Consider the following 56,629-nt stretch of genomic DNA (forward strand, 5'->3'; position numbering starts at 1 on the left):
TGCGCGACGGGCAGATCCAGTGCCCCTACCACGGCTGGCGCTTCGACCCCCAGGGCCGGTGCAGCCACCTGCCCGGCCAGGAACAGCAGCGTTGCAGCCAGCCCTTGCTGCAACCCTTGCACAGCTGCGAAGCCCAGGGGCTGGTGTGGGTCAGCCTGGCCAGCGAACGCCCGGCGGCGCCGCCAGTGGCCGCCGCCGAACAGTCCCAGGCGCTGGACGTGTTCTGGATCAGCGACCGGGTGCAGTGCAGCTTGCAGGACGCCGCGGAGAACTTTCTCGACGGTTTCCACACCCATTTCGTGCATGCCGGCTGGATTCGCCACGACCGCCAGCGCCAACAGATACGCACCTGGGTGCATCGTCTGGAAGACGGGATCGAAGCGCAATACAGCGAAGAAGGCACCCAGTCCGGGCTGATATCGCGGCTGCTCGAAGGCAATCGTGGCCTCAGCATGGGCCGCTTCCGCCTGCCAGGGCTGGCGGAAATCGAATACCGCGACCGCCAGGGCCGGCTCAATCTGCTGGTCAGCGCCTGGCTGAGCCCGGCCGCCGAGGGCGAACTGCGGCTGTTCGCGCGCATTGCCACGGCCCGCGGCCGCCTGCCGGGCTGGCTCAAGCACGGTGTGCTGCAGCCCTTGTTCAAGGTGATCCTGAAACAGGACCGGCAGATCCTGGAAAAGGTCAGCGCCAACCAGCAGCGCTTCGCCCAGGTGCCGCTGCGCTGGCAGCGGCAGACACCCCTGGACGGCACCCAGGACCTGCTCGGGCCGTGGATCCGGCAGTTGCTGGAACAGGGTGAGCTGCATGACTTCCAAGAGCGCCATGAAACCTTTTGGCTGTAAGCCGAGGCGCAGGACGATAGATTATCGCGGCGTTGCTCTTATATAAGCCGGCACTTGTCTGGCGCCTGCCACGTTTCATATATAAAACAAACTTGGGCGTTATCCCGGGTTTCCCGTTACCTGAAAAGCCTTCTTTCCTCGCAACTTCCCAAGCCATTTCGAGGCAGTGGGCAGTTTCGTGCCAAATAATAAACAACGTTTCATATGTAAAACACTCCAAATACAACTAATTAGTTATAAACATCTGATTAAGAAGGATTTTATAGCTTTAATCCGCACGAAAAACTCACTGGCATTGTTCCTGCACTCACCGACATATCACCTATAAAACAGACTTGAGAGTTATCCCAATGGCTGTGAAAGAGATGTATGCCACCGTGCCGCAATGCAATGCCCCTCTTCCTCAGGAAGAGTTGGCGCCGACTGAAATCGAATTTCGCCAGGTCGGTAAATGTTTTCCGAGCAAGGGCCAATCCAGCGCGCCGTTTGCCATTCGTGACGTAAGTTTCAAGATTCGCCGCGGCGAGGTGGTCTCGATCATCGGCCCTTCCGGCTGTGGCAAAAGCACCCTGCTCAACATGGGCTCAGGCCTCTACCTGCCCACCGAAGGCGAAGTGCTGGTGGGCGGCGAAACCGTGAAGGGGCCGGTACGCCGGGTTGCCTTCATGCTGCAAAAAGACCTGCTGATGCCCTGGCGCAGCATTCGTCGCAACGTCGAGCTGGGCCTGGAGATCCAGGGCGTGGACGCCTCCTCCCGGGCGAGCGTGGCCAATGAGTTGCTCGAACGATGCCACCTCAAGGGGTTCACCGAGCACTACCCGTTCCAGCTGTCCGGCGGCATGCGCCAACGCGCGGCCCTGGCCCGGACCCTGGCCATCGACCCCCAGGTGCTGTTTCTCGACGAGCCGTTCTCGGCCCTCGACGCCCAGACCAAGATGATCCTGCAACAGGACATGGCGCGGATGCTGGCCGACACCGGGAAGACCGCCCTGTTCATCACCCACGACCTGGTGGAAGCCATCGCCATGTCCGACCGGCTGCTGGTCATGAGCGCCCGCCCCGGGACCATCGTCGAAGAAATCAACGTCGATCTGCCGCTGCGGGACAACCCCCTGGAACGCCGCAAGCTGCCGCAAATCGGCCCGCTGGTGGGGCGCCTGATGGAGTTGCTGCAAGTCGGCCAGGACCTCGAACTGCATTGATCAATGCCCTCGCGGGCCTCAACCGATCCAGGAGTACCCATGCTCAAGTCGTTGTTTCAAAGACTCGGCCGGGCCGGCGCTGTCAGCCTCGGCCTGGCCCTGGCACAGGGCGCGCTGGCCGCGCCGGTGGACGTCACCTATCTGCTGCCGGCACCGCCCAACCTGCCAGCGTTCGCGCCCTGGATCATCGCCAAGGAAAAGGGCTACTACGCCGCGCACAACCTCAACCTGACCTTTATCGCCGCCAAGGGCGGGGTCGATGTGGCCAAGCAGATCGGCGCCGGTAACGCGCTGATGGGCGGCGCCATCGGCGATACCCCGATCGTGGTCCGGGCCAACAACATTCCGGTGCGCGCGGTGGCGGTGCTGGGCGCAGGCGGAGTGACCCTGATCGCCACCCCGCAAAGCGCCGGGATCAAGACCGTCGGCGACCTCAAGGGCAAGACCCTGACCGTGATGTCGTACTCGGACACCAGCTATTACGCGCTGCTCGCCTCCCTGCGCAAAGCCGGCCTGAGCAAAAACGACGTGGACATCCAGGCCGCCGGCCCGTCCGGGGTCTGGCAGCTGTTCTCCGCCGGCAAGGCCCAGGCCATGGCCGCCGTGCCGGACTGGGTGATCAGTGCCGAAGACGCCGGGGTCAAGGTCCAGCTGATTCCCCAGGAGCAGATCTTCGAGAGCATGGCCCAGGCGATCCTCGCCTCCGACGCGGTGATCCGTGACCAGCCGGAGCTGGTCCGGGGCGTGGTCCAGGCCACCCTGCAAGGCATGCGCGACATCATCCAGGACCCACGCGCCGCGGCCCGGACCTTCGCCAAGGCGGTGCCGTCCTACGCCGGCAAGGAAGACGTCCTGGAGCGGATCTTCACGCTCTATGTCGAGCACGTCTACGCCGGTCAGGAGGTGCTGGGGCGCATCGATCCCAAGCGCCTGGAGCAGGTGCGCCAGTTCTATGTCAGCGAAGGCATCGTCAGCCAGGAGCCCAAGCTCGACGACCTCTACACCAACCAGTTCATCGACAGCCCGGTGGCCGCGCAATGACGGCCGCCACCTGTGAGGTAAAACCCCGGATGAAAACCCTCAATCACTCCGTGCTCGGCAGCGCTGCGCTGTTGCTGGTGTTCCTGGCGCTCTGGCAGTGGGGCCCGGGGCTGCTGGGCATGCCCGAGTTCGTCATGCCCAAGCTCAGCCGCGTGGCCCAGGAAAGCCTGGTCATGTGGCAGGCCGGCAACCTCTGGCAGCACACCCTGGTCACCGCCCTGGAGATCATCGTCGGCTTCGCCCTCGGCGCCTTCCTGGGCCTGACCATCGGTGTGTCCCTGGGCCTCTCGCCCACCGCCGAAGCGGTGCTCTCGCCCTACATCCTGGCCTTGCAGATCGCACCCAAGGTGGCCTTCGCGCCGCTGTTCGTGATGTGGCTGGGCTACACCGTCTACCCGAAGATCCTGATCGCCATCCTGATCGTGTTCTTCCCGGTGATGATCAACGTGCTGTCGGCGATCCGCACCGTGGACCCGGACATGATCAACCTGGTGCGCACCATGAGCGCCAGCCGCTGGCAGATCTTCCGCCTGGTGGAGTTTCCCTCGGCCATGGCCGCGCTGTTCTCCGGCCTGCGCATCGCCTCGACCCTGGCGGTGATCGGGGTCACGGTCGGCGAACTGGTGGGGGGCAACCAGGGCCTGGGTTTCCTGCTGGTGGACGCCGAGGGCCAGGGCAACACCGCCGGGGTGTTCGTCGCCATCGTGATGCTGACCCTGATCGGGGTGATCGCCTACGGCGCCGTGGTCTGGGCGGAAAAGCGCGTCCTGCATTACCTGCCCAAAGCCATGCTGAGCACCCAATAAGGAGCCCCAACGATGAACCCTCACAGCGTTTTACTTAAAGGCCGCCGGGTGCTGGTCACCGGCGGCGCCCGAGGCCTGGGCTACGCGTTTGCCCGGGCCATCGGCCAGGCCGGTGCCCGAGTGGTCATCGCCGACGTGCTTGAAGAACGCGTGCAACAGGCCGCCGCCGAGTTGCAGGCCCTGGACCTGGACGTGCAGGCCGTGAGCCTCGACCTAGCCCAGCCGGCCTCCGTCGAGGCCTGCATCGGCGCCACCCTGGGCCTGCTCGGCGGCCTCGATGGCCTGGTGAACAACGCTTCGGTCACCAACTCCGGCGGCAAGGGCACCGAGGCGCTGAGCATCGACACCTGGGACCAGGTGATGCAGGTCAACGTGCGCGGCACCTGGCTGATGACCAACGCCTGCCTGCCGGCCCTGCGCGCCAGCGGCCACGGCGCCATCGTCAACCTGGCGTCCGACACACCGCTGTGGGGCGCGCCGAACCTGTTGGCCTACGTCGCCAGCAAGGGCGCGATCATCGCCATGACCCGCAGCCTGGCCCGCGAGCTGGGAAGCGACAACATCACGATCAACGCCATCGCCCCCGGCCTGGTGGAGGTCGAAGCCACCGCCTACGTGCCCGAGGCCCGCCACCGCCTGTACCACGACCAGCGCGCCCTGCAACGCCCGCAACTGCCCGAAGACGTCAGCGGCGCCGTGCTGTTCGCGCTGTCCGACCTTGCCCGTTTCATCACTGGACAAACCCTGCCGGTCAACGGCGGGTTCGTCATGCCCTGAATGGAGACTGTCATGACCGATCTATCCGCCCACGAAGAACGCAAAAGCTGGGAACGCCCTGCCGGGGCCAGCCTGGAAAGCTGGATGAACACCCGCATCGCCCGCTACCAGACCCGCCAGTACGACTGGAATGCGCTGAAGTTCCAGGCCGACTACGACCCGAAATTCCGCCGCGCGCAGATGCGCTACATCGGCACCGGCGGCACCGGGGTCGGCAGCGACAACAACACCATCCCGGCCGAGCACTTCACCTTTTCCACCATGGTCATTCCCGCGGGCCACGAAGGTCCGCCGCACCTGCATATCGACGTCGAGGAGGTGTTTTTCGTGCTGCGCGGCACGCTCAAGCTGGTGCTGGAAAAGGACGGCGAGCGCTTTGAAACCATCCTCACCGAGCGCGACGTGGTGTCCGTGCCGCCCGGGGTGTACCGCGAAGAGATCAACATCGGCGATGAAGACGCGCTGATGTGCGTGATGCTCGGCGCGAAAAAACCGATCACCCCGACCTATCCGCCAGAGCACCCTCTGGCCTCGATCAAGCGCGGGTAGGGCCATGCTGCCAGGCCTCTTTCAACCCGCATCGACCGCGGACCTGCAAGCCCAACTGGCGCGGGACTTTCCCCAGCGTCTGGTGCTGGCGAGCGGCGGCCGGCAAGCCCTGCTCGAATGTGGCGCGGGGCCGACGGTGGTGCTGCTGCACGGCATCGGTTCCGGGGCCGCGTCCTGGCTCCAGGTGGCGCAACAGCTGGCCTCCCGGGCCAGGGTCATCGCCTGGGACGCGCCCGGCTATGGCGATTCCAGCCCGCTGGAATCGCCCGCGCCCAAGGCCGAGCAGTACGCCGCTCGCCTGTTGCAGATGCTCGATACCCTGGGCGTCGAGGACTGCGTGCTGGTCGGGCATTCCCTCGGCGCGCTGCCGGCGCTGGCCTTGGCCCGCAGCACCCAGGCACAACGGGTGCGGCGCCTGCTGCTGATCAGCCCGGCCCGGGGGTATGGCGCGGCGCAATTCGCCGAACGGCGCCAACAGGTACGCCAGCAACGCCTGGACAACCTGGAACACCTGGATATCGCCGGCCTGGCTGAGCAACGCAGCGCCCACATGCTGTCCCCCGCTGCCGAGCCCCAGGCCCTGGCCTGGGTGCGCTGGAACATGGCGCGCCTCAACCCCGACGGGTATCGCCAGGCCATCGAGCTGTTGTGCGGCGACGACCTGCTGCGCCACGGCGCCCCCGACATGCCCTGCGACGTGCATTGCGGCGACGCCGACAGCATCACCCCGGCCGCCACCTGCCTGAGCCTGGCCCAGGCGCTGGGTGCCCGCTTCAGCCTGATCGCCGGTGCGGGCCACGCCAGCCCCATCGAACAACCGCGGGTGGTGGCAGGCCTCGTGGCCTGTGCCCTCCAAGAATCCCTGACAGGTAGCCCTCTATGAACGACTCCGATCTGCTGAAGGACACCCAGGACAAATACATCGTCCCGGGCCTGGAACGGGGGCTGTTGCTGCTGTGCGAGTTCAGCCGCAGCAACCGCACCCTCACCGCCCCGGAACTGGCCCGGCGCCTGGCCTTGCCGCGCTCGACCATCTTCCGCCTGCTGACCACCCTGGAAACCATGGGTTTCGTCACCCGCAGCGGCAACGAGTACCGCCTCGGCATGTCGGTGCTGCGCCTGGGCTTCGAGTACCTGGCGTCCCTGGAACTCACCGAACTGGGCCAGCCGCTGCTGGCGCGCCTGTGCGACCGCCTCAACTACCCGAGCAACCTGGTGGTGCGCGACGGCCGCTCGATCGTCTACGTGGCCAAGGTCTCGCCGCCGTCGGTGTTTTCCAGCGCGGTCACCGTGGGCACTCGCCTGCCGGCCCATGCCACGGTGCTCGGCCGCGTGCTGCTGGGGGACCAGTCCCTGGCCGAGCTGCGCGAGCTGTACCCGGAAGACCACCTGGAGCAGCACACCGAGAGCACGCCGAAAACCGTGCTGGAACTGTTCGACATGGCCCAGGCCGATCGCCTGCGGGGCTTTGTCAGCGGCGAAGGGTTCTTCGAGTCGAGCATTTCCACCCTGGCGGCGCCGGTGCGCGACCAGAGCGGCTGCATCGTCGCGGCCCTGGGGGTGACCATTCCCACCACCCAGGTCGGCCACATCAATTACACCGAACTGCTGTTGCAGGTACGCCGCAGCGCCGACGAACTGTCACGCCTGCTCGACTACACCAGCGCCGCCCACGAGCGGCAGCCGCGGGTCACCGCCCTGATGAGGGATTGAAATGAACCCCTTTCTACTGCAAGGCCGCACGGCCATCGTCACCGGCGGCTCTTCGGGCATCGGCCTGGCTTGCGTCGAGCAACTGTTGCAGGCCGGCGCCCAGGTGGCCTTTTGCGGCCGTGACTCTGGCCGCCTGGGGGCTGCCGAACGCAGCCTGCGCGAGCGTTACCCCGAGGCGCGGATGCTGGCCCTGGCCTGCGACGTGCTCGATGCCGACGCGATGCAGGCTTTCGCCAGCGCCAGCCAGAAGGCCCTGGGCCCGGCCAGCGTGCTGATCAACAACGCCGGGCAAGGCCGGGTGTCGACCTTTGCCGACACCAGCAACACGGCCTGGAGCGAGGAGCTGAACCTCAAGCTGTTCTCGGTGATCAACCCGGTGCACGCCTTCAAGCCCCAGCTCGACAGCCAGCCCGGGGCGGCGATTGTCTGCGTCAACTCGCTGCTGGCCAGCCAGCCGGAACCGCACATGGTGGCCACCTCCGCCGCCCGCGCCGGGGTGCTGAACCTGGTGCGCTCCCTGGCCACCGAGTTCGCCCCCGACGGCATTCGGGTCAACGGCATCCTCATTGGCCTGGTGGAGTCCGGGCAATGGCGCCGGCGCTTCGACGCCCGCGAGGAGCGCCACCTCGACTGGACGCAATGGACCGCCCAACTGGCCCAGCGCAAACAGATTCCCCTGGGACGCCTGGGCCTGCCGATCGAGGCAGCCCGCGCCATCCTGTTCCTGGCCTCGCCTCTTTCCGCTTACACCACGGGCAGCCATATCGATGTTTCCGGAGGCCTCTGCCGCCATGCGTAACGAACCAATGGTCACTGTCGGTGCCGTCATCACCGCGTTTCTCGAACAGTGCGACGTCAAGGCCGCCTTTGGCGTGATCTCGATCCACAACATGCCGATCCTCGATGCCTTCGCGGTACGCGGCAATATCCGCTTCGTCATGGCCCGGGGCGAGGCCGGGGCGGCCAACATGGCCGACGCCTATGCCCGGGCCAGCGGCGGCCTGGGGGTGTGCCTGACCTCCACCGGCACCGCCGCCGGCAACGCTGCCGGCGCTCTGGTCGAAGCGTTGACCGCCGGCACCCCGTTGCTGCACCTGACCGGGCAGATCGAAACCCCCTACCTCGACCAGGAGCTGGCCTACATCCACGAGGCCCGGGACCAGCTGAGCATGCTCAAGGCCGTGTCCAAGGCGGCGTTCCGCGTGCGCAGCGTAGAGACCGCCCTGAGCACCCTGAAGCTGGCGGTGCAGACCGCCCTGACCGCGCCCACCGGGCCGGTGAGCGTGGAGATTCCGATCGACATCCAGTCGACCCTGATCCCCATGCCCTGTGACCTGTCGCCCTTGCCGGTAGCCGTGGCGGTGCCCGCCGCCGAACTTCTGGACCAGTTGGCCGAACGCCTGGCGGAAAGCCAGCGCCCGATGCTCTGGCTGGGGGGCGGCGCGCGGCATGCCGGGCCTCAGGTCAAGCGCCTGCTGGAGCTGGGCCTCGGGGTGATCACCTCGACCCAGGGCCGAGGCGTGGTCAACGAGGACGATGAACGCTGCCTCGGCGCCTTTTCGCAGAACAAACAGGTCGAGCAGTTCCTGCAAAGCTGCGACGCCCTGCTGATCGCCGGCTCACGCCTGCGCAGCAACGAAACCTTCAAGTACAGCCTGAAGCTGCCGCGCAACACCCTGCGCATCGACACCAACCCGGCCATCGAGGGCCGCAGCTACGCCAGCGAGCTGTTTGTCTGTGGCGACGCGGCCCTGGCCCTGGAAGGCCTGGCCGACCGCCTGCGAGGACGCCTGCGCAGCAATCCGCAGTTTCTCGCCGAACTCAAAGCGGTGCGCACCGCCTCGCGCCTGCAACTGCTGGCGGACCTGGGGCCCTACTCGGCCATGGTCGAGCAGTTGCAGGACCACACCGGCCGCGACTTCACCTGGGTCCGCGATGTGACCCTGTCCAACAGCATCTGGGGCAACCGCCTGCTGACCCTGTGCCACCCGCGCTCGGGGATTCACGCCCTGGGCGGCGGCATCGGCCAGGGCCTGGCCATGGGCATCGGCGCAGCGGTGGCGGCGGCGGTCAACGCGCCCCAGCGCAAGGTCTTCGCCCTGGCCGGCGACGGCGGTTTCATCCTCAACCTCGGCGAGCTGGCGACCCTGGTCCAGGAGCAGGCCAACCTGGTGATCCTGCTGATGAACGACCAGCGCTACGGGGTTATCCGCAACATCCAGGACGCGATCTATGGCAGCCGCCATTGCTACGTCGACCTGCACACCCCGGACTACAGCAAGCTCGCTGAATCCCTCGGCCTGCGCCATGGGCTGGTCGCCGACCTCAAGGACTTCGGCGCTGTCGTCGACCGTGCACTGAGCCAGCCCGGCCCCTTCCTGCTGGAGGTCGACATGCTCAGCGTCGGCAACTTCGCCACCCAGTTTGCCGGTCCGCCCAACAGCGAAACCCAAGCCCAGAAGGCCAGCGCCTGAGGATTGCAGCATGTTGCATATCACCATGATCGGTTGCGGCGCGATTGGCGTCGGGGTACTCGAACTGCTGGAGAAGGCCCCCCAGCTGTGTGTGGACGCCGTCATCGTCTCCCCGGGTTCCGAAGCCCTGGTGCGCCAGCGCCTGGCCGGTTTCAAACAGCCGCCGCAGGTCCTCACGGCATTGCCGGCCGATGCCCGCCCGGACCTGCTGCTGGAATGTGCCGGCCACCGCGCGATTGCAGAACACGTGCTGCCAGCCCTGGAGCGCGGCATCGCCTGCCTGATCGTCTCGGTCGGCGCGCTCTCCGAAATCGGCCTGGTGCAGCGCCTGGAGGAGGCCGCCGCGCGCGGGCAGACCCGCATCCAGTTGCTGCCCGGGGCCATCGGCGGGATTGACGCGCTGTCGGCGGCCAAGGTCGGTGGGCTGGACTCGGTCGACTACACCGGACGCAAGCCGGCCGGTGCCTGGAAGAACACCCCCGGCGAACAGGCCTGCGACCTGGACAACCTCAGCAAAGCCACGGTGATCTTCCAGGGCAGCGCCCGCGAAGCGGCGCGGCTGTACCCGAAAAACGCCAACGTCACCGCCACCCTGTCACTGGCCGGGATCGGCCTGGACCGCACCCGGGTGACGCTGATCGCCGACCCCCACAGCGACGAAAACGTGCACCACTTCGAGGCCCGTGGCGCCTTCGGCGGCTTCGAGTTGAGCCTGCGCGGCAAACCGCTGCTGGCCAACCCCAAGACCTCGGCGCTGACCGTGTACAGCGTGGTGCGGGCGCTGGGCAACCACGCCCATGGGATTTCCATATGAATGGGCAGCGGCAAGCCTGGAGCGGCAAGCGCCAAGTCGAAGCAGACCGCGTCGCCGTGGCTTCTTCTTGCAGCTTGCCGCTTGCAACTGCCCGCTCTGCTCTTACCCCTGAGGTTTTTTTATGACGCTTGAACAGGCTTTACCGATTTGCATTGCCGGCGAGTGGCGCCTGGGGCGTGGCGAGCGCTACGCCAGCCGCTACCCGGCCACCGGCGAGGCCGTGGCCTGGCTCAATGCCGCCGACCTGCAGGACGTCGAAGACGCCATCCAGGGTGCGCACCAGGCGTTTCTGCACAGCGGCTGGGCCCAGCGCAAACCCCACGAGCGGGCCAGCGTGCTGTACCGCATTGCCGAACTGATCCGCCAGCACAGCGAAGAGCTGGCGCAGTTGCAGCGCCAGGACAACGGCAAGCCGATCAATGAAACCCGGGCCCTGGTGGCCAGCGCCGCCGGCACGTTTCAGTTCTTCGCCGCGGCCTGCGAAACCCTGGAAGAAACCATCACCCCGTCGCGCGGTGACTTTGTCAGCATGAGTGTGTACGAGCCGATGGGCGTGATCGCCGCGATCACCCCGTGGAACTCACCCATCGCCAGCGAGGCGCAGAAGGTCGCGCCGGCCCTGGCGGCGGGTAACGCGGTGGTGATCAAGCCGGCGGAAATCACCCCGCTGCTGGCGCTGCAACTGGCGCGTTTGTGTGAAGCGGCCGGGCTGCCCAAGGGCCTGATCAGCGTGCTGCCCGGCAAGGGCTCGCTGCTGGGCGACGCCCTGACCCGGCATCCGCTGGTGAGAAGGGTGTCCTTCACCGGCGGCACCCGCACCGGCAAGCACATCGCCCATATCGCCGCCGACAAGATGATGCCGGTGTCCCTGGAGCTGGGGGGCAAGTCGCCAACCATCGTCCTCGACGACGCCGACCTCGACCACGCCGTGGCCGGGGTGCTGTACGGCATTTTCAGTTCCTCGGGCGAGGCGTGCATTGCCGGCTCGCGGCTGTTCGTCGCCCGCGCCCTGTACCAGCCGTTCATGCAGCGCCTGGTGGCGGCGGCGGCAAACCTGCGGGTGGGCGACCCGGCCGACGACAGCACCCAGATGGGCCCGCTGATCAGCGCCGAGCACCGCGCTTCGGTGGAGCGTTATGTGGCCCTGGGCCTTGCCGAAGGCGGGCGCCTGCTCCTCGGCGGGCAACGCCCGAGCGGCGGCCTCTACGACCAGGGTTATTACTACCCGCCAACCATTCTCGAAGGCCTCGGCAACCACCAGCAGGTGTGCCAGGAAGAGATCTTCGGCCCGGTGCTGGTGGCCCTGCCGTTCGATGATGAAGCGCAGTTGCTGGAACAGGCCAACGACAGCCTGTACGCCCTCGCGGCCGGGATCTGGAGCCGCGACTACAAGCGCGCCTGGGCCCTGGGCCGCAAGCTTCAGGCCGGCACGGTGTGGATCAACACCTACAAGCAGTTCTCGATTGCCACGCCCTTCGGCGGCTGGCGCGACAGCGGCCTGGGCCGGGAAAAAGGCCGCCTGGGCATCCTGCAGTACATGGAACAGAAGAGCCTCTACTGGGGCATGAACCAACAGCCACTGGCCTGGGCCGGTGTGCCACGAGAGGTAGCGCTATGAGTGTTCTAGGCATTGATGAAGTCACCTATGGCGTCGAAGACCTCGACACCTGCGTGCGGTTTTTCAGCGATTGGGGCCTCAGGCAAGTCAGCACCCAGCCTGACGAGGTGATCTTCGAGACCCTCAACGGCTGCCGTGTGGTACTCGCCGACCTGAACAAGCCGGGCCTGCCACCCGCCATCGAAACCGGCTCTACCGTACGCGAGGTGGTCTGGGGCGTGGAAAACGCCGCCGACCTGGCGCGGTACAGCACGCGCCTGGCCAATGACCCGGGGTTTGTCGAAGGCAACGGGCGCATTGGTTGCACCGACCCCAACGGCCTGGCGATCCGCTTGCAGGTGACCCGCAAGCGCCCCCTGGACATCGAGTGCAGCGGCCACAACACCTGGCAGACCAAGGGCCGGATCAACAAGCCAGCACCGATCTACGAACGCGCGACGCCGATTGAAGTCGGCCACGTGGTGTTTTTCGTCAAGGACGTGAACGCCTGCGAAGCCTTCTACCAGCAACGTTTCGACTTCCAGGCCTCGGACCGCTACCCGGATCGCGGTTCCTTTTTGCGCAGCGCCGAGGAAGGCGGCCACCACGACCTGTTCATGCTGCAACTGCCGGCGCCTCGGGCCGGGCTCAACCACGTGGCCTTCACCGTGCGCGACGTGCACGAGGTGTTTGGCGGCGGCATGCATATTTCCCGTAGCGGCTGGGACACCGAGATCGGCCCGGGCCGGCACCCGGTGTCATCGGCCTTCTTCTGGTACTTCAAGAACCCCGCCGGGGCCCTGGTGGAGTACTACGCCGACGAAGACCAACTGACCGCCGAGTGGCAGCCCCGCAACTTCGAGCCCGGGCCCACGGTGTTCGCCGAATGGGCGATTGCCGGGGGCATCGACGGCCACACCCGGCGCCAGCAGCACGTCGAGGCGCCCCAGGGCAAATTCCTCACCGACAAACCCAAGGCCTGAGCCGCCGCCGCAAAGGAGATCCATGACATGACCGCCCGTGCCCCCTACCTGGAGCCGCATCAGGCTCGCAAACGTCCCGCTACCCCCTTCGAGGATCTGCTGGGTGACGCCATCGAACGCGCCTTCGGCAATGGCGTCAGCGAACTGTCGGAGCTGCTGGCACACCTTGACCGTGCAGGCCCGCCCTGCCCGCTGACCGCCGGTGAGTGGACCCCGGATGCCTACCAAACCCTCATGGCCCGGCTGGGCGAATGACCCGCTGAAGGACAATAAGAAATGAACCTGCAACTGACCGCCGATCCTGCTGAGCAACACCTGGCCAACGGCCTGAAAGACCTGTGGTTCCCGGTGCTGCCGTCGGACCAACTGGGTGACAAACCGCTTTCCCTGCGCCGCCTGGGCTACAAGATCGCCCTGTGGCGCGACAACGATGGCCAGGTCCACGCCCTCGAAGACCACTGCCCGCACCGCGGCGCGCCGCTGTCCCAGGGCCCGGTGCTGGGCAATCGCCTGCAATGCCCCTATCACGGCATCGAAGTGCGCTGCGACGGCACCGTGCTCAAGGTGCCCGGCAGCCCCGGCTGCAAGCTTGAAGGCAGCCGGCCGACACGCATGTTCCACACCCGCGAAGCGGCCGGGGCGATCTTTGTGTTCAATGCCAGCGACCCGCACCCGGACCAGGTGCCGGAACTGGTGCTGCCGGAGCAACTGAGCAACCCCGAGTGGAGCCATTTCCTCTGCTACACCGAGTGGCAGGGCGACTACCGCTACGTGATCGACAATGTCATGGACCCGATGCACGGCACCTACCTGCACAAGATGTCCCACTCCATGAGCGAAGGCGAAGCCACAGCCAAGTTCGTCACCCGCGACACCGAGCAGGGCTTCTTCTTCGAGAAGGAAGGCCAGCGCGGCGTCAACTTCGACTGGACCGAGTTCCTCGACAACGGCTGCCACTGGCTGCGCCTGGAGATCCCCTACCCGAAAACCGGCGGCCCGGGGGGCAACTTCACCATCATCGGCAGCTACACCCCCAGCAGTCGCTCGCTGGCGGCGGTGTTCCACTGGCGTTGCCGGCCACTGACCGGCTGGCAGCGCGACACCTGGCGCTTCCTCTACAAGAACCGCCTGGAAGCGCGGCACTGGGCCGTACTGGAGCAGGACCGGGTGCTGCTGGAGTTCATGGAGCCCGACGCCAACCAGCGCGAAAACCTCTACCAGCACGACCTGGGCGTGGTGCGCCTGCGGCGTTACCTGAAGAACGCCGCCAAGGCCCAGCTGGAACTTATCGACGCCAAGCAACTGGCCTGAACCTGACCGGCGGGGATCAGGCCCGAGCCCCGCCGGCGCTGTCTTGAACGAGGTGAATGATGTGCAAATCCCCGCTCCTCACCGCTCGCGTGCAAAGCCTGCACTATGAAGCCGAGGGCATCATCAGCGTCGAACTGCGACCGTTGGGCGACCTGCAGTTCCCGGCCTTCGAGGCCGGCGCCCACATCGACCTGCACCTGGCCAACGGCCTGGTGCGCAGCTACTCGCTGCTCAATGCGCCCGGCGACCCGGGGCATTACCGGGTCGGCATCCTGCGCGATCGCGCCAGCCGCGGCGGCTCGGAGTACATCCACAGCCAACTGCGGGTGGGCATGGCGTTGTCGATCTCGGCGCCGCGCAACAACTTCGCCCTCGACCTGAGTGCCGAGCACAGCGTGCTGGTGGCCGGCGGCATCGGCATCACGCCGATCTACTGCATGTTCCGCCAACTGCTGGCCCTGGGAAAATCTGCCGAGCTGATCTACTGCGCCCGCTCGCGCCAGGAAGCGGCGCTGGTGGCGGCCATCGACGGGCTCGGGGCCCAGGTCCGCTACCACTTCAACGACGAACAGGGCCTGCCGCCGGACCTCGGCAACTACCTCACCGGCTACCCCGGCGACACCCACTTCTACTGCTGCGGCCCGACGCCGATGCTCGATGCCTTTGAGCACACCTGCGAACGCCTGGGCTATGCCCACGGGCATGTCGAGCGCTTCAGCGCCAGCACGATCGCCCCCAGCCAGGACGCCCAGAGCCACTACAGCGTGGAGCTGAAAAAGTCCGGGCGGACACTGACGGTTGACCCCGATCTGAGCCTGCTGCAAGTGCTGCTGGACGCCGGTTGCGACATCGACCACAGCTGCCGCGAAGGGGTGTGCGGGTCCTGCGAGACGCGGGTCCTGGAAGGCGAGATCGACCACCGCGACGGGGTCCTGAGCAAAGCCGAACGCGCGGCCAACCGCTCGATGATGGTCTGCGTCTCCGGCTGCAAGAGCCCGCGCCTGGTGCTGGATCTGTAGCCCGAACGGGCGCAGGCAACATGGCCGGTCCCTGGGATCGGCCTTTTTGTGTGCGGCCACTTCACCCCTCGCGCCGGCATCGGGTTCACCCACAAAACAGCGCGCCCGGGCAACGCCCACAAGGTGCAATAACGACGCAGCGGGCACGGCCTCCTGTTACCGCTGGAGGCCGGCGTTCCAAGGGCGGCACAGCAGGCCCTTGTTTCCCATATAAACCATTGATTTAAAACACGATTTCATCGATTAAACACTCACACAGAATGGCATAGTTTCTGCTCTGCCCCCTCCTCCATTGATAAGGAGGAGAGCAAGATGAAACCTTATGCCCTGGGCGCCGCCCTGATCGTGATCAGTTGCAGCAGTTTCGCCGTCGAGCCGGTGCCTTCCGAACCGGTACGCGCCAATGCCGCCAACAAGCCCTTCCCGCATGTTTCCTGGCGCGGCGCCGACGGCGACAGCAGCCTGGACATCGGCGGCGCCCTGCGCCTGAACTACCGCGACGAGCATTGGCAGACCACGGAAAACAACGGCCGGCTGCTGTTCGACACCTTCCGTCTGGACGTCCAGGCCCGCTACCAGAACCTCTACAGCGACCTGGGCTACTGGTTCCAGGACGACGGCAAGCGCTCCATCGACCGTGGTTTTGTCGGCTACCGGCTGAGCCCCGAGGCCAACGTGCAACTGGGGGCGCCGTTCAAGCCTTTCGGCCTGGAGCCGTACCCGCAATTTGGCTGGAGCTACCACATCCCGTTCTTTCTCGGTTACGGCTCCAGCGCCGGCAGCGGCTTGAAGTACAGCCACAAGGACGCCGACTGGGATGTGCAACTGGCCTACTTCCCACGGATGCTGCCCAGCGGCATCCGCTACTCGCCGGAAGTCGGGCGCTACGCCGACCTCAAGGACAACGCCATCGCCGCCGTGCAGTCGCGCCAGAACAATGAAAAGCGCAACCAATTCAACGCCCGGGTGGCCCGGACCTTCAGCGTTGACGACTGGAAAGCCGAGGTCGGCGCCTCCCTGGCCACGGCCCGGCTGTACAACGCCAGCACCCGGGACAACGGCGACTATTGGGCCGCCGGGCTGCACACCGTGATCAGCAACGGCCCCTGGGCCCTGACCAGCCAGGCCATCCGCTACCAGTTCGACCCGCAGAACCCCACCGGCATGAGCAAGGACTCGGTGCTGATGGGTGGCAACGGCCTGACCCCGGCCTATCTGATCGCCTCCAGGGCCAGCGTGGCGTCGCTCAACCTGGGGTACGACCTCTACACCCCAGGGCTGGGCCAGTTGAAGAAGATCAAGCTGTACAACGACTACAGCCGCATGCGCAAAGACAAGAAGGACTGGGACGACTCGCAGATGTACACCGTTGGCGCGCAGTTCCTGGCGATGCCGGTGATGGCCTGGCTGGACCTGACCTGGGCCCGCAACGCCAACCCCTACGGCGGCGCGGAGAACGGCAGCGGCTTCACCAGCACCACCTCCAGCGGCAGCAACCAGTGGTATTACCGGACCAACCTCAACATCGGTTACTACTTCTGATCCCGACTCCCATGGTTGGCAGGAGAGTGCGCAGGCCCCTTGGGGGCCGTGTCCGTGGGGCTTTGCGGGGTGTGACAAGAACCGATTCAGCCCCCCGCCCCGCCTGCCGTTCCTCGGCTCGACGCGCTATATGCAGACGGCAAGCCCGCGCACCGGTATAGTGCGCCCCCTCTTCACGTGGACAGCCGTCGGTAACGAGGCTCAAACCCACGGGAAACCCGAACTAATAACAACCCGCGAATAGAGAACCGGGACGAACACTCGCCCCACCGCCTTGCCGTGCGTGCACTCAGCGGTGTAACAGAATGTTTCCGTCCGCTCTGCTTTTGCCTACACAAAAAACAGCGAGGAATACTCCATGCTCGAAGTCATCAACGACTTCCTCTCAGGGAAAGTACTGATCGTGCTCATTGTCGGGCTCGGTAGCTACTTCACGATCCGCTCGCGATTCGTTCAATTGCGCCACTTTTTCCACATGTTCGCGGTGTTTCGCGACAGCCTGAAAAGCAGCGCCGGCCAACTCAGCTCGTTCCAGGCGCTGATGCTCAGCCTCGCCGGCCGTGTCGGCGCAGGCAATATCGCCGGGGTCGGCATCGCCGTGACCCTGGGTGGCCCCGGTGCCGTGTTCTGGATGTGGGTGACCGCGCTGGTCGGCATGTCCAGCAGCTTCTTCGAGTGCTCCCTCGGCCAGCTCTACAAGCGCTGCGACGCTGAAGGCCAGTACCGTGGCGGCCCGGCCTATTACATCCAGCATGGCCTGCAGAAGCGCTGGCTGGGCATGATCATGGCCTTCCTGCTGCTGGTGACCTTCGGTTTCGCCTTCAACGGCTTGCAAGCCCACGCCGTGACCCACTCGCTCCAGGACGCCTTCAATTTCGACACCACCTACTCCGGCCTGGCCCTGGCCGCGCTGCTGGGCCTGGTGTTCGTCGGGGGCATCAAGCGCATCGCCAAGGTCGCCGACCTGCTGGTGCCGGTGAAAACCCTGGCCTACATCGGCGTGACCCTGTACGTGATCGTGCTGCAGATCGACCACGTGCCCGGGATGCTGATGACCATCGTCAAAAGCGCCTTCGGCCTGGATCAGGCGTTCGGCGGCCTGATCGGCAGCGCCATCATCATGGGCGTGAAACGCGGCGTATTCGCCAACGAAGCCGGCCTGGGCAGTGCGCCTAACGTGGCCGCCGTGGCCTCGGTCGAACACCCGGTGGCGCAAGGCGTGGTCCAGGCGTTCAGCGTATTCCTCGACACCTTCATCATCTGCACCTGCACCGCGCTGCTGATCCTGCTGTCGGGTTTCTACACCCCGGGCTTCGAAGGTGACGGCATCGCCCTGACCCAGAACTCCCTGGCCGCGGTCGTCGGCGAATGGGGCCGGGTCTTCATCTCGGTGGCCCTGTCGTTGTTCGTGTTCACCTCGATCCTCTACAACTACTACCTGGGCGAGAGCAACCTGCGCTTTCTGCTCGGCGAGAACCGCGACGCGCTGATCGCCTACCGGGTGCTGGTGCTGGTGCTGATCTTCTGGGGCGCGATCGAGAACCTGGGCACGGTGTTCGCCTTTGCCGACATCACCATGACCCTGCTCGCGTTCGTCAACCTGATCGCGCTGTTCCTGCTGTTCAAGATCGCCCTGCGCGTGCTGCGCGACTACGACGACCAGCGCGCCGCCGGGATCAAGACCCCGGTGTTCGACTCCAGCAAGTTCCCTGACCTGGATCTGGACCTGAAAGCCTGGCCGGCCAACCCGCCAGCCGCGCCTGCCGCGCCACAGACCCAGGCTGAAGGCGTGCCCGCAGCGCAACGCTGATCGGCCAGTAACCGGGCGCACCCCCTGCGCCCGGCGTGACACAGCGCGTGGCCGGCGTCATGCTCGGCCACCGCTGTCATCGTCCTCGGAGACCCTCCATGAATGCCCCGACCTATCCTGCCGCCCAGCACGTCATGGTGCTTTACACCGGTGGCACCATCGGCATGCAGGCCAGCGCCAACGGCCTGGCGCCGGCTGCCGGATTCGAAGCGCGGATGCGCGACTACCTCAACAGCCAGCCGACACTGACCGTACCAGCCTGGCGCTTTCGCGAGATGGCGCCGCTGATCGACAGCGCCAACATGACCCCCGCCTACTGGCAGAACCTGCGTGAAGCGGTGGTCGATGCCATCGACCAGGGCTGCGACAGCGTGCTGATCCTGCATGGCACCGACACCCTGGCCTACAGCGCCGCCGCCATGAGTTTCCAGTTGCTGGGCCTGCGCGCACCGGTGGTGTTTACCGGCTCGATGCTGCCGGCCGGCGTGCCCGACAGCGATGCCTGGGAAAACCTCGGCGATTCACTGGTCGCCCTGGGCCAGGGCCTGGCCCCGGGGGTGCACCTGTACTTCCACGGCGAGCTGCTGGCGCCGACCCGTTGCGCGAAAATCCGCAGCTTCGGCCGCCACCCGTTCGCCGCACTCAAGCGCCAGGGCGGCGCGGCCAGGGCCCAGACGCTGCCGGCACAACTCGACTATCGCCAGGCCCGGCAACTGGCCAAGGTCGGCGTGCTGCCGCTGTTCCCCGGCATCGGTGCCGAGCTGCTGGACGGTGTGCTCGCCAGCGGTATCCAGGCCCTGGTGCTCGAATGCTTTGGCAGCGGCACCGGGCCGAGCGACAACCCGCAGTTCCTGGCCAGCCTGCAACGGGCGCATGAGCAAGGGATTGTGCTGGTGGCGATCACCCAGTGCCATGAAGGCGGGGTCGAGCTGGATGTCTACGAAGCCGGCAGCCGCCTGCGGGGCGTGGGCGTGCTGTCCGGTGGCGGCATGACCCGGGAAGCGGCGTTCGGCAAGCTCAATGCGCTGCTCGGCGCCGGCCTGGACAGCGCCGAAGTGCGGCGCCTGGTCGAGCTCGACCTGTGTGGCGAGTTGAGCTGAAGCCCGCGCCAAAGAGCCGGTGGCTACTGCGGTAGCCGCCGGCTCTGGCACGAATAAAGGGCGGGTGTCAGGTTACTTTTTGACCGGGTAATCCTGGCCCCAGACCCTTACCGAGGTCGACTGCTCGATCGGTCCTTCAAACACGAACTTCTGCCGCACCGCCGCCTTGGGCGGGATGGTGACGTCGTCCGGATTGTCGAGGCTGGCGGTCAGGCCGTTGGCATAACCTTCCTGGTCGATGGCCAGCAAGGCCCCGGTCTGCTTGAGGTTGATCAGCCGCAACTGGCTGTCGCTGCTGTTCTTGAAACCCAGGGTGACGTTGAAGCTGTCGCCGCTGGCTTCGGTCTTCAAGACCTGGACATCGACACGGCCTTTCATTTGTTCACGGGAAGAAATGATCGAGGCACCGTCGACGCCCTGCGCCGACTGGCGACCGTCGAGCACGCCTTCGCTGACGCCGCCCAGCAGGTTCTTGCCCGCCGAAATGGCCGACGAGACCGCAGACTTGGCGGAATCCTTGAGGGTGCTCTCACTGGCCGGCTCGCCTTCGGCCAGGCACAGCGAACTGAGCAGCAGGCTGGAAACCAGGAGCAGGGAACGCGCGGGAATGGGGGTCATACATAGTCCTTTATCGGGGTTGCAACACCGCCACCGAGGGGTGAATGGCAGGCAGGTTGCACCAATCAAAGCGCCAAGTCACTAGCCACACGCGCCCCAAAACGCCGCACGCGGCATGCCGGCAAACCGCAGGTTTTGCCACGGGCGGCATGCAACTTGCTCGGCTTAGCGGTTCATCATGGCTGGAGACGAGCATGTTGCACTCTCACCTCACGACCCTGAACGCGGTGTCATTGATCCTCAATGCCTTCAAGGACCAGGGTTTGTCCAGCGACGCCCTGCTTGCCGGCAGCGGCATCAGCCCCGCCGACCTGAGCCGGGCCGACACCCGCATCACCACCAATCAGGAGATGCTGGTCTGCGCCAACGCCGTCGCGCTGCGCCGCGATATCGGCCTGGAACTGGGCCGGCGCATGCATGTTTCGTCCTACGGCATGCTCGGCTATGCCCTGCTCACCAGTGCCACCTTCGGTGACGCTTTGCGCCTGGCGCTGCGTTATCCGGCGCTGCTGGGAACACTTTTCGAACTGAGCCTGGAGCAGGACGGCGAGCGCGTCTGGTTCGCCGCCAGCGATTACCGGGAAAACCCGGCGATGGCCGTGTTCAATATCGAGTTCTGCCTGGTGTCGCTCAAAGTCATCTGCGACGACTTGCTGGGGCAACCGCTGCCGCTGCTGGGGGCGCGCTTCGAATACCCGGCCCCCGACTATCAGGCGCGCTACAGCGAACGCTTCGAATGCCCGCTGCAATTTGCCGCCACGACCAACGCCTTTGCCTTCGACCGACGCTGGCTCGACCAGCCGCTGCCACTGGCCGACGCCATCACCCACCAGGCCATGGCCGAGCGCTGCCGCAAACAGAACCTGGAGTTCACCGGGCGCCAGGCCTGGCTCGGGCGTATCCGCCAGTTGCTTACGGCGCAGCTCGACGCCGCCCCGGGGCTTGAGGGCCTGGCGGAACAGATGAACTGCTCGGCGCGAACCCTGCGTCGCCACCTCAAGGACCTCGGTTGCAGCTATCAGGAATTGCTCGACGAGCTGCGTTTCGAACGTGCCAAACAGATGCTCTGCGAAGACCAGGTGCCGATCTACCGGATTGCCGAGGCCCTGGGCTTCAGCGAAACCGCGAGCTTTCGCCATGCCTTTATCCGCTGGAGCGGCGTGGCGCCCAGCCAGTTCCGGCCCTGAGCACCTGCTCACGACCTGGCGAGCACCCCCCAGCCCTGTTCAACGCGCCATGGCCAGGGGCAGCGGGTCGGCAACAGGTGCTGCGAGAAAGCCCGGCATAAATGCGTTGCTTGCATTACATTGCCGCCTTTCGAGACCGCCAAGGACTGCACCTTTGAAACACTCCACTGGCCCGCGTCGCCTGCACGCGGCATTGATCGCCCTGCTGTGCCTGGGCGCTGCGTCCACCGTTCAGGCCTTCGACCTCGACCTGGGCCAGATCAAGTGGTCGCAACTGCAACGCGACATGCAGCTCGACGCCCCTGAAAGCGCCACCCTGCAAATCAAGGCCTTCCCCGTACCCGGCCAGGCGCAGGCGCCAGCGCGGGTGGTGCTCAGCCAGTACCGCGGGCTGTTCTACCTCAACGCCTATGCCGATCCCAAGTACCAGCAGCGGGTCTATAAATCGCCGGCCCTGCAGCTGTTCACCGCCCAGGAACTGCGCGATTGCGTGGCGCAAAACGAGCCGATCCCGGTCGCCGACAACTGGCCGGTGAGCAATGACCTGGAGCCCGGGCTGAGCCTGACCCAGCTCAGCTTCAACTGCCGCAACAGCGACTGGCAGCTCAGCAGCCGCTATCTGTTGATCGACATCCGTGATCCGCAGCAACCGCTGCTGGCCTTCAGCCGTCGCAAAGACCTGTCGCAGATGGACTTCACCCCGCTGCAAGCGATCGACGCCGAGGTGCAGGAGCAGTGGCTGCAAGCCTTGCAGCGCTTCCCAAGGTGGTTTCAGCCCTTCAGCGGCGGCGCCGGCAAACTGACGATCAACCCTTACCCGTCCGCCCCGGCGGCAGACCGCGTGTGGGATGAGTTCCGCCAGTTGCACGGCCAGCTGCGCAGCGCCAAGGACAAAGGGCCGGGCATCGCCCGGGTCGAAGAATTTTTCGCCAGCCATGACTTTCGCACCCTCGCCCCCGGGGAAAGTACCTACCCCGGGCTGCTCAACGACATCGCCTACTGGGCCAGCGAAGCCGGCCAGCTGCAAACCGCACGTCCGTGGCTGGCCGAAGTACTGCGCCGCGACCCGGCGCGGGTGCCGAGCTACCTCAACCTGGCGGACCTGGACTGGGCGCTGTTTGAACAGCAACCCTTGAATAACGGGCACCAGGGTCGGGCCGTGGAACGCTATCGGGTGTACTGCGGCCTGCGCCTGCAACGCCAACAAAGCGTGCCGGCCCGCGTGCTGCAACGCCTCGATGTGAAGGTCGCCACCCCCCAGGCGTGCCAGGGGTTCTGGCCTCTGGTCAGCGCCGTGGATGCCGGCGATGCCGCCGAGGTCAAGCGCCTGCTGGAGCAAGGGATCAGCGGCGAAGTCATGGCTGACGACGGGCGCAGCGCCTTGCTGCACGCCCTGGACGCGCCGAACCTGGACATCGCCCGCCAGCTGCTGGCCCATGGCGCCCACACCCGCGGCCTCTACAACGGCAGCACCCTGGCCCTGCTGGCCATGCGCAACGATCTGAGGGACAGCCCGGACCTGAACCAGGCCCGGCGCCTGAAGTTCCTGCTCGACGCCGGGGTCGCCATCGACGAACAAGGCAGCCGGGGCGCCACGCCGTTGCTGGAAATGGCCCGCAGCCGTCGGGATATCGAGGGTTTCACCTGGCTGCTGCAGCACCCGCAGAACCTCGACCTGCGCACCCCGGACGAAGGCGAAACCGCGCTCTGGCGCGCGCTCAACGGCAACAACTACGCCGCTGCCCGGCAACTGATCGCGGCCGGCGCCAACCTCGACCTGAGCTACGGGCGCGGCACCTGCCATAACCAGCCGATCGGCAAGAGCCTGCTGATAAGGGTCGCCGAGCAGACCGCCGCCGACAGCAAGGAGCCTGCGGTCAGCGTGCAGGACAGCCTGGCCATGTTCACCCTGCTGCTGGAGCACGGCGCCAACCCCAACGTCGGCCAATACTGCGAAAAGACAGGTTATGCGCTATTGCTGGACACCCTGGCCCGGCAAAAACGCCAGGACATGCTCCAGGTCCTGCAACGCCTGAGCCCGGCCCCCGCCAGCAAAAGCTGAAGCCGCGCGCCCCGCAATGGGGCGCAACGCCTCGTTAAGGGGCGAAATTCGGACAAAGACTTTGGCCATATCGATCCCTTTTTGGCCGCTACCGACGTTCTCCGAAAGCCCCGGCGCCGCAAGACTGTGGAACACCGAATCAGCCTGCGGAGAACAAGAAAATGCTGACGATCTACTCGGATGACCACCACCTGCACCACGGCCGCTGCGAACTCATCGACGGCCGCCTGATGCCCTGCTTTGAAATGCCGTCCCGCGCCGACCACGTCCTGGCGCGCGTGCAGTACCGCAACCTGGGCCCGGTCGAGGCCCCCAAGGACTTTGGCCTGGCGCCCATCGAACGCATCCACAGCCGCGCCTACCTGGACTTTTTCAAGGGCGCCTGGGAACGCTGGGCCGCCACCGGCACCGACGGCGACCTGCTGCCCTACACCTGGCCCGCGCGCACCCTGCGCAGCGTGATCCCCACCAGCCTGCACGGCCAACTGGGCTACTACAGCTTTGACGGCGGCGCACCGATCACCGCCGGCACCTGGCAAGCCGCGTACAGCGCGGCCCAGGTGGCACTGACGGCCCAGGCGGTGATCCAGCGGGGTGCGCGCAGTGCCTTCGCCCTGTGCCGGCCGCCGGGACATCACGCCGCCAGCGACCTGATGGGCGGCTACTGCTACCTGAACAACGCCGCCATCGCCGCCCAGGCCTTCCTCGATCAAGGCCACAAAAAAGTCGCGATACTCGACGTCGACTACCACCACGGCAACGGTACGCAGTCGATCTTCTACGCCCGCAACGACGTGCTGTTCACCTCGATCCACGGCCACCCGGAAGCCGAGTTTCCGTTTTTCCTGGGCTACGACGACGAACTGGGCGAAGGCCCGGGCGAAGGCTGCAACTTCAACTACCCTCTGCCGGCGGGCAGCGGCTGGGACAGCTGGAGCGCGGCGCTGGAACAGGCCTGTGGGGAAATCACCCGCTACGGCGCCGACATCGTGGTGGTGTCGTTGGGCGTGGACACCTTCAAGGATGATCCGATCTCGCAGTTCAAGCTCGACAGCCCGGACTACCTGAGCATGGGCCAGCGCATCGCCGCCCTGGGCAAGCCGACGCTGTTCGTGATGGAAGGCGGTTATGCGGTGGAAGAAATCGGCATCAACGCCGTCAACGTTCTCGAAGGTTTTCAAAGCGCCCAGTGAGGGATCCGCACCATGAACAGTCTCAAACGCTTTATCGCCCCAGCCCTCTGCGCGGCCGTGCTCAGCGGCGCGGTGCAGGCTGAAGAACGCACCCTGCGGGTCTACAACTGGTTCGACTACATCACCCCCAAGGCCCTGGAAGATTTCAAGGCGCAGAACACCCAGATCAAGCTGGTGTACGACATCTTCGACACCAACGAGGCCCTGGAAGCCAAGCTGCTGACCGGCAACTCCGGGTACGACGTGGTGGTGCCGTCCAACGTGTTCCTGGCCAAGCAGATCGAGGCCGGGGTGTTCCAGCCCCTGGACCGCAGCAAGCTGCCCAACTGGAACCACCTCGATCCCAAGCTGATGAAGCTGATCGAGGCCAACGACCCGGGCAACAAATTCGCCGTGCCCTACATGTACGGCACCATCCTGATCGGCTTCAACCCGGCCAAGGTCAAAGCCGCCCTGGGTGACAACGCGCCGGTGGACAGCTGGGACCTGATCTTCAAGGAAGAGAACATCAGCAAGCTCAAGCAGTGCGGCGTGGCGCTGCTGGACTCACCGTCGGAAATCCTGCCCCTGGCCCTGCAACACCTGGGCCTGGACCCCAACAGCAAGAAGCCGGCGGACTACGCCAAGGCTGAAGCGCTGCTGATGAAGATCCGCCCGTACATCACCTATTTCCATTCGTCCAAGTACATGGCCGACATCGCCAATGGCGATATCTGCGTCGCGGTCGGCTACTCGGGCAGCTTCTCCCAGGCCGCCAACCGGGCCAAGGAAGCCAAGAACGGGGTGACCGTGGACATGCGCCTGCCCAAGGAAGGCGCGCCGATCTGGTTCGACATGCTGGCGGTGCCCAAAGGCGCGAAAAACCCGGAAGACGCCTACACCTTTATCAACTACCTGCTGCAACCCCAGGTGATTGCGCCGGTCAGCGACTTCGTCGGCTACCCCAACCCGAACAAGGACGCCACCGAACGGGTCGACCCGGCAATCCGCAACAACCCCAACCTGTACCCGACCGAAGCGGCGATGAGCACCCTCTACACCCTGCAACCGCTACCACGTGACGCGGAACGCGCCCGAACCCGGGCCTGGACCAAGATCAAGTCGGGGACCTAGGAGCAGCGGCAAGCAGCAAGCCACAGGGGGCCACCCGTACCCCTGTGGCGAGCGAGCTTGCTCGCGCTGGCTTGCGAAGCAAGCCCAAACCCCGCCAACGCAGTACACCTGATGCACCGCAATCACCGCCTCTGCGACCGCTTCGCGCTCGAGCGGGAGCAAGCTCCCTCGCCACAAAAGAGCCAAGCAGCAAGTTTCAAGCTCCAAGCGGCAAGCTATAAGGGATTACCCGCCCCCTGTGGCGAGCGAGCTTGCTCGCGCTGGCTTGCGAAGCAAGCCCAAACCCTGCTGCCGCGTTAAACCTGACACACCGCAATCCCCGCCTCTGCGACCGCTTCGCGCTCGAGCGGGAGCAAGCTCCCTCGCCACAAAAGAGCCAAGCTTGCGGCTTGCGGCTTAGAGCTGCTGCGCTCAGCAGCCCGTCCGATCTTCGGCGAAGAACCAGGGGCGCAGGCGTACGCCCACGCCGTTGCCGATAAAGGCGGCTACCAGCCACAGCCAGCCATGCAGGCTGCCGGAGGCGATGCCGCTGAAGTAGGCGCCGATGTTGCAGCCATACGCCAGCCGCGAGCCGTAGCCCAGCAGCAATCCACCAAGCACCGCCGCCACCAGGGAGCGCCGGGGGATGTTCAGGCTGGGGGCAAAACGCCCGGCCAGCCCGGCCGCCAGCAAGGCCCCCAGGACGATGCCGATGTCCATCACGCTGGTGATGTCCTCCCACACCGGTGCCGCCAGCGCCTTGGCGTTGCCCGGGCTCTGCCAGAACACCCAGCTGCCGACATCCACCCCCAGCCCGCTGGCCACCTTGGCGCCCCACAACGCAAACGCCGAGGTGATGCCCCAAGGCCGACCCGCCAGGGCCAGGGTGGCGTAATTGAGCAACGCCAGGGCCACCGCGCCCCACACCAGCGGCCAGGGCCCGCGCAGCAGGCGGCGCCAGCCAGGGTGATCACTGCTGACAGGCGTTTCCAGCGCGCCGTGGCGGCGTTTTTCCAGGCTCACCGTCAGCCATGCAATCGCGGCGAACACCACCAGGCTCAGCACCAGCGCCGGCAACACGCCCAGGCTCTTGACGATGGAAATCGGCGGCAGCGATGGCAAGGCGAACCACCAATCCACATGCTGGGTGGCGATCAATGAGCCGCAGATGAAAAACAGCAAGGTCACCAGCATCCGCGCGTTGCCACCGCCCACGGTAAACAGGGTGCCGGAGGCGCAACCGCCGCCCAACTGCATGCCGATGCCGAAGATGAATGCCCCGACAATCACCGAGATCCCGGCCGGCGCCACCAGCCCGGTCACCGGCTGGCCGAACAGGGTGCCGGCGCCCAATGCCGGGAAGAACAGCAGCACCGCCAGCGCCAGCATCACCATCTGCGCCCGCAGGCCCGCGCCCCGGCGGTCGCGGATAAATACCCGCCAGGCCGAGGTGAAACCAAAGGCGGCGTGATACAGGGTCAGCCCCAGCGCGGCACCCAGCACCAGCAACAGTACCTGCTGGGCACCGACCCGGGCTTGCAGGAACAAGGCAGCAGCGCTCAGTACCAGCAATGCGCACAAGGGCGCGCCGAACTTGGGTTCGGGCGCCGCGGAAAGAGTCTGGCTCATGGGCGTTCTCGGCGAAGGAAATGGCCGCGAGTATAAACCTTCAGGCCTGCCAGGCTTTTCGCAAACGCTGCAAGGCAGCTTCGATCTCCGCCTCCGGCACCGCGGCAAAACCCAGCACCAGCCCGGCGCGCTGGTCCGGCGTTGGCGCGGACTCGGGCAGCCAGTAGTTGCTCAGCCCGCTGATCTCGACGTCGGCATCGGCCGCCTGGGCGATCAGTTCACGCTCGCGCGCCAGGCTGTCCACCGCCAGCGTCAGGTGCAGCCCCGCCGCCACATTCGGCAACGGCCCGACACCCTGGATATCCACAGGCCAATGGGCGAGCAACGTATTGCGCCGGCTCAACGCCGCACGCCGCATGCGCCGGATATGCCGCTGAAAGTGCCCGGCCGCCATGAACTCGGCCATCACCGCCTGGGTGCTGACCTCCGAATGCCGCACGTCCACCGCCCGGCGCCGGGCAAAGGCCTGCACCAGCGCCGGCGGCAGCACCAGGTAGCCCAGGCGCAAGGCCGGAAACGCGACCTTGCCGAAGGTGCCGACGTACAGCACCCGGCCCTGGCGATCCAGGGCAGCCAGAGGCGCCAGGGGCGCGCCGCTGTAGCGGTACTCGCCGTCGTAGTCGTCCTCGATAATCCAGCCCTGGGTCCGCTCGGCCCAGGCCAGCAATTCCAGGCGCCGGGCCAGGCTCATGATGACCCCGGTCGGGTATTGGTGGGACGGGGTGACATAGGCCAGCCGGCAATCCTCCAGGGCCGCCAGTTGCCGGCAGTCGATCCCCTCCTGGTCCACCGCCACTCCGTGCAGACGCCCGCCCGCCACCGCGAAGGCGTGACCGGCGGCGCGGTAGCCGGGGTTTTCCACAGCCACGCCCGCGCCCGGCTCCACCAGCAGCTGTGCACAAAGGCTTATTCCCTGCTGTGCGCCACTGGTGATCACTATTTGCTCAGCCGTGCACTGCAAGCCACGGGAGCTGCGCAAATAAGCGGCGATCAGCCCACGCAGGCGCGCGTCGCCCGCCGAGTCGCCATAACACAGGTGACGCAGGTCCGGCTTGCGCCAGAAAGCCGCATTCAGCTTGGCCCAGACCTCGAATGGAAACAGATCGAAGGCCGGCACGCCGACCCGAAATGCTCGTGGCGGACCACTGGGCGGGGTCGACAAATGATGCTTTTGCAACAGCTCCAGCGCCGGGTTGTGGATAACTTTAGCTGGATGTAAATCCAGTGAAATGGCCGATTTTGTGGATAACCCTGTGGGTAAGCCTGTTGATATCCCTGTGGACAATTTTGTGGATAGTTTTTTGATCGGCAGCTGCGCTTCAGGCAGCAACGCCACATAAGTGCCATCCCCGACCCGCCCTTCGATAAACCCCTCGGCATACAACTGGTCGTAGGCGCGCACCACGCTGTTCCGGGAAATTTCCAGGGCCTGTGCCAGGTCGCGACTGGCGGGCAGCCGGGTGCCGCTGGCCAGGCGGCCGTCCAGCACGCGCATGCGCAGGGCCTGGTACAGCTGGCGGCTGAGGCCCTGGCGGCGGTCGAGCTCGATACCCGCCGGGTTGAAGGAAAGCGGTAGCGCTGGGCTGTTCATTGGTATGCACCCGGGTAATTGGACCTATGAAATAGACCCAAGATGGCTCTTACAACAGACCATTAGCCTGCCTAGGATGCAGGCATTCGCCAAGGAATTTTTCCATGTACCTACCTCGCGCCTTCGTCGACGACAACCTGGCCAGCCTGCAGCAGCAGATTGCCCAGAGCCGCCTCGCCACCCTGGTCACCCACGGCAAGCTGGGCCTGCAAGCCAGCCATTTGCCGCTGTTGCTGGACCCCGCACAAGGCGCCAATGGCACCCTGTTCGGGCACCTGGCCAAGGCCAATCCGCAATGGCAGGAGCTGGCCGACGGCGCCGAGGCGCTGGTGATCTTCAGTGGCGAAGACGCTTACGTCAGCCCGGGCTTTTATCCGAGCAAGGCCGAGCATGGAAAAGTGGTTCCCACCTGGAACTACCTGGCCGTGCATGCCTACGGCAGTGCCGAAGTGTTCAGCGACGGGCCACGCCTGCTGGCGCTGGTCAGCGCCCTCACCGAGCGCCACGAACGCCCGCGCAGCGAGCCGTGGAAGGTCACGGACGCCCCCGCCGACTACATCGAGGGCATGCTCAAGGCAATTGTTGGTTTTGCCCTGCCGATCCAGCGCCTGGAAGGCAAGCGCAAGCTCAGCCAGAACCGCAGCCCGGCCGACATTGCCGGCGTGCGCGACGGCTTGGCGGCCAGTGCCGATGTCCGCGATCAACAGCTTTCCCACCTGATGCGCCAAGGAGATTTATGAGCCAGATTCAGATTCGCCCCGTGACCGCCGCCGACCACGGCGCCTGGCTGCCGCTATGGCAGGCCTACCTGCGGTTCTACAACACCGAGCTGGCCGATGACGTGAGCCACAGCACCTGGCAGCGCTTTCTCGACCCGAGCGAGCCGACCCACGCGGCCCTGGCCTGGGATGGCGAGCGGGCGGTGGGCATGGTGCATTTCATTTACCACCGCTCCAACTGGAGTATCGAGAATTCCTGCTACCTGCAAGACTTGCTGGTCAGCCCGGAGCAGCGTGGCACCGGCGTCGGTCGCCTGCTGATCGAGTTTGTCTACGCGCAGGCCAAGCGCGATGGTGCCTGCAAGGTGCACTGGCTGACCCACGAAACCAACGCCACGGCGATCCAGCTCTACGAGCGCATCGCCGAGCGGCCGGGTTTCATTCAGTTTCGCAAAGCCCTTTGAGGTTCAAGGAGAACAGCATGCCGATTTCACCCGCTGACTGGACAGGCGCCCCGGCCCCCTCGGCGACCCTGATCGAAGGACGCTTCATCCGCCTGGAACGCCTCGACCCGGCGCGCCATGCCGAACAACTGTGGCAGGCTTTCCAGGGCCCCGGCGCGGACCCCAAGTTGTGGGACTACCTGCCTTACGGGCCTTTTGAGCACGACGCGTTCAATGAATGGCTGAGCAATCATGCGGCCAGCAGCGACCCGTACTTCTTCACCGTGATCGACCGTGCCAGCGGCCAGGCCCAGGGCATGCTGAGCCTGATGTCGATCGTCCCGGCCCAGGGCCGCATCGAGATCGGCCACGTGAGCTTCGGCGCGCCGATGCAGCGCTCGCCCAAAAGCACCGAGGCGGTCTACCTGTTGGCCAAGGAAGCGTTCGACCTGGGTTACCGGCGCCTGGAGTGGAAGTGCAACAACGACAACGCCCGCTCGCGCCAGGCGGCCGAACGCCTGGGCTTCAGCTTCGAAGGGGTGTTTCGTCAGCACATGGTCGCCAAGGGCAAGAACCGCGACACCGCGTGGTTTTCGATCCTCGACTCGGAATGGCCGACGATTGGCGCAGGGTTCGAGCGCTGGTTGAGCGAAGACAATCAGAGCGGCACCGGCCAGCGCAAAACCCTGGCCGAATGCCGCGCCTGATACGCGCTGCCCGGTAGCCGAATCGGGGCTGTCCGGCAGGGCCAGCGCAGCCTCGTACCTCGGCAGCGGCTACCGGTGCATATGGATCTGGAGCCGCTGCCGCAGGCTGCACGGGCCTTGATGGACGCCGTGATCCATCAGCCCAGTGGGCCTTTGTTTGTCGCGGTCAGCGCAGCTTTTGCGCGAGGACGGCGATGTGCTCCGGGCCAATGCCGCAGCAACCACCCAGGTGGCTGGCGCCGCGCTGTTGCCAATCGGCCGCCCAGCGCAGGTAGCCCGGCGGGTCCAGGTCTTCACGCAGCGGGTCGAGGCCGTCGTTGGCCGTGGCTTCTTCGGGTTGCGGCGGGAAGGCATTGGCGTAGGCGCCGATATGGATCTTCACCCCCAGGCGCTCGAAAGTCGCACGGGCAGCATCGATCGCATCGCCGATCACTTCCGGCTGGCTGCAGTTGAACAGCAGGGTCTCCACACCCAGCTCGGCGGCCACTGCTGCCGCTTCGGCCACCGGCTCGCCGGAACGCAGGCGCGGCACGGCGTCGGTGTCTTCATCCTTCAAGGTAAAGGACAACCAGAACGGCTTGCCGTCTTCAGGCAGGCCGGCGTGGATCGCCCGCGCCTCGACGATGGAGCTCTGGGTTTCCGCCAGCCACAGGTCGACGTGGGGGGCCAGGCCGTTGACCAGCGGCGCCAGCAAGTCTGCAGCCCGCGAGGCATCGAACAGGTCCGGGCGATAAGAGCCAAACAGCGGCGGTAACGAACCTGCGACCCGCACCTTCTTGCCCGAGGCATCCGCCGCACGCCGCGCCAGTTCGCCGGCCAGGGCTGCCAGGGCCTGCCCTTCAGCGGCAAACCGCTCTTCGCCAATATGGAACGGCACCACCGCATAACTGTTGCTGGTGATGACGTTGGCGCCGCTGTCGATATAAGCCGCATGCACGGCCTCCACCGCCTGCGGCGCCTCGCTCAAGGCCAGGGCCGACCACTCGGGCTGCCGGAACGGCGCCCCGCGGCGTTGCAGTTCGCGACCCATGCCGCCATCCAGAATTACCGTGCTGCCTGCGCCCATATGCCTTTTACTCATAAGCTTATGAAAATAACTCACTACCGGAGTGGTTCTTATAACTATTAAATACGCACCATTCGGTTAATCACAACCTTTTTCAGTCAGGACTTCCATGAACTTCAAACCGTTATTGGCCCTGGGCCTGACCTTGCTCGCCGCCTCTTCCCAGGCCTTCGCCGGTGCCACCCTGGACCGCATCGAGCAGAAAAAGGAGCTGGTTGGCGTGTTGATGGAAAGCTATCCGCCCTTTTCCTTCCTCAATGATCAGAACCAGCTGGACGGCTTCGACGTCGACGTGGCCAAGGCCGTCGCCGCCAAACTGGGGGTCAAGCTGCGCCTGGAAACCCCTTCCTGGGACGTGATCGCCGCCGGTCGCTGGAGCGGTCGCTACGACATCTGCATCTGCTCCATGACCCCGAGCAAGGCCCGCGCCGAAGTCTTCGACTTCCCGGTGGAGTACTACGCCTCGCCGGCGGTGATCGTGGTCAACGCCAAGGACGATCGCATCCACAGCGCCAAAGACCTGAGCGACAAGAAAGTCGGCCTCACCAGCGCCTCCAGCTATGAGAGCTACCTGAACAAGAACCTGGTGATCGAAGGCGCCGAAGACACCCAATTGCAGTACCCGTTCGAGAACGTGCAGATCGCCCCGTACGACACCGACAACGTCGCCTTCCAGGACCTGGGCCTGGGCGCCGGCGTGCGCCTGGACGCGATCCTCACCAACCTGGTGACCGCACAACCGCGCCTGACCCAGGACAAACGCTTCAAGCTGGCCGGCGAGCCGCTCTACTCCGAACCCAACTCGGTGGCCATCGAGAAAGGCGACGCCCAGTGGAACAGCAAGGTGCGTGAAGTCTTCGCCCAGTTGAAACAGGACGGCACTCTGAGCAAACTGTCGGACAAATGGATCGGCGCCGACATCAGTAAATGACCTCTCTCTCGCAACCATCTCAGCCACCGCCACCGGTGGCTGAGTCGTTTCTCAAACGCCTGCTGGGTTTTCGCACACGCCTGTACCTGACCTGGGCGTTGCTGTTCTTGCTGTTTGTCGGGTTCTTCCTGAGCTTTGACCTGAAATTCGCGATCATCCTGGAAAAATTCCCCAACCTGGCGGGCTTTCGCCTGGGGCCCAATGGCTTCCTCCAGGGCGCGGCTCTGACCTTGTTCCTGTGCCTGTGCTCGATGCTGGCGTCGGTGCTGCTGGGCTTCGCCGCCGCCCTGGCGCGCCTGTCCAGCAGCGCCGTGCTGTTCGGCATCGCCAGCTTCTACACCTCGTTCTTTCGCGGCACGCCGCTGCTGATCCAGATCATGCTGATCTACCTGGGCATGCCCCAGTTGGGCGTGGTGCCGGGCGCGATTGCGGCCGGGATCATTGCCCTGTCCCTGAACTACGGGGCCTATCTCAGCGAAATCTTCCGGGCCGGCATCATTGGCGTCGCCCAGGGCCAACGCCAGGCGGCACTGGCCCTGGGCATGCGCCCGACGACCATTTTCTGGCACGTGACCCTGCCCCAGGCGATGCGCACCATCATCCCGCCCACGGCCAACCAGTTCATTTCGATGCTCAAGGACTCGTCGCTGATTTCGGTGATGGGGGTCTGGGAAGTGATGTTCCTGGCCCAGTCCTATGGCCGCTCCAGCTATCGCTACCTGGAAATGCTGACCACCGCGGCGGTGATCTACTGGCTGATGTCTTTCGCCCTGGAACTGGTCCAGGCCCGCCTGGAGCGCTATTACGGCAAGGGCCATCAGCGCTAGGCACTCAACTGAACGGGCAGGCGCAGGTTTTTTCCGCGCAAAAAAAAGGGGAGCAAATGCCCCCCCGAGGTAAAACGTTGCAGATGAAGGCTGTGATCAGCCCTCGATCTCGATCAGGATCTCGCCCGGGTTGACCCGGTCGCCCTTGGCCACGTGGATCGCGGTCACCTTGCCGGCGACAGCCGACTGGACTTCGGTTTCCATCTTCATCGCTTCGGTGATCAATACCGCCTGGCCGGCCTTGACCACGTCGCCTTCCTTGACCAGCACGTCGACGATGTTGCCCGGCATGGTGGTGCTGACGTGGCCCGGCGCGGTGGCCTGCTTGCGCTTGCTGCTGCCGCCGCCGACAAATTCGTTGAGCGGCTCGAACACCACTTCTTCCGGCATGCCGTCGATCGACAGGTAGAAGTGGCGCTTGCCCTCGGCCTTGACCCCGACCCCGGTGATGTCGACGCGGTAGGTTTCGCCATGGACGTCGATGACGAACTCGGTGGGCACGCCCTCGCCGCCCGCCTTGCTGACGCCACCGGCTTCGGGGATCGGCAGCAGCACTTCCGGAACCAGGGTGCCGGCTTCACGCTCTTCGAGGAACTTGCGCCCGATATCCGGGAACATGGCGTAGGTCAGCACGTCTTCTTCGGACTTGGCCAGGGCGCCGATTTCACCGCGCAGCTTGGTCATTTCAGGTTTCAGCAGGTCGGCCGGGCGCACGTCGATCACGTCTTCGCTGCCGATGGCCTGGCGCCGCAGTTTTTCGTCGACTTCACCTGGAGCCTTGCCGTAGCCACCTTGCAGGTACAGCTTCACTTCGTTGGTGATGGTTTTGTAGCGCTCGCCGGCCAGGACGTTGAAGAACGCCTGGGTGCCGACGATCTGCGAGGTCGGGGTCACCAGCGGCGGGTAGCCAAGGTCGTGACGGACCCGCGGGATCTCGGCCAGCACTTCGCTCATGCGGTTCAGCGCGCCCTGCTCTTTGAGCTGGTTGGCCAGGTTGGAGATCATCCCGCCCGGCACCTGGTTGACCTGGACCCGGGTGTCGACCGCGGTGAATTCGCTTTCGAACTGGTGGTACTTCTTGCGCACGGCGTAGAAGTACAGACCGATTTCCTGCAGCAGCTCCAGGTTCAGGCCGGTGTCGAATTCGCTGCCTTTAAGGGCCGCAACCATGGACTCGGTGCCCGGGTGGCTGGTGCCCCAGGCGAAGCTGGAGATGGCGGTGTCGATATGGTCGGCGCCGTTCTCGATGGCCTTGAGCTGGCACATCGCGGCCAGGCCTGCGGTGTCGTGGGAATGGATGAACACCGGCAGCGACTGCTCGGCCTTCAGCGCCTTGACCAGCTCGCCAGTGGCATAGGGCGTCAGCAGGCCGGCCATGTCCTTGATGGCCACCGAGTCGCAACCCATGGCTTCCATTTGCTTGGCCTGGGCGACGAAGGCCTCGATGGTGTGCACCGGGCTGGTGGTGTAGGCGATGGTGCCCTGGGCGTGCTTGCCGGCGGCTTTGACCGCTTCGATGGCCACCCGCAGGTTACGCACGTCGTTCATGGCGTCGAAGATGCGGAACACGTCGATGCCATTGACCGCCGCCTTGGCCACGAACGCGCGGACCACATCGTCGCTGTAATGGCGGTAGCCCAGCAGGTTCTGCCCGCGCAGGAGCATTTGCAGACGGGTGTTGGGCAAGGCCGCGCGCAGTTGGCGCAGGCGCTCCCACGGGTCTTCTTTGAGAAACCGCACGCAGGCGTCGAAGGTCGCGCCGCCCCAGACTTCCAGGGACCAGTAGCCGACTTTGTCGAGCTTGTCGCAGATCGGCAGCATGTCATCGGTGCGCATGCGGGTGGCCAGCAGGGACTGGTGGGCGTCGCGCAGGATGGTGTCGGTAACGAAGATTTTCTTAGTCATATTCGGATCTCCTCATAGCTACAAGTTTCAAGCTACAAGCTGCACGTCAAAGCCGATCGGCTCTGACTTGCCGCTTGCTGCTAAAAGCTTGCAACTGCTTCATTCATAGGCCTGCGTGGGCGGCGATGGCGGCGGCGATGGCCAGGGCCAGCTCTTCGGGTTTGCGCTTGATCGAGTAGTTGGTCAGTTCAGGGTGGCTTTCAACGAAGCTGGTGTTGAACTGGCCGCTACGGAATTCCGGGTTACGCAGGATTTCCTGGTAATAGGCCGCCGTGGTCTTCACGCCTTGCAGGCGCATGTCGTCCAGGGCACGCAGGCCGCGGTCCATCGCTTCTTCCCAGGTCAGGGCCCAGACCACCAGTTTCAGGCACATGGAATCGTAGAACGGCGGAATGGTGTAGCCGGTGTAGATCGCCGTGTCGGTACGTACGCCGGGGCCGCCGGGTGCGTAATAACGGGTGATCTTGCCGAAGCTGGGCAGGAAGTTGTTTTTCGGGTCTTCGGCGTTGATCCGAAATTGCAGGGCGAAGCCGCGATGCTGGATGTCTTCCTGTTTAACCGAAAGCGGCAGGCCGGAAGCGATGCGGATCTGCTCGCGGACGATATCGATGCCGGTGATTTCTTCGGTGATGGTGTGTTCCACCTGCACCCGGGTGTTCATCTCCATGAAGTACACCTCGCCCTCGGCGAGCAGGAACTCCACGGTGCCAGCGTTCTCGTAGCCCACGGCCTTGGCTGCGCGCACCGACAGGTCGCCGATATAGGCGCGCTGTTCAGGGGTCAGTTGCGGGCTGGGGGCGATCTCGATCAGCTTCTGGTTGCGGCGCTGGATCGAGCAATCGCGCTCGAACAGGTGCACCACATTGCCAAAGCTGTCGCCGAGGATCTGCGCTTCGATGTGCTTGGGATTGACGATGCACTTTTCGAGGAACACTTCCGCCGAACCGAAGGCCTTGGTGGCCTCGGAAATCACCCGGGGGAAGGCTTGTTCGAGTTCTTCACGGCTGTTGCAACGGCGAATGCCACGGCCGCCACCACCGGAGGTGGCCTTGAGCATCACCGGGTAGCCAATGCGGTCGCCCTCGGTCAAGGCTTCGGCGATGTCCGCCACGTTGCCTTCGGTGCCCGGGGTCACCGGCACGCCGGCCTTGATCATGCTGCGGCGGGCTTCGGTCTTGTCGCCCATACGCCGGATCACTTCCGCCGACGGGCCGATGAACTTGATACCACGCTCGGCGCAGATGTCCGCCAGCTCGGCGTTTTCCGAGAGGAAACCGTAGCCGGGGTGCAGGGCGTCGCAGCCGGTTTCCACCGCCAGGTTCACCAGCTTGCGCGGGTTGAGGTAGCCGGCCAGCGGTTCGGCACCAATGCTGTGCGCCTCGTCCGCGCGCTTCACATGCAGGGCATGGCGATCGGCGTCGGAATAGATCGCGACCGAACGGATGCCCATCTCGGCGCAGGCACGCACGATTCGTACGGCAATCTCACCACGGTTGGCGATCAGGATCTTTTTTATCACTTGGAGGTTCCCTTGAGCCGTTGAAACACACGACCTGCTAGACCAGGTCGGCGCGTGACCAAATGTTTCAAGTCAGTCGCTGCGCCACACTATGCCTATGGAGGGATTAACAAAAATCAATAATTATTGGGTCGACCATAAGTAAAGACTTATAGTTGCCCGACCAGCCTGCGGTGCGAGACCTCGAACAATGCGTAAGTCCCTGATGCGTATGACATTACGCCAGCTACAGATCTTCAATGAGGTCTGTGATTTGCGCTCCTACAGTCGCGCCGCCGAAGAAATGTCCCTGACCCAGCCCGCCGTGAGCCTGCAGATCCGCCAGCTGGAAGAGCTGATCGGCCAGCCGCTGTTCGATTACGTCGGCAAGAAGCTGTACATGACCGAGGCCGCCGAAGCCCTGCAACGGGCCAGCCGCGACATTTTCGGGCGCCTGGAAAACCTCGACATGCAGCTTTCGGACATGCAGGGCTCGTTGCAAGGCCAGCTGAAACTGGCGGTGGAATCGAGCGCCAAATACTTCGTGCCGCACCTGTTCGCCGCCTTCAAGCGCCAGCACCCGGAGGTCAACCTGCAACTGACCGTGGTCAATCGCGGGCAGGTGATCCGCCGTCTTTCGGACAACCGTGACGACCTGGTGATCATGTCCATGGTGCCGCAGGACATGGGCCTGGAGTTTCTGCCGTTCCTCAACAACCCGATCGTGGCCGTGGCGCCCCCCGAGCATCCGCTGTGCCATATGGGCCCGCTGCGCCTGCAGGACCTGGAGCCCTATAACCTGCTGGTGCGTGAACAGGGGTCGGGAACGCGGATGGCCTGCGAGGAATACTTCAAGGAGAAGCGCGTGCACTTTACCCAGACCCTGGAAGTGTCATCGGCCGAGGCCCAGCGCGAATGCGTGCGAGCGGGTCTGGGCGTGGCCTTGTTGACGCGCCACGCCCTGAACCTTGAGTTGGCGACGGGGGGGCTCATCGAGCTGCCCGTCGAAGAGCTGCCGTTGTACCGCAGCTGGTGCCTGGTGCAGGCCAAGGCCAAGCGCCTGTCACCGGTAGCGCATGCGTTCCTGGGGTTTATCCGCAGCGAACGGGTGCAGATCAGCGTGCTGGTTGAGCGTTTCGACGGGAAGCTGTCGGTGCCGCCTGCCAGTAATTGAGGGCTTCAAGCTCCGGGTAATCGTTGATCTCCTGCTGCAGTTGGCGCAACTCACAGCGGTGTTCGATCGCGCGGCGAAACTCCATGCGGCGCTGGTCTTCCTGCTGACGACGGGTCTTGACTACGCTGTTGCTCTCTTCGTAAGGCCGGGCCATTTCTAGTCTCCCAATGCGAGTACGGGAGTTTCACGATGGACGTCGGGCGTTACGGTTTGGCGGCGGGTCAGTGACAGAGAGATGAATGTTGCCCAGTGGTGGGTCGCACGTGACGCCCACCTCAGGCGGTGCAGGCGGGCTCAGTCGTCCAGTGCTTTGACCGATTTTGGCGACAGGCGCAGGCTGCGCAAGCTGCGTTTGACGCTTTTCAAGTGGTTGACCAGGCTCGGCCCGCGGGCCATGGCCACGCCCATGGCCAGCACGTCGATCACCACCAGGTGGGCGATACGCGAGGTCAGCGGGGTGTAGATTTCGGTGTCTTCGTGCACGTCGATCGCCAGGTTGACGGTCGACAGCTCGGCCAGGGGCGTCTGGCTCGGGCACAGGGTGATCAGCGAGGCGCCGCTTTCGCGCACCAGGTTGGCGGTGATCAACAGGTCCTTGGAACGCCCTGACTGGGAAATGCAGATCGCCACATCGGTGGGCTTCAGGGTCACCGCCGACATCGCCTGCATGTGCGGGTCGGAATACGCCGCCGCCGTCAGCAGCAGGCGAAAGAACTTGTGCTGGGCATCCGCCGCCACCGCGCCCGACGCGCCGAAGCCGTAGAACTCCACGCGCTGGGCCTGGGACATGGCGGTCACGGCCTTCTGCAACTCCACCGGATCGAGCTTCTCGCGCACTTCCATCAGGGTGTGCAGGGTGGTGTCGAAGATTTTCAGGCTGTAGTCGGCGACGGAATCGTCTTCATGGATCGCGAACTGGCCGAAGCTGGCACCGGCGGCCAGGCTTTGCGCCAGCTTGAGTTTCAGGTCCTGGAAGCCCGAGCAACCGATGGCGCGGCAGAAACGCACGATGGTCGGTTCGCTGATGCCGACGCTATGGGCCAGGTCGGCCATGGAGCTGTGCATCACAGCCGCAGGATCGAGCAACACATGATCGGCGACCTTGAGCTCCGACTTGCGCAAGAGATGGCGTGACTGGGCGATGTGCTGCAACAGATTCAAAGGGCTGGACTCATTGTTATTGGCAGGCGCCAGGGATGTAGCAGTTTTGTAGTTATACTACATGAATCCGTTTTTTGCCCGCGCAATGCGTAACTGAATCAGCTTTACGTCCCCTATTTTGGCTGGGTCGGCTGTATGTAGCTGCCAGGGCGGCCCGAGCCTTCGGCAGTGGCTACAAGGCGGCATCGGCCCTGAGCAAGGCCGCCAGGCCCTCGGCTTCGACGGGGCGACTGATCAGGTAACCCTGCACTTCGTCACACTGCTCGGCCTTGAGAAACGCCAGTTGCCCCGGATGCTCGACGCCCTCGGCCACCACCTTCAGCGACAGGCCGTGGGCCATGGCAATGATCGCCCGGGTAATCGCCGCATCCGCGCTGCCTTCGGTCAGGCCACGGATAAACGCCTGATCGATCTTCACGTAGTCCACCGGGATCCGCTTGAGGTAACTCAGGGACGAATACCCGGTGCCAAAATCGTCGATCGCCAGCTTCACTCCCAGGCCTCGCAGTTGCTGAAAGGTCGAGATGATGTGTTCGACGCTGTCGAGCAACTGGCTTTCGGTCAGCTCAAGCTCCAGGTATTGCGGCTCCAGGCCGGTCTCTTCCAGCACCTGGCGCACCAGGCTCACCAACTTGCCCTGGCGCAGCTGATACACCGACAGATTGACCGAGACCCGAATCGGCGCCAGCCCCTGGCGCTGCCATTCACACGCCTGCCAGCAGGCCTGGCGCAACACGAACTCGCCGATCGGCCCGATCAGCCCGGTTTCTTCGGCCAGGCCGATAAAGTCCCCCGGCGGCACGCGGCCCATGGTCGGGTGATCCCACCGCACCAGCGCCTCGGCGGCATTCAGATGGCCGCTGGCCAGGCACAGCTTGGGTTGATAGAAGACTTTCAGCTGCTGGTCGTCGATGGCCTTGCGCAGCTGGTTTTCCAATTGCAGGCGCTCCAGGGTGCTGGCCTGCAGGCTCTCGGTGTAAAACTGGAAATTATTCCCCCCCAGGTGCTTGGCGTACTGCATGGCCATGTTCGACTGGCTGATCAGCGCGGAAATTTCCCGCGCGCTATCGGGCAGCAGGCTGATGCCCATGGACGCGCTGACCACCAGCTCGTGGCCGTCCACGGTCAGCGGCAGGCGCAGCTTGCTCAGTAAGCGGGTGGCGACCCGGGTCAGGCTCGACAGGCTGCCATAGGCATCGAACAGCACCGCAAACTCATCGCCGGACAAGCGGGCGATGGTGTCGGCTTCCGGCAGCGCATTGACCAGGCGCCGGGCCATTTTCTGCAACAGCTGGTCGGCCACGTCATGCCCCAGGCTGTCATTGAGCAACTTGAAGCGGTCCAGGTTGATGTGGACCAGGGCCAGGCTGCGCCCGCCCTGGCGCACCCGCAGATGGGCGTCGCGCAGGCGCTCGCGAAACAGCGAGCGGTTGGCCAGGCCGGTGAGTTCGTCGTAGTGGGTCAGGTAGCGCATGCGCTCTTCGGACTCGCGCCGCGCCGACAGATCGGCGAAGAAGCCGACGATATGGCTGACCTGCCCGCGCTTGTCACGGACCATGCTCAGTTGCAGCCACTGCGGGTACAGTTCGCCATTCTTGCGTGCCTCCACCAGCTCGCCCTGCCAACTGCCGTGCTGCTCCAGGGCCTGGCGGATCGCCGGGTAGTGGCGACGCGCATCGCGGCTGCACGGCAGCTCCACGACATTGCGCCCGAGCATGTCTTCGATCTGATAGCCGGTGACGCGGCTGAAGGCCTGGTTGATCGCGATCAATGCGTAATTCGGGTCGAGAATCACGATGCCTTCGCTGGCGGCCTCGAACACCGTGGCCGCCAGGTTGCGCTGCTCTTCCAGCTCCTTGCTGGTGCTGATGTCGCGCCGGGTGCCGACCATGCGCGTCACCCGCCCGCTGGCGCTGCGCTCCACCGCTCGGCCACGGTCTTCGATCCAGACCCAATGGCCGGCACCGTGGCGCACCCGGTATTCGACCTGGTAATCCTCGCTGCGGCCCTTGAGGTGCTCCACTAGGGCGCGCCTGAGCAACGGCAGGTCCTCGGGGTGCAGGCGGGGCTTGAGGTGGCTGAGCATCGCGGTGACGTAGTCCGGCTCCAGCCCGAACAGCTCCTTGACCTGGGTGTGGTGCACTTCGTCGGTCTGCAGGTTCCAGTCCCACAGCCCCAACTCACTGGCCTTGAGCGCCAGGGCCAGGCGCGCCTCGCTCTTGCTCAGGGCCTTGTTGGCCGCGTCCAGCTCCAGGCTGCGCTCGGCGACCCGGCCTTCGAGGCTGACCTGAGCTTGCCGCAATTCATCTTCGGCGCGTCGGCGCTGTTCAACCTCGCGGGCCAGCTCGCTGTTGAGTTGCTCGCTGCGGCTTTGCGCCTGCTGCAGGTGCTCGATCAGCGCCTGATTCTGGAAGCGCCGCAGCATGCCACGGTGGATCAGGCGATTAACCTGCCAGGCCACCACGCTCAAGGACACCAGCAGAATCAGCCCCAGCCAGCCCCAGCCGCGCTGTTGCTGGTCGCCGCCCCAGAACAGATAGGCGATGGCCGGCAACAGGCAGGGCAAGGTAAAGGACAGGAAGGCCGGCAGGCTGACGGCATAGGAAACGCTGGCGGAGAGAATCGCCGCGCCGATCAGGCCGAAGACCCAGGCCTGCTGCAGGAAACTGTCGGCGGGCACCAGGGCGATAGCGGCGCAAGCCAGGGTCAGGCCACTGACCGCGGACCCCATCAGAAACATCCGCCGCCACACCGCGTGTGCCTGGCGGCTGGGCATGGCGGAATCGAACGCTGCCACCTGGATCACCCGCAGCGCCACCAGGGCCAGCAGCCAGACCATCCACACACTGACCAGCAAGTACCGCTCGGGGCTCCACAGCAACCAGGCGCAGACCAGACCGTTGAGCAACATGAAGAGTGTGGGCAGCAATGAGCCCTGATAAAGCAGACGCGTGCGCTCGACCGCCATCTCCATGGCGTAGTGCTGGCGGATAACCCGCGGCTCCACAAAGGGACCGCTCAGGTCGGTGCTGAGTGTCATAGGCAGTGTTCTTATAATGGTTGAGCCTGAAACGTCGCCGGAGCATACACAAGCAATAGCCCGTACCAAACTGCTCCAGATCATAAATCGCTAAAACAAATCCCCCGCCGGCACTGCATAAAACCGTACAGGCGAGCACCGCCAACGGCTGCAGCCTGTGACCGACCGGTCGTCATCCACGGTAGTTTTATCGGCTAAACCAACGCCGGGTTTGCCCGGTGTCGCCCGGCCCCCTAGAATGCCCCGATGCGCGATGACCTCTCCCTTCTGCTGAACTCCCTCAACGATGCCCAACGCCAGGCCGTAGCTGCCTCCGTGGGTCGTCAGTTGGTCCTGGCCGGTGCTGGATCCGGTAAAACCCGTGTGCTGGTGCACCGTATCGCCTGGTTGATCCAGGTCGAGAACGCCTCGCCACACTCCATCCTGTCGGTGACCTTCACCAACAAGGCGGCTGCCGAGATGCGCCATCGCATCGAGCAGTTGATGGGGATCAACCCGGCCGGCATGTGGGTCGGCACCTTCCACGGCCTGGCGCACCGCCTGTTGCGTGCCCATTGGCAGGAAGCGGGCTTGAGCCAGACCTTCCAGATCCTCGACAGCGACGACCAGCAACGCCTGGTCAAGCGCGTGATCCGCGACCTGGGGCTGGATGAGCAGCGCTGGCCGGCGCGCCAGGCGCAATGGTTTATCAACGGCCAGAAAGACGAAGGCCTGCGCCCGCAACATATTCAAGCCAGCGGCGATCTGTTCCTGGCCACCATGCGCGGCATCTATGAGGCCTACGAGGCGGCCTGCCTGCGCGCCGGGGTCATCGACTTCTCCGAACTGCTGCTGCGCGCCCTGGACCTGTGGCGCGACCACCCGGGTTTGCTGGCGCACTACCAGAAGCGCTTCCGCCATGTGCTGGTGGATGAGTTCCAGGACACCAACGCCGTGCAGTACGCCTGGTTGCGCCTGCTGGCCAAGGGCGGCGACAGCCTGATGGTGGTGGGCGACGACGACCAGTCGATCTACGGCTGGCGCGGCGCGAAAATCGAGAACATCCACCAGTATTCCGAAGACTTCCCGGACGCCGAAACCATTCGCCTGGAGCAGAACTACCGCTCCACGGCCGGCATCCTCAAGGCTGCCAACGCCCTGATCGCCAACAACACCGGGCGCCTGGGCAAGGAACTGTGGACCGACGGCGGCGAAGGCGAAGCCATCAACCTGTACGCCGCCTTCAACGAACACGACGAAGCGCGCTACGTGGTGGAAACCATCGAAAGCGCCCTGAAAACCGGCCTGGCCCGCAGCGATATCGCCATTTTGTATCGCTCCAACGCCCAGTCCCGGGTGCTGGAAGAAGCCTTGCTGCGCGAGCGCATCCCGTACCGCATCTACGGCGGCCAGCGCTTCTTCGAACGCGCTGAAATCAAGAACGCCATGGCCTACCTGCGCCTGCTCGAAGGCCGGGGCAACGATGCCGCGCTGGAGCGGGTGATCAACGTCCCGGCGCGCGGCATCGGCGAAAAGACCGTCGAAGCGATCCGCGAACACGCGCGCCACAGCGACGTGTCGATGTGGGAAGCCATGCGCCAGCTGGTGGCCAACAAGGGCCTGACCGGGCGCGCTGCCGGCGCCCTGGGCGGCTTTATCGAACTGATCGAGAACCTCGCGGCGAAAACCGCCGAGATGCCGCTGCACCTGATGACCCAGACCGTGATCGAGCAATCCGGGCTGATTGCCTACCACGAGGCGGAAAAAGGCGAAAAAGGCCAGGCCCGGGTAGAAAACCTTGAGGAACTGGTCAGCGCCGCGCGCAACTTCGAAAACACCGAAGAAGACGAGGACCTGACGCCACTGGCTGCCTTCCTCGGCCATGCGTCCCTGGAAGCCGGCGACACCCAGGCCGACGAGCACGAAGACGGCATCCAGCTGATGACCTTGCACAGCGCCAAGGGCCTGGAATTCCCCTACGTGTTCCTGGTGGGCATGGAAGAAGGCCTGTTCCCGCACAAGATGAGCCTGGAAGAACCCGGGCGCCTTGAAGAAGAACGGCGCCTGGCCTACGTCGGCATCACCCGGGCGATGCAGAACCTGGTCATGACCTATGCCGAGACCCGCCGCCTGTACGGCAGCGAGACCTACAACAAGGTCTCGCGCTTCGTCCGCGAAGTGCCCAAGGGGCTGATCCAGGAAGTGCGCCTGTCCAATAGCGTCAGCCGTCCCTTCGGTGGCGGCCAGCAGCAGAGCTCCAGCAGCCTGTTTGGTGGCAGCGAGATCCCGGACACCGGTTTCAGCCTGGGCCAGGCCGTGCGCCACGCGGTGTTTGGCGACGGGGTGATCCTCAACTTCGAGGGCGCCGGCGCCCAGGCGCGGGTCCAGGTCAACTTCAGCGAAGGCAGCAAGTGGCTGATGCTGGGCTACGCCAAGCTGGAAGCCATCTGAGCCCAGCGCAAGGCGGTGTGCCGGTGCGAGCCGGCGCACGCTGACCGGCGGTTGGCGCGCTCGCCCTCAAGCGTCCTTATATAAGGAAGAGGAACATCCCATGGGCACAGGCTTTTTTTCCTCCTGGACATTCTGGGCCCTGCTATCGGCGACATTCGCCGCGCTGACGGCGATCTTCGCCAAAATCGGCATCGAGAACGTCAACTCCGACTTCGCCACCCTGCTGCGGACCGTGGTGGTTCTGGTGAGCCTGGCCTTGATTTTGTACGCCACGGGCCAATATCAGTCACTGGGATCGATCTCGGGCAAAAGCTACCTGTTCCTGGTGCTGTCCGGCCTGGCCACCGGTGCTTCCTGGCTGTGCTACTTCCGCGCGCTGAAGCTGGGCCCGGCCTCGCTGGTCGCGCCGGTCGACAAGCTCAGCGTGGTGTTGGTCGCGCTGTTGGGCGTCGCGCTGCTGGGGGAGAAGCTCGACCTGCGGCAATGGGCTGGAATCGGCCTGATCACCGCAGGCGTGGTGCTGCTGGCGCTACGCCGCTAGGCACGGTTGCACTGAACCCACCCGTCGCCCGCCGGGTCCCACAGATACGTCCTCTTGCCCCGGCTGAAACTGAACCCAGCCTGTCAGGCAAAAGCCCGAAACATTATGCCGCTAGCCAGTGACACTTCACCTGTGCAACATGGCGCGCGTGCCATCCACAAATGGGAATTCCCTTTATGAAACGTTTTCTTAGCATCGCCATGGCGCTGTGCATCGGCCTGACGATGAGCCTCGACGCCAACGCCAAGCGCTTCGGTGGCGGCAAAAGTGCGGGCGCCGCGCCGTCGCACCAAACCAGCCAAATGGCGCCTTCCGCAGGTGCGGGTACTGCCGCAACCGCGGGCGCTGCCGGTGCCGGTGCCGCTGGTGCGGCTGCCAAAGCTGGCGGCGCTTCGCGCTGGCTCGGCCCTCTGGCCGGCATCGCCGCGGGCGGCCTGCTGGCCTCCATGTTCATGGGCGGTGGCTTCCAGGGCATGCAGATCTTCGACATCCTGATCCTCGCCGTCATCGCATTCGTGATCTTCCGCTTCATCGCCGCTCGTCGCCGCAAGCAGCAGGAGCAGTTCGCTCCGGCTGGCCACGCGCCCATGCAGCGTGAAGCCTTCCAGCCACAGCAGCCTGCTCCAGGCTCGATCTTCGGTGGTGCTTCGGCTGCCGCCGCCCGTCCGGTGATCAATGCGCCGGCCTGGTTCAACGAAGAGCGTTTCATCGAAGCTGCGCGTAATCACTTCCAGTCCCTGCAGCAACACTGGGACGCGAATGAAATGGACAAGATCGCCGAGTTCGTAACCCCGCAAATGCTGCAGTTCCTGAAAAAAGAACGCGCAGACCTGGGTGATGGCTTCCAGTCGACCTACATCGACAACCTCAATGTCCAACTGGACGGCGTGGATGATCGAGCCGACAAGACCATTGCGACCCTGACCTTCACCGGCGTGTCGAAAACCTCGCGTTTCGACCAGGGCGAAATGTTCAGCGAAAGCTGGAACATGGAACGCGCTCCAGGCGACAACCAGCCATGGCTGGTTGCAGGTATCCGCCAGAACGGCTGATCCCTTTCGCGGTCACACCCATCATGCAAAACCCCGACTCAGGTCGGGGTTTTGCATTTCACGATTGCACTTATAGCGAGCTACTGTATAAAACCGCGTCATATAAACCGCGCCATAGAGCTAAGAGGACCCAGGCCGTGGAAGAAGTCATCGAGCAACTGCGTGAAGCAAACGAACCGGTACCCGTGCCCCTGGAATTACCGGACGAAGACCAACTGGTGGAAGTCGAGGAACAGCTGTTCATCAACATCCCCTTCGTCTTCAAAGAGTTCCTGTTGACCGTGAGTGACGTGGTCTACGGCAGCCTGGAACCGGTGACCGTCACCGACCCGCAGTCCCACACCTACCTGCCGGAAGTAGCCGCTACTGCCTGGGACCTGGGTGTACCGCGCGAGTTGATCCCGATCTGCCAGGACGGCGAAGACTACTACTGCGTCGAGGAAGACGGCACCGTGGTGCTGTGGTCCGGCGAAGAAGAGCTGATCACCGAAGAATCCTGGGAATCGGTGTGGCACTGGGCACGGGACGTCTGGCTGGAAAGCTGAGTCGATCACCCGCCCGCCCCATGGCCGGCAAGCGCGCACTTACAGAGGCCTGCCCTTTGTAATGGCGCGCCTGGCCGCGCCGTTGCCATCCCTGGCAGCGGCGGGAATGGGCAATCAATGCCCTGAACTTTCCTTGTGGTTATCCAGGGTTTCCAGCAGCGCCACCTGCATCCGCGTGTGCACCCGGATAAACCAGCGCCACAGCACCGCAGCCACCGCGGCCGCGACCACCGCGATCAGCACCAGCAGCTCGGCCGTCGGCAGAATGCTCGACGACAACGCCGCCAGCAGCAGGAAGATCACCAGTAACGACAGAATTGGAATCACCTCGGCGATCACTCGCCGCACCCTTTGCGTATGGCGCCCGGCCATTTCCGCCTTGACCCCCATCTCCGCCAGCAGCATCGACAGCGCCTTGAGCTTGCGATAGGCGGCGATCAGGAACGGCAGCGACAGCAGCAGCGCACCGCCCCAGATCAGCGCCTTCTGCCAGCTCGGGTCGCTGATCCAGTCCTGCAGATAGCCGCCGATACGGGCCGCGAAGTAGCCGCCAGAGAAGAAGATCGCCACCACCAGCGCCAGGTTGACCCCCACCTGCATCAGGATCCGCCGGATCATCGACGCCAGCAGCGCTCCCTCGCCTTGGGGCTGGATGCTGCGCAGCCATTCGCCATACATGCCCAGCACGCGGCCCAGACGTTGCGGCATCACCTCGGCCAGCTTCAGCGACAGCGGGTCGGCCGCGCGGATCAGGTACGGGGTAAGCAAGGTGGTGATGGCCGATACCGCCACCGCCACCGGATAGAGAAAGTCGCTGGTGACCTGCAAGGTCATGCCCAGGGCGGCGATGATGAAAGAGAACTCACCGATCTGGGACAGGCCCATGCCGACCCGCAGCGACGTGCGCCCATCGTTGCCGGCGATAAAGGCGCCCAGCCCACAGGACAGCATCTTGCCCAGGACCACCGCGACCGTGATCACCACGATCGGCCAGGCGTACTGCAGGAGAATCTGCGGGTCGATCATCAAGCCAATGGCGACAAAGAAGATGGCACTGAACATGTCGCGAACAGGTTCAATCAGTCGCTCAATTTTCAGCAACTCGCGGGATTCGGCGATGATCGCGCCGATCAGGAACGCCCCCAGCACCATGCTGTATTCCAGCTTGACCACCAGCAGGCAAAAGCCGAAACACAGGCCGAGCACGGTGATCAACAGCATTTCGTTGCTTTCAAAACGGGCCACGTAGGCCAGCAGGCGCGGCACCAGCAGAATGCCGATCACCAGGGCCACGATCATGAACAGCGAGAGCTTGCCGACCGTGGAAAACACTTCGCCGGAGTCGACCGTGCCGCTGACCGCGATGCTTGAAAGCAAAGCGATGATGCCGATGCCGAGGATGTCTTCGACAATCAACACGCCGAAGATCAGCTGCGCAAAACGCTGATTCTTCATCTTCAGGTCATTGAGGGCCTTGACGATGATGGTGGTCGAGGAGATGGCCAGGATCGCACCGAGGAACAGTGAATCCATGGTGCTCCAGTCGAACCAGCGGCCGATTTCGTAGCCGATCCAGATCATCAGCACGATTTCCAGGAAGGCTGCGATAAAGGCCGTGGCGCCGACCTTGAACAGCTTGCGCAGGCTGAACTCCAGGCCCAGGCAGAACATCAGGAAAATCACCCCCAGCTCGGCCAGGGTCTTGATCGTCTGCTCGTCATGGATCAGGCCAAAAGGCGGGGTATGCGGCCCGATTATGAAGCCGGCGACGATATAGCCCAGCACCACCGGTTGTTTGAGCCGGTGAAAAACAATGGTCACCACGCCCGCGACCAACATGATCACTGCCAGGTCCTGAATAAAGCTGATGGCATGCATGGCGTGGGGCTCCTTGTGGGGTTGGCAAATACGCTCACTCGGCCGCCGAGCATCCGAATGCTCTGGTAAGGCCAAGTAAAAATCTGAAAATTTGAGAGAAAAAGCCCTGGGAAAGGGCCTTTCGCAGGTTACCACCGCGACTTCGAGCAAAAAGGCGGTGCAATATAAGGAAACAGATCGATCGGCGCGTGACGGCGAGCGGCGGCCCGGCGTCCCGTTATCGATGGTTTTGAAAGCTGACCAAGCGCCCGCAGAGGTGCTCCCGTAACCCCTGCCTACAACCGTGAGTGTGCTATGGAACCCGGAAACGCCCAGCTGTCGATGACGGTACTGATGACCCCTGACATGGCCAATTTCTCTGGCAATGTCCACGGCGGCACCCTGCTCAAGTACCTCGACGAGGTCGCCTATGCCTGCGCCAGCCGTTATGCCGGCCGCTATGTGGTGACCCTGTCGGTGGACCAGGTGATTTTCCGCGAGCCGATTCATGTCGGCGAACTGGTGACCTTCCTGGCGTCGGTGAACTACACCGGCAACACCTCGATGGAGGTGGGGATCAAGGTGGTCACCGAGAATATTCGCGAGCGCTCGGTGCGCCATACCAACAGCTGCTTCTTCACCATGGTCGCCGTGGATGACCAGCGTAAGCCGGCAGTGGTCCCGCAGTTGCAACCGCAGACCAGCGAAGACAAACGGCGCTTTATCCAGGCCAAGCAGCGCCGGCAGATTCGCCAGGAGCTGGAAATTCGCTATCAGGAGATCAAGGCCGACGCGCCCTGAGCTTCACGCACCACGGAACCATGGACGGTTCCAGCCCCGCTTAACCCCTCTCTCCTTGCAATGCCCCTCGGGCATTTGCGTGCCATGCCCGCGCCAGCCCTTAAAGGCCAGGCAGATTGGCCGCTTTGATCCCTTTTTGACCACATACGCAGTTATGCAGCCGCAGCCCCGCTGCCAGAATCCTCGTGCAAGGCAAAAACGCACTCCCGCTCGCGGGAGCATTCGAACAAGAACGAACGCGTGAGAACCGAACATGCCCAGCACCCGCCCCGCCTCCCCCAGCAACGCCCTCGCCATCAGCGCCAGCAGCGTCCCCAGCGAATTTACCCACAGCGCCCAGGGCACCTCCCTGCGACGCATCCTGCGCCTGCCGGCCCTGGTGTTCTTCGGCCTGGTGTACATGGTGCCGCTGACCATTTTCACCACCTACGGCGTGGTCACCCAGCTCACCGGCGGGCGCACGGCCGCCGCCTACGTCATCACCCTGCTGGCGATGTTTTTCACCGCGCTGTCCTACAGCGCCATGGTGAAGAAATATCCAATTGCCGGTTCTGCCTATTCCTACACCAGTCTGAGCTTTGGGCCGAGCATCGGCTTTCTGGCCGGCTGGTCGCTGCTGCTCGATTACCTGTTTCTGCCGATGATCAACTACCTGGTGATCGGCCTGTTCCTCAATATCGCCTTTCCCCAGGTCCCAGCCTGGGTCTTCGTGGTGGCAACCATCGGCGTGGTGACCGTGCTGAACATTCGCGGCATCAGTTCGGTGTCGAGCATGAGCAACCTGATCGTTGGCGCCCAGGTGGTGTTTGTCCTGGTGTTCATCGCCCTGGCCGGCAAACACTTGCTGGGCGTCGAGGCCCTGGACTTGAGCGCGCCGTGGCTGGGTGACGGCACTCAGGTCGGAGTTCTGCCATTGATGGCCGGCGCGGCGGTGCTGTGCCTGTCGTTTCTGGGGTTCGATGCGGTGTCGACCCTGGCCGAAGAGGCCCGGGACCCGCGCCGGGATATCCCTCGGGCGATTGTGATCACCACCCTGGGCGCCGGCGCGCTGTTTATCCTGCTGGCCCTGGTCAGCCAGCTGGTGTTCCCCGGCAGCGCCTTCAAGGACCCGGAGGCGGCGGCCGGCGAGGTCATGCTGCAGGCGGGGGGGCGTTTTCTGGAGATGTTCTTCACCGCGGCCTATGTGGCGGGCGCGGCGGGTTCGGCGCTGGCTTCACAGGCCTCGGTGTCGCGCATTCTCTTCAGCATGGGTCGCGACGGGATCTTGCCGCGCCGGGTGTTCGGCGTGCTCTCGGCGCGGTACAAGACGCCCACCACGGCGATTGTCCTGGTGTCGCTGATTTCGCTGCTGGCGGTGGTGATCGACCTGACCACCCTGGCGTCGATGATCAGCTTCGGCGCGCTGGTGGCGTTCTCGGCGGTCAACCTGGCGGTGATCAAGAGCCACCTGTTCGATGGCCAGCCACGCAGCGGCGCCGACCTGCTGCGTTATGGCCTGCTGCCGCTGGTGGGGTTTGCCCTGATTGTCTGGCTCTGGACCAGCCTGTCGCTGCTGACCCTGGGCATCGGCCTGGCCTGGTTCGCCGTGGGCCTGGCCTACCTGGCGTTCCACACCCGGGGCTTCAGCCACAAGGCGCCCGAGGTGCAGTTCTCCGAGCAGCCCTAGAGTTCGATCGGCGTGGCTTCGAAACGCACCCGCGGGTGAGCGATCCGGTCCTGGGCCCGCACCAGCTCCAGTTCATAACTGGCGCAGGCCTGGGTTTCCAGCAGCACTTCATGCACCGCGGCGGCGGTGAATTCGAACGCCGCCAGCAGGCTGTCGCCCAGCAGCACTCGGGCCAGGAACAGGCCTGAGGTCAGGTCGCCCACACCCACGGGCTGACGCGGAAACGCCAGCAGCGGGCGGCGCAAATGCCAGCTGCCATCGGCGGTGACCAGCAGCATCTCAAAGCCATCGGCGACCTTGCCCGGGTAATCCAGGTGCTTGACCAGCACCGCCTTCGGCCCACGGGCCAGCAGCGCCCGAGCCATGGCCAGGCAATCGAACAGCGACTGCGGCTTGCGCCCGGAGAAGCTGTCCAGCTCCAGCTGGTTGGGGCACAGGATGTCCGCCATCGCCACGGCTTCTTCGAGCAGGAAGTCGCTGACTTCAGCGGGCACGCTGCAACCCTTTTCCGGATGCCCCATCACCGGGTCGCACAGGTACAGCGCCTTGGGGTTGGTCGCCTTGATCCGCGCGACACCACTGAGAATCGCCCGCCCCTGGGCGGCGCTGCCCAGGTAACCGGACAGCACCGCGTCGCAGTTGCCCAGCTCGCCGATGGCGGCAATGCCCTCTACCAGCTCGGGAATCCGATGGGGTGCCAGGACTTCTCCGGCCCACTGTCCATACTGAGTGTGGTTGGAGAACTGCACCGTATTCAGCGGCCAGACGTTCACCCCGACCCGCTGCATCGGAAAAACCGCAGCGCTGTTGCCGGCATGGCCAAAGACCACATGGGACTGGATCGCAAGCAGATGAGGGGTACGTTTCATGCGCGGATTTCCGTAAAACCATTGAAATTCAAGCCGCGCAGTATGCGACTAAACGCAGCCTGTACGACAGACCGGAGAGGCAGTTAAGCTGATGGCACTTTGTCGGAGCAAATCTTCATGCTGACCCTTGGAAATATCTTTGTGCTGATGCTGCTGGCGACGGGCGCCGCCTGGATCTGGCACAACCACGGCTTGCGCGAGCGGGCACTGGAGAGGGTCAAGCAGCACTGCGCCAAGCTCGATATCGAGCTGCTGGACGGCAACGTCGCGCTCAAGCGCATCGGCTTCGTCAAGGACGCCAACGGCCGCCGGCGCCTGGCGCGGATCTACAATTTCGAGTTCACCGTGACTGGTGAAACCCGGCACGCCGGCACCATCACCCAGTTCGGCGCCCACAGCGCACAGATCGAACTCGCGCCCTACCCCTTTGAAGTCAAAACCCCATTGCCCAGTGCGGAAGTGATCGAGCTGAGCCAATGGCGGGAGGAACATCAGAAATGGCGGCAGTGAGTCAGGCCTGAGGCGCACACGGTAGCCGCTGCCGCAGGCACTCAAGGCAACGGCAAGCGACAACCCTGCAAACTATCCTGCAACGCCGCGACCTCATGTACCTCGCTGAAAATCAACTCCAACCGCGAGTCCTGGCGCCATTCACTGGGCAGCCAGTTGAGGGGCGAGTTGTCGACGCCATTCCCGGAGCGCCAGCCTTCGCCGCTGTGGATCACCAGCTTGGCCCGGCGCCAGTCGAGGTTCTGCAACCAATGGTCGATCCGCGCCAGGTCAAATTGCTGGCTTGGGTGCCAGCGCCAGCCAATGCTCCAGCCGCCCTCCTGGGCCTGGCTCAGGCAGATCGGCCGAGTCGGATCGGTCCAGATCGCCGGCAGTTGCGCCAGGCCCTGGGGCAGCTTCAACTCGACCTGAGCCGCGTCGGCCCGAGCCAGTAAACCGGGGAGCTGTGACAGCGGCAGATGGGCCTGGCGGGTCCAGTACCGCGGACAATCCGGCAGTTGCTCGATAACCCGCTGCCGCTCAGCCTCGTCCAGGTACTCATCCTTGTTCAGCAACAACAACCCGGCACTGGCCAACGCCTCCTGCTGGGCTCGGGGCAAGGGTTTGCCGGCAGCCAGGGCCTGGGCATCCAGCACCAATACGCAAGGCTGCACAGCCAACACCCCTTGCCACGGTGCCTCACGCAATTGCCGCAGCAATTGCGCCGGATGGCCGAGCCCCGAGGGTTCGATAAACAGCCGGTCCGGTCGCGCCTTGCGCAGCAAGCGCCCGAGGCCCACCTGAAACGGCGCGCCGTTCACGCAACACAGGCAGCCACCGGCCACCTCCCCCAGGCTAATGCCGTCTTCATCCCGGGCCAGCAGCGCCGCATCCAGGCCGATCTGGCCGAACTCGTTGATCAGCACGGCCCAGCGCTCGTTGGCCGGGCGCTGGCGCAAAAGGTCGCGGATCAGGCTGGTCTTGCCGGCACCCAGGGGCCCGGCGATGACGTGAGTGGGGATGTTTTGCAGCATGGGAAGGGCGTCCATAAAACCGGTGAAGCGATGCTACGCCCTTCTCGACCCAGGCGAATAGCCGCTGGACCTGCAGTCGCTGCCCAGGCACAAAGCTGCGCTGGCCATCAGCAACGCCCCATACCTGCCTGGCACACCACGGCCGCTCAACCCAGCCAGTCCAGGGTCAGGATCAACCGGCGCTGGCCCGGCGCCGGTTGCGGCGAGCGATGGATCAGGCCGAAGCCTTCATTGCCGTGCCATTTCTCACCCTTGAACAACGCCACCTCGCCGCAGGCCATCTGCTCGATCGACGCTCCGGCATCAGGCTCCGCCTGGGCCTGGCCCAACTGCCGGCGGTCCATCACGCCTTCCTTCAGCCACTGGCTGCCGACGCCGGCGTAGGTGGTGATCAACCGCACCGGCACATGGTCGACGTGAAAACGCGGGCACATGGCCTTGTCCAGAACCCGCAGGCGCAACCCCACGCGCCGGGCCCCCAACAGGCAGGCAAAGGCGCTGACCAGCCAGGCGACGTCAGCGATAAAGCCGTCATAGCCCTCCAGATCACTGAAACCCGACGCCAGGCCCCGCAGGTTGGGCTCGGCGTCGTCATCGGCCAGCTCCAGGGACAGGGAGTCGGCCAGGGGCTGGTTCAGGGACAGCAACAAGGCGCCGAAATCGGCGATATGTGCCGGCAGCCGGCGCTGCCACAGGGCCAGGTTGACCGGGTCCTGCAGCACCTCGGCCAATACCGAGGGCGCGGCACCCTGCGCCTGGCGGCGAGTCACCGGCGGCAACGCGATAACGGGGGTTCTCAGGGCTGGCATCAGGCCGCGACCTCCTCATGCCAGGGGCCGAAGGGGTCGGGCAATTGCCGCCAACCTTCGACGCCCAGGGCCATCTCCGCGTCGCTCAGCAGGCAGGCGTCGAGTTCGGCGGCCAGTTGTGCGAAGTCGATGTTCTGCCCGATAAACACCAGTTCCTGACGGCAGTCGCCGCTGGCCGGAGTCCAGTTGTTCAAGATCGCCGCGGTGCTTTCCTGATCCTCGGGCCACTGCTGCCTGGGCACGAAACGCCACCAGCGCCCGGCAAACCCGTGGCGCATCAAGCCCCCAGCCTGGGACCAACTGCCGGCGTCCCGGTACTTGCTGGCGAGCCAGAAAAAGCCCTTGGAGCGCAGCAGTTTGCCGTTGACCCAGGGCCGGTCGATAAACTGGAAAAACCGCTGTGGGTGAAACGGCCGGCGCGCTCGGTACGCCGTGGAGGCGATCCCATATTCCTGGGTCTCCGGCACGTGCTCGCCGCGCAGTTCCTGCAACCAGCCGGGGGCCTGGGCCGCGCGTTCGAAGTCAAACCGTCCGGTGTTGAGGATCGCGTTCAGCGGCACCTGGCCCATGACCATGGGCAGGATCTGCGCCTGGGAATTGAGGCGCTGGAGAATGGCCATCAGTTCCTGGCGCTGGTCTCTGCTGATCAGGTCGATCTTGCTGATCAGGAGCACGTCGGCGAACTCGATCTGCTCGATCAGCAGGTCGGTGATCGAACGTTCATCTTCCTCGCCCAGGGTTTCGCCACGGGAGGCCAGGCTTTCGGCGGCCTGGAAGTCGAGCAGGAAATTCATCCCGTCGACCACCGTGACCATGGTGTCCAGGCGCGCGACGTCCGCCAGGCTCTGGCCCTGTTCATCGCGGAAGGTGAAGGTTTCAGCCACCGGCAGCGGTTCGGAGATGCCGGTGGACTCGATCAGCAGGTAATCGAAGCGCCCTTCCCGGGCCAGTTTGCCGACTTCTTCCAGCAGGTCTTCGCGCAGGGTGCAGCAGATGCAGCCGTTGCTCATTTCCACCAGTTTTTCTTCGGCGCGATTGAGGCTGACGTCGCGCTGGACCTCGCCGCCATCGATGTTGATTTCGCTCATATCGTTGACGATCACGGCCACTCGCAGATTTTCACGGTTACGCAGCACGTAGTTGAGCAAGGTGCTTTTGCCGGCGCCGAGAAAGCCGGAAAGCACGGTAACGGGGAGACGGTCGGTCATGGGGTGGTCCTCATCAGGGCGTACGGTGGCTGGATCAAGACGCCCGGGTATGGCGTTCGCGCAGCTCTTGGCGTTCTTTGGCTTCGATACACAGGGTGGCGGTCGGGCGCAGCAACAGGCGCTTGAGGCCGATCGGTTCAGCGGTTTCCCGGCACCAGCCGTATTCGCCACGGGCCAGGTGTTCGAGGGCCTGATCAATCTTGTCCAGCAGCTTCTTTTCCCGCTCCAGCAGGCGCAGTTGCCACTGGCGCCGCTCTTCGGCGCTGCCGATGTCGGCGGGGTCGCTGCTGGGTTCCTGTTCGCGCAGTTCGCTGAACTCGCCGGCGATGCGCTGTTGCAGGTCGGCGCGCTGCGCCAACAGCAGTTCGCGGAAAAACCCCTGCTGGGCGTCGTTCATGTAGTCGGCCTGGGGTTGGGCAAGCAGTTCTTGTTCAGTCATGGGCATCACGGATCAGGCTTTATTTGATGTTATATTATAACAATACAAATAAGCCAATCCTCTCTTGCCGAGGCTGACGAAGGGCGCGATGCTGGCGCCCTCTTGCGACGAGAACCTTGATGCCCACTTCGTTGAAATACCTGCTGCCGAGCCTGGCGCTGCTGGTTGCCGGCCACGCCTGGGGTCAATTGCCGAGCACCCTGGCCACCTGCACCCGCAGCGCCAACCTGCTGGCCTGCGTAGATCCCCAGGGCAATGCCTACAGCGTTGCCACCGCGGGCAGAGACACTTACCTGCGCGGCTTCGAAGTCAGCGGCAAACGCTATTGGGCGCAGACCAACAGCCGTTACGGACAGCTGACCTTCTTCACCGGCCTGGCTTCCAACGGCGAAGCCTGGGTCGGCTACAGCCGCCGCGTGGGCTGGACCACCCTCAATCGATTCTCCAGTTCGGGCGGCAGCAAAGG

Annotated in this window: 52 protein-coding genes (1 of these 52 cut by a window edge); 37 read left to right on the forward strand and 15 right to left on the reverse strand. The window is 64.6% G+C overall.

Annotated elements, in window-relative coordinates; genetic code table 11:
• The 19 genes from CF161_RS01815 to CF161_RS01905 form a co-directional block, all read left to right on the forward strand.
• On the forward strand, positions 1 to 842 hold an 842-nt coding region (locus CF161_RS01815), incomplete at its 5' end, for a Rieske 2Fe-2S domain-containing protein (RefSeq protein ID WP_020294837.1).
• A gap of 365 nt (positions 843 to 1,207) precedes the next feature.
• Complete coding sequence (locus tag CF161_RS01820; protein ID WP_052027189.1) at positions 1,208 to 2,044, forward strand: ABC transporter ATP-binding protein; 837 nt, start codon at positions 1,208 to 1,210, stop codon at positions 2,042 to 2,044.
• Between the two features lie 39 nt (positions 2,045 to 2,083).
• Positions 2,084 to 3,085, forward strand: a complete 1,002-nt coding sequence (locus tag CF161_RS01825) for an ABC transporter substrate-binding protein (RefSeq protein ID WP_020294839.1) — start codon at positions 2,084 to 2,086, stop codon at positions 3,083 to 3,085.
• A 29-nt stretch (positions 3,086 to 3,114) separates the two neighbouring features.
• A complete protein-coding gene (locus CF161_RS01830; RefSeq protein WP_020294840.1) occupies positions 3,115 to 3,891 on the forward strand; it encodes an ABC transporter permease in 777 nt (258 codons plus the stop codon).
• Positions 3,892 to 3,903: 12 nt separating this feature from the next.
• The gene (locus CF161_RS01835; RefSeq protein WP_020294841.1) at positions 3,904 to 4,668 is read left to right on the forward strand and encodes an SDR family oxidoreductase; all 765 of its coding nucleotides are present in this window, start codon (positions 3,904 to 3,906) and stop codon (positions 4,666 to 4,668) included.
• Positions 4,669 to 4,680: 12 nt separating this feature from the next.
• Positions 4,681 to 5,217, forward strand: a complete 537-nt coding sequence (locus CF161_RS01840; protein ID WP_020294842.1) for a cupin domain-containing protein — start codon at positions 4,681 to 4,683, stop codon at positions 5,215 to 5,217.
• A gap of 4 nt (positions 5,218 to 5,221) precedes the next feature.
• Entirely contained in the window at positions 5,222 to 6,100 is an 879-nt protein-coding gene (locus tag CF161_RS01845) for an alpha/beta fold hydrolase (RefSeq protein WP_020294843.1), read from the forward strand.
• Complete coding sequence (locus CF161_RS01850; protein ID WP_020294844.1) at positions 6,097 to 6,930, forward strand: IclR family transcriptional regulator; 834 nt, start codon at positions 6,097 to 6,099, stop codon at positions 6,928 to 6,930. Before CF161_RS01845 ends, CF161_RS01850 begins: the two co-directional genes overlap by 4 nt.
• A 1-nt stretch (position 6,931) precedes the next feature.
• On the forward strand, positions 6,932 to 7,729 hold the full coding sequence (locus tag CF161_RS01855; protein WP_020294845.1) for an SDR family oxidoreductase: 798 nt from the start codon (positions 6,932 to 6,934) through the stop codon (positions 7,727 to 7,729).
• Positions 7,722 to 9,404: a thiamine pyrophosphate-binding protein gene (locus CF161_RS01860; RefSeq protein WP_043228414.1), complete on the forward strand. Its 1,683-nt coding sequence runs from the start codon at positions 7,722 to 7,724 to the stop codon at positions 9,402 to 9,404. Before CF161_RS01855 ends, CF161_RS01860 begins: the two co-directional genes overlap by 8 nt.
• Before the next feature lie 10 nt (positions 9,405 to 9,414).
• Positions 9,415 to 10,218, forward strand: coding sequence for an aspartate dehydrogenase (locus CF161_RS01865; protein ID WP_020294847.1), 804 nt, complete (start codon positions 9,415 to 9,417; stop codon positions 10,216 to 10,218).
• Between the two features lie 121 nt (positions 10,219 to 10,339).
• The gene (locus CF161_RS01870) at positions 10,340 to 11,836 is read left to right on the forward strand and encodes an aldehyde dehydrogenase (protein ID WP_020294848.1); all 1,497 of its coding nucleotides are present in this window, start codon (positions 10,340 to 10,342) and stop codon (positions 11,834 to 11,836) included.
• Positions 11,833 to 12,798, forward strand: a complete 966-nt coding sequence (locus CF161_RS01875; RefSeq protein ID WP_020294849.1) for a VOC family protein — start codon at positions 11,833 to 11,835, stop codon at positions 12,796 to 12,798. The genes CF161_RS01870 and CF161_RS01875 overlap by 4 nt, the downstream gene beginning before the upstream one ends.
• A 27-nt stretch (positions 12,799 to 12,825) precedes the next feature.
• Complete coding sequence (locus CF161_RS01880; protein WP_020294850.1) at positions 12,826 to 13,053, forward strand: recombinase-like helix-turn-helix domain-containing protein; 228 nt, start codon at positions 12,826 to 12,828, stop codon at positions 13,051 to 13,053.
• 21 nt (positions 13,054 to 13,074) lie between these two features.
• Positions 13,075 to 14,109, forward strand: coding sequence for an aromatic ring-hydroxylating dioxygenase subunit alpha (locus CF161_RS01885; protein WP_020294851.1), 1,035 nt, complete (start codon positions 13,075 to 13,077; stop codon positions 14,107 to 14,109).
• A gap of 59 nt (positions 14,110 to 14,168) precedes the next feature.
• The gene (locus tag CF161_RS01890) at positions 14,169 to 15,128 is read left to right on the forward strand and encodes a PDR/VanB family oxidoreductase (protein WP_020294852.1); all 960 of its coding nucleotides are present in this window, start codon (positions 14,169 to 14,171) and stop codon (positions 15,126 to 15,128) included.
• A gap of 312 nt (positions 15,129 to 15,440) precedes the next feature.
• Positions 15,441 to 16,670 carry a hypothetical protein gene (locus CF161_RS01895; RefSeq protein WP_020294853.1) on the forward strand — a complete coding sequence of 410 codons (1,230 nt, stop codon included), beginning with the start codon at positions 15,441 to 15,443 and terminating at the stop codon, positions 16,668 to 16,670.
• A 358-nt stretch (positions 16,671 to 17,028) separates the two neighbouring features.
• Positions 17,029 to 18,480, forward strand: a complete 1,452-nt coding sequence (locus tag CF161_RS01900; protein WP_020294854.1) for a sodium:alanine symporter family protein — start codon at positions 17,029 to 17,031, stop codon at positions 18,478 to 18,480.
• A 98-nt stretch (positions 18,481 to 18,578) separates the two neighbouring features.
• Entirely contained in the window at positions 18,579 to 19,580 is a 1,002-nt protein-coding gene (locus CF161_RS01905; RefSeq protein ID WP_020294855.1) for an asparaginase, read from the forward strand.
• A gap of 72 nt (positions 19,581 to 19,652) precedes the next feature.
• Here CF161_RS01905 and CF161_RS01910 read toward each other — a convergent pair whose 3' ends face one another.
• Positions 19,653 to 20,198, reverse strand: a complete 546-nt coding sequence (locus tag CF161_RS01910) for a hypothetical protein (RefSeq protein ID WP_020294856.1) — start codon at positions 20,196 to 20,198, stop codon at positions 19,653 to 19,655.
• A gap of 194 nt (positions 20,199 to 20,392) precedes the next feature.
• On the opposite strand from CF161_RS01910, the gene CF161_RS01915 reads away from it, so the two are divergent.
• The 4 genes from CF161_RS01915 (at position 20,393) to CF161_RS01930 (ending at position 25,753) form a co-directional block, all read left to right on the forward strand.
• Positions 20,393 to 21,385, forward strand: a complete 993-nt coding sequence (locus tag CF161_RS01915) for an AraC family transcriptional regulator (RefSeq protein WP_020294857.1) — start codon at positions 20,393 to 20,395, stop codon at positions 21,383 to 21,385.
• Between the two features lie 154 nt (positions 21,386 to 21,539).
• Complete coding sequence (locus CF161_RS01920) at positions 21,540 to 23,447, forward strand: ankyrin repeat domain-containing protein (protein WP_020294858.1); 1,908 nt, start codon at positions 21,540 to 21,542, stop codon at positions 23,445 to 23,447.
• Between the two features lie 161 nt (positions 23,448 to 23,608).
• Complete coding sequence (locus CF161_RS01925) at positions 23,609 to 24,640, forward strand: histone deacetylase family protein (RefSeq protein WP_020294859.1); 1,032 nt, start codon at positions 23,609 to 23,611, stop codon at positions 24,638 to 24,640.
• A 12-nt stretch (positions 24,641 to 24,652) separates the two neighbouring features.
• The gene (locus CF161_RS01930; protein ID WP_020294860.1) at positions 24,653 to 25,753 is read left to right on the forward strand and encodes a polyamine ABC transporter substrate-binding protein; all 1,101 of its coding nucleotides are present in this window, start codon (positions 24,653 to 24,655) and stop codon (positions 25,751 to 25,753) included.
• A gap of 411 nt (positions 25,754 to 26,164) precedes the next feature.
• Here the strand turns inward: CF161_RS01930 and CF161_RS01935 are convergent, their stop codons facing one another.
• Together CF161_RS01935 and CF161_RS01940 are read right to left on the reverse strand one after the other, a co-directional pair.
• On the reverse strand, positions 26,165 to 27,361 hold the full coding sequence (locus tag CF161_RS01935) for a YeeE/YedE family protein (protein WP_020294861.1): 1,197 nt from the start codon (positions 27,359 to 27,361) through the stop codon (positions 26,165 to 26,167).
• Between the two features lie 40 nt (positions 27,362 to 27,401).
• Entirely contained in the window at positions 27,402 to 28,952 is a 1,551-nt protein-coding gene (locus tag CF161_RS01940; protein WP_020294862.1) for a PLP-dependent aminotransferase family protein, read from the reverse strand.
• A gap of 104 nt (positions 28,953 to 29,056) precedes the next feature.
• Here CF161_RS01940 and CF161_RS01945 point away from each other — a divergent pair, with 104 nt between their 5' ends.
• The 3 genes from CF161_RS01945 to CF161_RS01955 are packed head-to-tail and all read left to right on the forward strand — an operon-like array spanning position 29,057 to position 30,821.
• Complete coding sequence (locus tag CF161_RS01945) at positions 29,057 to 29,692, forward strand: FMN-binding negative transcriptional regulator (protein ID WP_020294863.1); 636 nt, start codon at positions 29,057 to 29,059, stop codon at positions 29,690 to 29,692.
• Positions 29,689 to 30,135 carry a GNAT family N-acetyltransferase gene (locus CF161_RS01950; RefSeq protein WP_020294864.1) on the forward strand — a complete coding sequence of 149 codons (447 nt, stop codon included), beginning with the start codon at positions 29,689 to 29,691 and terminating at the stop codon, positions 30,133 to 30,135. The genes CF161_RS01945 and CF161_RS01950 overlap by 4 nt, the downstream gene beginning before the upstream one ends.
• Positions 30,136 to 30,152: 17 nt before the next feature.
• A complete protein-coding gene (locus CF161_RS01955) occupies positions 30,153 to 30,821 on the forward strand; it encodes a GNAT family N-acetyltransferase (RefSeq protein WP_020294865.1) in 669 nt (222 codons plus the stop codon).
• 166 nt (positions 30,822 to 30,987) lie between these two features.
• On the opposite strand, the gene CF161_RS01960 is transcribed toward CF161_RS01955, so the two are convergent.
• Positions 30,988 to 31,887 (reverse strand): homocysteine S-methyltransferase family protein, encoded by a 900-nt coding sequence (locus CF161_RS01960; RefSeq protein ID WP_020294866.1) that lies wholly within the window; start codon positions 31,885 to 31,887, stop codon positions 30,988 to 30,990.
• A 109-nt stretch (positions 31,888 to 31,996) separates the two neighbouring features.
• Between CF161_RS01960 and CF161_RS01965 the strand changes: the two genes are divergently transcribed.
• Together CF161_RS01965 and CF161_RS01970 are read left to right on the forward strand one after the other, a co-directional pair.
• Positions 31,997 to 32,818: an ABC transporter substrate-binding protein gene (locus tag CF161_RS01965; protein WP_020294867.1), complete on the forward strand. Its 822-nt coding sequence runs from the start codon at positions 31,997 to 31,999 to the stop codon at positions 32,816 to 32,818.
• Positions 32,815 to 33,645: an amino acid ABC transporter permease gene (locus tag CF161_RS01970; RefSeq protein ID WP_043228417.1), complete on the forward strand. Its 831-nt coding sequence runs from the start codon at positions 32,815 to 32,817 to the stop codon at positions 33,643 to 33,645. The genes CF161_RS01965 and CF161_RS01970 overlap by 4 nt, the downstream gene beginning before the upstream one ends.
• Before the next feature lie 96 nt (positions 33,646 to 33,741).
• Here the strand turns inward: CF161_RS01970 and oadA are convergent, their stop codons facing one another.
• Both oadA and CF161_RS01980 read right to left on the reverse strand, forming a co-directional pair.
• On the reverse strand, positions 33,742 to 35,550 hold the full coding sequence (gene oadA / locus CF161_RS01975; RefSeq protein ID WP_020294869.1) for a sodium-extruding oxaloacetate decarboxylase subunit alpha: 1,809 nt from the start codon (positions 35,548 to 35,550) through the stop codon (positions 33,742 to 33,744).
• Positions 35,551 to 35,653: 103 nt separating this feature from the next.
• The gene (locus CF161_RS01980) at positions 35,654 to 37,069 is read right to left on the reverse strand and encodes an acetyl-CoA carboxylase biotin carboxylase subunit (protein ID WP_020294870.1); all 1,416 of its coding nucleotides are present in this window, start codon (positions 37,067 to 37,069) and stop codon (positions 35,654 to 35,656) included.
• A gap of 190 nt (positions 37,070 to 37,259) precedes the next feature.
• Between CF161_RS01980 and CF161_RS01985 the strand changes: the two genes are divergently transcribed.
• Positions 37,260 to 38,222 (forward strand): LysR family transcriptional regulator, encoded by a 963-nt coding sequence (locus CF161_RS01985; protein ID WP_020294871.1) that lies wholly within the window; start codon positions 37,260 to 37,262, stop codon positions 38,220 to 38,222.
• On the opposite strand, the gene CF161_RS31930 is transcribed toward CF161_RS01985, so the two are convergent.
• From CF161_RS31930 to CF161_RS01995, 3 genes are all read right to left on the reverse strand, one after another.
• A complete protein-coding gene (locus tag CF161_RS31930; RefSeq protein WP_020294872.1) occupies positions 38,164 to 38,376 on the reverse strand; it encodes a PA3496 family putative envelope integrity protein in 213 nt (70 codons plus the stop codon). The genes CF161_RS01985 and CF161_RS31930 overlap by 59 nt on opposite strands.
• Positions 38,377 to 38,516: 140 nt before the next feature.
• A complete protein-coding gene (gene hexR, locus CF161_RS01990; protein ID WP_003177007.1) occupies positions 38,517 to 39,383 on the reverse strand; it encodes a transcriptional regulator HexR in 867 nt (288 codons plus the stop codon).
• A 172-nt stretch (positions 39,384 to 39,555) separates the two neighbouring features.
• A complete protein-coding gene (locus CF161_RS01995; protein WP_020294873.1) occupies positions 39,556 to 42,423 on the reverse strand; it encodes an EAL domain-containing protein in 2,868 nt (955 codons plus the stop codon).
• Between the two features lie 246 nt (positions 42,424 to 42,669).
• Between CF161_RS01995 and uvrD the strand changes: the two genes are divergently transcribed.
• The 4 genes from uvrD (at position 42,670) to CF161_RS02015 (ending at position 46,991) form a co-directional block, all read left to right on the forward strand.
• Complete coding sequence (gene uvrD / locus CF161_RS02000; RefSeq protein WP_020294874.1) at positions 42,670 to 44,853, forward strand: DNA helicase II; 2,184 nt, start codon at positions 42,670 to 42,672, stop codon at positions 44,851 to 44,853.
• 100 nt (positions 44,854 to 44,953) lie between these two features.
• Entirely contained in the window at positions 44,954 to 45,394 is a 441-nt protein-coding gene (locus CF161_RS02005) for an EamA family transporter (protein WP_020294875.1), read from the forward strand.
• A 176-nt stretch (positions 45,395 to 45,570) separates the two neighbouring features.
• The gene (locus CF161_RS02010; RefSeq protein WP_020294876.1) at positions 45,571 to 46,446 is read left to right on the forward strand and encodes a Tim44 domain-containing protein; all 876 of its coding nucleotides are present in this window, start codon (positions 45,571 to 45,573) and stop codon (positions 46,444 to 46,446) included.
• Between the two features lie 137 nt (positions 46,447 to 46,583).
• Complete coding sequence (locus tag CF161_RS02015; protein WP_020294877.1) at positions 46,584 to 46,991, forward strand: SMI1/KNR4 family protein; 408 nt, start codon at positions 46,584 to 46,586, stop codon at positions 46,989 to 46,991.
• A 114-nt stretch (positions 46,992 to 47,105) separates the two neighbouring features.
• Here CF161_RS02015 and CF161_RS02020 read toward each other — a convergent pair whose 3' ends face one another.
• Complete coding sequence (locus CF161_RS02020; protein WP_020294878.1) at positions 47,106 to 48,869, reverse strand: cation:proton antiporter; 1,764 nt, start codon at positions 48,867 to 48,869, stop codon at positions 47,106 to 47,108.
• Between the two features lie 294 nt (positions 48,870 to 49,163).
• On the opposite strand from CF161_RS02020, the gene CF161_RS02025 reads away from it, so the two are divergent.
• Both CF161_RS02025 and CF161_RS02030 read left to right on the forward strand, forming a co-directional pair.
• The gene (locus CF161_RS02025) at positions 49,164 to 49,649 is read left to right on the forward strand and encodes an acyl-CoA thioesterase (RefSeq protein WP_020294879.1); all 486 of its coding nucleotides are present in this window, start codon (positions 49,164 to 49,166) and stop codon (positions 49,647 to 49,649) included.
• A gap of 253 nt (positions 49,650 to 49,902) precedes the next feature.
• A complete protein-coding gene (locus CF161_RS02030) occupies positions 49,903 to 51,315 on the forward strand; it encodes an APC family permease (protein ID WP_020294880.1) in 1,413 nt (470 codons plus the stop codon).
• On the opposite strand, the gene pdxY is transcribed toward CF161_RS02030, so the two are convergent.
• Entirely contained in the window at positions 51,312 to 52,184 is an 873-nt protein-coding gene (gene pdxY, locus CF161_RS02035; protein WP_020294881.1) for a pyridoxal kinase PdxY, read from the reverse strand. The two genes, CF161_RS02030 and pdxY, sit on opposite strands and share 4 nt — an antisense overlap.
• Positions 52,185 to 52,301: 117 nt before the next feature.
• Between pdxY and CF161_RS02040 the strand changes: the two genes are divergently transcribed.
• Complete coding sequence (locus CF161_RS02040; protein WP_020294882.1) at positions 52,302 to 52,694, forward strand: DUF3301 domain-containing protein; 393 nt, start codon at positions 52,302 to 52,304, stop codon at positions 52,692 to 52,694.
• A 41-nt stretch (positions 52,695 to 52,735) separates the two neighbouring features.
• Here the strand turns inward: CF161_RS02040 and CF161_RS02045 are convergent, their stop codons facing one another.
• The 4 genes from CF161_RS02045 to dksA all read right to left on the reverse strand — a co-directional run bounded on the left by CF161_RS02045 (position 52,736) and on the right by dksA (position 56,163).
• Positions 52,736 to 53,707: a GTP-binding protein gene (locus tag CF161_RS02045; RefSeq protein ID WP_020294883.1), complete on the reverse strand. Its 972-nt coding sequence runs from the start codon at positions 53,705 to 53,707 to the stop codon at positions 52,736 to 52,738.
• A 146-nt stretch (positions 53,708 to 53,853) separates the two neighbouring features.
• Positions 53,854 to 54,516: a DUF1826 domain-containing protein gene (locus CF161_RS02050; RefSeq protein WP_020294884.1), complete on the reverse strand. Its 663-nt coding sequence runs from the start codon at positions 54,514 to 54,516 to the stop codon at positions 53,854 to 53,856.
• Entirely contained in the window at positions 54,516 to 55,724 is a 1,209-nt protein-coding gene (gene zigA / locus CF161_RS02055) for a zinc metallochaperone GTPase ZigA (RefSeq protein ID WP_020294885.1), read from the reverse strand. Before zigA ends, CF161_RS02050 begins: the two co-directional genes overlap by 1 nt.
• A 34-nt stretch (positions 55,725 to 55,758) precedes the next feature.
• Positions 55,759 to 56,163, reverse strand: a complete 405-nt coding sequence (gene dksA, locus CF161_RS02060; RefSeq protein WP_043228432.1) for an RNA polymerase-binding protein DksA — start codon at positions 56,161 to 56,163, stop codon at positions 55,759 to 55,761.
• A gap of 119 nt (positions 56,164 to 56,282) precedes the next feature.
• Here dksA and CF161_RS02065 point away from each other — a divergent pair, with 119 nt between their 5' ends.
• Positions 56,283 to 56,629: the 5' portion of a hypothetical protein gene (locus CF161_RS02065; protein ID WP_020294887.1), read on the forward strand. It continues 34 nt past the right edge of the window; only the first 347 of its 381 coding nucleotides appear in the window; it begins with the start codon at positions 56,283 to 56,285; its stop codon lies beyond the right edge, outside the window.

It is taken from the genome of Pseudomonas sp. CF161, assembly GCF_000416215.1.
Lineage (GTDB): Bacteria > Pseudomonadota > Gammaproteobacteria > Pseudomonadales > Pseudomonadaceae > Aquipseudomonas.

What these genes read in the sequence shown, in the direction of transcription:
- CF161_RS01870 (WP_020294848.1), top strand. Translation starts at nt 10,340, where the DNA reads ATGACGCTTGAACAGGCTTTACCGATTTGCATTGCCGGCGAGTGGCGC.
- CF161_RS01860 (WP_043228414.1), top strand. Translation starts at nt 7,722, where the DNA reads ATGCGTAACGAACCAATGGTCACTGTCGGTGCCGTCATCACCGCGTTT.
- CF161_RS02010 (WP_020294876.1), top strand. Translation starts at nt 45,571, where the DNA reads ATGAAACGTTTTCTTAGCATCGCCATGGCGCTGTGCATCGGCCTGACG.
- CF161_RS02045 (WP_020294883.1), bottom strand. Translation starts at nt 53,707, where the DNA reads ATGCTGCAAAACATCCCCACTCACGTCATCGCCGGGCCCCTGGGTGCC.
- CF161_RS01830 (WP_020294840.1), top strand. Translation starts at nt 3,115, where the DNA reads ATGAAAACCCTCAATCACTCCGTGCTCGGCAGCGCTGCGCTGTTGCTG.
- pdxY (WP_020294881.1), bottom strand. Translation starts at nt 52,184, where the DNA reads ATGAAACGTACCCCTCATCTGCTTGCGATCCAGTCCCATGTGGTCTTT.
- CF161_RS01905 (WP_020294855.1), top strand. Translation starts at nt 18,579, where the DNA reads ATGAATGCCCCGACCTATCCTGCCGCCCAGCACGTCATGGTGCTTTAC.
- CF161_RS01885 (WP_020294851.1), top strand. Translation starts at nt 13,075, where the DNA reads ATGAACCTGCAACTGACCGCCGATCCTGCTGAGCAACACCTGGCCAAC.
- CF161_RS01875 (WP_020294849.1), top strand. Translation starts at nt 11,833, where the DNA reads ATGAGTGTTCTAGGCATTGATGAAGTCACCTATGGCGTCGAAGACCTC.
- CF161_RS01970 (WP_043228417.1), top strand. Translation starts at nt 32,815, where the DNA reads ATGACCTCTCTCTCGCAACCATCTCAGCCACCGCCACCGGTGGCTGAG.
- CF161_RS01900 (WP_020294854.1), top strand. Translation starts at nt 17,029, where the DNA reads ATGCTCGAAGTCATCAACGACTTCCTCTCAGGGAAAGTACTGATCGTG.
- CF161_RS01890 (WP_020294852.1), top strand. Translation starts at nt 14,169, where the DNA reads ATGTGCAAATCCCCGCTCCTCACCGCTCGCGTGCAAAGCCTGCACTAT.
- CF161_RS01825 (WP_020294839.1), top strand. Translation starts at nt 2,084, where the DNA reads ATGCTCAAGTCGTTGTTTCAAAGACTCGGCCGGGCCGGCGCTGTCAGC.
- CF161_RS01840 (WP_020294842.1), top strand. Translation starts at nt 4,681, where the DNA reads ATGACCGATCTATCCGCCCACGAAGAACGCAAAAGCTGGGAACGCCCT.
- CF161_RS01925 (WP_020294859.1), top strand. Translation starts at nt 23,609, where the DNA reads ATGCTGACGATCTACTCGGATGACCACCACCTGCACCACGGCCGCTGC.
- CF161_RS02030 (WP_020294880.1), top strand. Translation starts at nt 49,903, where the DNA reads ATGCCCAGCACCCGCCCCGCCTCCCCCAGCAACGCCCTCGCCATCAGC.
- CF161_RS01960 (WP_020294866.1), bottom strand. Translation starts at nt 31,887, where the DNA reads ATGGGCGCAGGCAGCACGGTAATTCTGGATGGCGGCATGGGTCGCGAA.
- CF161_RS02040 (WP_020294882.1), top strand. Translation starts at nt 52,302, where the DNA reads ATGCTGACCCTTGGAAATATCTTTGTGCTGATGCTGCTGGCGACGGGC.
- CF161_RS02005 (WP_020294875.1), top strand. Translation starts at nt 44,954, where the DNA reads ATGGGCACAGGCTTTTTTTCCTCCTGGACATTCTGGGCCCTGCTATCG.
- CF161_RS01855 (WP_020294845.1), top strand. Translation starts at nt 6,932, where the DNA reads ATGAACCCCTTTCTACTGCAAGGCCGCACGGCCATCGTCACCGGCGGC.
- CF161_RS01945 (WP_020294863.1), top strand. Translation starts at nt 29,057, where the DNA reads ATGTACCTACCTCGCGCCTTCGTCGACGACAACCTGGCCAGCCTGCAG.
- CF161_RS01935 (WP_020294861.1), bottom strand. Translation starts at nt 27,361, where the DNA reads ATGAGCCAGACTCTTTCCGCGGCGCCCGAACCCAAGTTCGGCGCGCCC.
- CF161_RS01955 (WP_020294865.1), top strand. Translation starts at nt 30,153, where the DNA reads ATGCCGATTTCACCCGCTGACTGGACAGGCGCCCCGGCCCCCTCGGCG.
- dksA (WP_043228432.1), bottom strand. Translation starts at nt 56,163, where the DNA reads ATGACTGAACAAGAACTGCTTGCCCAACCCCAGGCCGACTACATGAAC.
- CF161_RS01985 (WP_020294871.1), top strand. Translation starts at nt 37,260, where the DNA reads ATGCGTAAGTCCCTGATGCGTATGACATTACGCCAGCTACAGATCTTC.
- CF161_RS01995 (WP_020294873.1), bottom strand. Translation starts at nt 42,423, where the DNA reads ATGACACTCAGCACCGACCTGAGCGGTCCCTTTGTGGAGCCGCGGGTT.
- CF161_RS01835 (WP_020294841.1), top strand. Translation starts at nt 3,904, where the DNA reads ATGAACCCTCACAGCGTTTTACTTAAAGGCCGCCGGGTGCTGGTCACC.
- CF161_RS01895 (WP_020294853.1), top strand. Translation starts at nt 15,441, where the DNA reads ATGAAACCTTATGCCCTGGGCGCCGCCCTGATCGTGATCAGTTGCAGC.
- CF161_RS31930 (WP_020294872.1), bottom strand. Translation starts at nt 38,376, where the DNA reads ATGGCCCGGCCTTACGAAGAGAGCAACAGCGTAGTCAAGACCCGTCGT.
- CF161_RS01850 (WP_020294844.1), top strand. Translation starts at nt 6,097, where the DNA reads ATGAACGACTCCGATCTGCTGAAGGACACCCAGGACAAATACATCGTC.
- CF161_RS01865 (WP_020294847.1), top strand. Translation starts at nt 9,415, where the DNA reads ATGTTGCATATCACCATGATCGGTTGCGGCGCGATTGGCGTCGGGGTA.
- CF161_RS01820 (WP_052027189.1), top strand. Translation starts at nt 1,208, where the DNA reads ATGTATGCCACCGTGCCGCAATGCAATGCCCCTCTTCCTCAGGAAGAG.
- zigA (WP_020294885.1), bottom strand. Translation starts at nt 55,724, where the DNA reads ATGACCGACCGTCTCCCCGTTACCGTGCTTTCCGGCTTTCTCGGCGCC.
- oadA (WP_020294869.1), bottom strand. Translation starts at nt 35,550, where the DNA reads ATGACTAAGAAAATCTTCGTTACCGACACCATCCTGCGCGACGCCCAC.
- CF161_RS02025 (WP_020294879.1), top strand. Translation starts at nt 49,164, where the DNA reads ATGGAACCCGGAAACGCCCAGCTGTCGATGACGGTACTGATGACCCCT.
- CF161_RS01915 (WP_020294857.1), top strand. Translation starts at nt 20,393, where the DNA reads ATGTTGCACTCTCACCTCACGACCCTGAACGCGGTGTCATTGATCCTC.
- uvrD (WP_020294874.1), top strand. Translation starts at nt 42,670, where the DNA reads ATGCGCGATGACCTCTCCCTTCTGCTGAACTCCCTCAACGATGCCCAA.
- CF161_RS01965 (WP_020294867.1), top strand. Translation starts at nt 31,997, where the DNA reads ATGAACTTCAAACCGTTATTGGCCCTGGGCCTGACCTTGCTCGCCGCC.
- CF161_RS01940 (WP_020294862.1), bottom strand. Translation starts at nt 28,952, where the DNA reads ATGAACAGCCCAGCGCTACCGCTTTCCTTCAACCCGGCGGGTATCGAG.
- CF161_RS01845 (WP_020294843.1), top strand. Translation starts at nt 5,222, where the DNA reads ATGCTGCCAGGCCTCTTTCAACCCGCATCGACCGCGGACCTGCAAGCC.
- CF161_RS01950 (WP_020294864.1), top strand. Translation starts at nt 29,689, where the DNA reads ATGAGCCAGATTCAGATTCGCCCCGTGACCGCCGCCGACCACGGCGCC.
- CF161_RS01880 (WP_020294850.1), top strand. Translation starts at nt 12,826, where the DNA reads ATGACCGCCCGTGCCCCCTACCTGGAGCCGCATCAGGCTCGCAAACGT.
- CF161_RS02020 (WP_020294878.1), bottom strand. Translation starts at nt 48,869, where the DNA reads ATGCATGCCATCAGCTTTATTCAGGACCTGGCAGTGATCATGTTGGTC.
- CF161_RS01910 (WP_020294856.1), bottom strand. Translation starts at nt 20,198, where the DNA reads ATGACCCCCATTCCCGCGCGTTCCCTGCTCCTGGTTTCCAGCCTGCTG.
- CF161_RS02050 (WP_020294884.1), bottom strand. Translation starts at nt 54,516, where the DNA reads ATGCCAGCCCTGAGAACCCCCGTTATCGCGTTGCCGCCGGTGACTCGC.
- CF161_RS01930 (WP_020294860.1), top strand. Translation starts at nt 24,653, where the DNA reads ATGAACAGTCTCAAACGCTTTATCGCCCCAGCCCTCTGCGCGGCCGTG.